Here is a 44,843-nt window from a genome sequence, read left to right on the forward strand (position 1 = left end):
TGTAGAATCTGGGCTGTGGGCAATTTATAGGAAGTGGAGCGATCCTACTCAAGCTCGTCCTACGGAGATTTATTTCTCTGATAAGCCTGTGCCGATGAATATAGATATTATTAATCTTGAATATAAAGCAACAACAGTTGATTTTGCTAAAAAGAGTGGTTGGCTTGATGTAGATAAGCCTTCTCCAGAGAAGGTTAAAGAGGCCATTAGTAAGCTGTTAGCCAATAATGGCGCTGTTGCTGTAGATGATATTGTTAAGCAAGTCAAATTGAGCTTAGCAAAAGCGGAAGATACGCAGATTTATGATGGTGTGCAGGATTTGGCAACCAACAAAGGATATGCCATTTATAGAGGCAAGGTAGACCAGGTAGATAGACCTAAAGAGGAAGATTGTTTCGAGGGATATAATGTTCCCGGTCATCCTATTGAAGGCACGGATGTTCTTATCAGTAGAAGTGAGCAGTCTCAAAGAGGATGGTTTACTAATCCTGCTAGAGGTGTGCACGTTCAAGGTAGTGACGGCGACAATAAAGTACAAAAAGTAGTTGAACTGCTTGGCTCTTTAGGCAGTAGTTATCGACGTGGTAAATCTAAGAGCGAGGTTGATTCACTTGATTTGTATGATTTAAGACTTCCGAGTGGAGGAACTATGCGCATTACTCTTGCCAATGCTACTGCGCAAGATTTTAAAATGCTTGATGAGCTTTTGAATGATGTAAAGAACAAGTTGAAAGTTAGTGGTATTACAGGTGTAGACGTGGAAATTAAAGATCCGCAAGATGGCTGCGAATTTGCTGAAGCCATTAAAACATTGCAATAGGGAGTGTTGAAATGGACGTAACAAATGAAAAATATCTAGACATGTTGCGAAACATGACCAACTTAATGGAAGTTGCTCCCTGGATTATGCAGGTCAAAGAAAATGGTGATGGTGTGGTATTAGTACTGCAAGAGCGCCAAAAGGACGATAACGGGCAGACTGTATGGCATAAGTGGGGCGAAATAGCTTGGAGTAAGGTGCGCTCCTGTAAGGAGCCTATTCGTTATATCTTGAGTGGCGTATTGGACTCCTTAGGAAATCCTTTAGGGATACAGGCTTTGATTTCGTCTGATATTGCATATAGAGGGGATGTTCCCTTGAACGGGGAAGCTGGAACAAAGATGGCTTTAATTGCTATTCTTACTGCTTCCGTGCAAATAGAGCCTAAGATAGAGCTGCTTGGTTGGCGTATAGAGCGCTTTTCTGCAGAAGAAGCATTCTATTGGTTTGGCAAAGCAACTATTCCTGTATACGGCAAAAAAGCCATGAATTGGTCTGTTATAGGCATGCGTACCATGCTTGCCGGGCCTACTGACCAAAAAGTAAAGTATGATGACCTGCTAGAAAAGTTGAGGAGATAAGATGATGTATGAAAAAAGGCTTATAGAAGGCAAATTTCCTTGCGGACAAGTTGGTGCAGAAACACAAAGAGAGCGTGGAGCTAGTTCAGCTCTTCCTCCTTTATATTTTCTACATGTTTGGTGGGCTCGTAGACCTTTAACTCCTAGTCGTGCCGCTGTTTTGGGAAGCATCCTTCCTGCAGATGTAAATCCGGATGATTTTCTGCGTAATTTAGGCATTGTAAAAAAACAAGTTGTTATCAATAGTCTTAGATGGACCTTGGTTGGGAAAAATTTGAAATTGATTCGTAACGATGGATACGGGGAATACATTCCTTACTCCGAAAAATTTGATACTGCTCTTGCTAAAGAGAATGAACGCAGAAGGGCAGTAAGAGAAACGTTAGGTAAGCTGTGTCAGGCTGATCCGGTTTATAGAACTTCTCCTTTGATAGAAAGGTGGCTGGATGAAAACCAGCATTTAAGCGAGGAGTGGCTTTTTGGTAAGACCAGCTTTAAGGTCGAAACTGTTGTTGCGAATCCTGTGGAGGTTAACAATAGAATTGATGTTGCAGCAAGTTCTAGCGTAAAAGATATTTTAGGACACGAAATAAAAATAGATCCAGAAGATTTATATGGTTATGGCAGAGCTTATCAAAGCCCTATTAATGCTAAATATAATGATTTTACAGTACTTGATTGCACAGCAGGTGGTGGATCGATTCCTTTTGAAGCATTAAGACTTGGATGCAACGTTATAGCAAATGATTTAAATCCGGTTGCTAGTGCTATTGAGAAAGCTACATTGGAATATCCTGCTGTTTATGGTAAAGAATTAATCGAGCATATCAGTAAGTATGGTAGTCTTTTAGAAAGTACTGTAAATAAGAAATTGGAAAACTACTATCATTTTGAAGATGGGGAAATTGATATTCAGGGATTATTATATCACCGTACTGTTACCTGTCCTCATTGTGGCGAGCGCGCTCCTTTATTGAATGCTTACGCCTTGCAGAAAAAAGCGGATGGCTGGATGGTTATTCCACGTATTGATGGCGTGAAAGGACATAGAAAAGTCCATTTTGAACCTGTGCGCTTGGTTAAAGGCAAGGGACCCAATGGTGAAAATCCGGAAGAAGGCAGTGTGAAACGCGGTGTTGGCACCTGCTTGCACTGTGGACAGATTATAGATTCGGAAGAAATCAAACGACAGGCCCAGGGCGTTTCTGAATATGGCACTTGGTCCGATGATTTGTATTGCGTAGTTGCTAAAAGACTGGTTCCTAAACTTGATAAACAAGGGGAACCGATGGTTATCAAAACAGGTCCTTTAAAAGGTCAGGTTAAGATGGCGGAAGAATTGTACTTCCGCGAACCGGTAGAGGCTGATTTTGCTGCCTTAGAACGCGCAGAGCAGGCTTTAAAAGATAATTGGGAACGCTGGGAAGATATGGACTTGATTCCAACGGAGCGTGTGCCCGAAGGTAATGATGCACGTCCTCAGATGTATGGTTCGTATAGATGGTGTGACATGTTTACTCCTCGTCAGCTATTGGCACACTTGACGGGCATGGAAACATTGCAGGAGCTAATCCCCAAACTGGAGCAAGAACTTGGCGAAGAAAAAGGTCATGCAGTGGCTCACTATTTGCAATACATGCTAGATAAAGGCATCGACTATAATAGCAGACAAACTAGATGGCACTATTCAAGAGGTGTGGCGATAGGTACATTTGGCAGACATGATTTTTCATTGAAGTGGTCTTTTACTGAAATGATATATTCAGGGATAAATAGTGGCTTAGTATGGGGGAAAAACCAAGTATTAGATGCCTATACAGGCTTGTGTGAATTATTGTGTGATGACCGAAATACAAATATAAAAATAATTAATGGGTCTGCGTCTAGTCTAGACTTAAAATCTAACTCAGTGGATGTAATTTGCTTGGATCCTCCATACTATAACAATGTTCAGTATGCGGAGCTCTCAGACTATTTTTATGTATGGCAGAAGAGAACATTTAGAGATATTTATCCTGATTGGTTTAATCGTAGATTGACTAATAAAGAAGACGAAGCAGTAGCTAATCCTGTAAGGGATGGTTCTGCGAAAGAAGCAGATAAAGTTTACGAAGAACGCATGAGTGAAATATTTGCTGAATGTCGTCGTGTAATTAAAGATGATGGCATTATGACTATGATGTTCACTCATAAAACGCAGGAAGCATGGGAAACATTGACCAAAGCTTTAATTGTCAATGGTTGGATTATAACTGCTGCCTTCCCTGTTGATTCTGAATCTAGTGCGTCTTTGCATCAAAAAGATATGGCTGCTGCAGCAAGCTCCATTTTCATAGCCTGCCGTAAGCGTTCTTTAGAGGATAAGCCTGCTGCTATTTGGAAAGGCTTTGGTAATAGTGGCGTCTTGCCCAAGCTGCGTAAAGCTGTTAGGGATAGCTTGAAGGAATTTGAGCCTTTACACTTGAATCCTGTAGATGAAATGGTTGCCAGCTATGGTAGTGCTTTAAAAGTTTTATCTGAAAACTGGCCTGTAATGGATGGCGATCAACAAGTAACGCCTATTGCAGCCATGCGTGAAGCTAGTACCGTAGTTGCTCAATATCAGCTTACTAGATTGACCAGTGGCAGATTATCCGTTGAAGATGTTAATGCAGAAGCAGGCATTGCCTTGACGCTGTTTGGCATTTATGGCATGAGCATCTTCTCTTATGATGATGCCCTCAGCTTGTCTAGATCCCTGAATATCAGTCTAGTTAATAAAACTGCCGGATACATAGTTGATAATCAATCCTTAGGCATCAATGACGAACGTACAGCAAAAACTAGCAGAGATGAAGAATTTGAAGGCTATTTTGCACCTGTAGTCCGTAAAACCAATAAACTGCGTCTTGCAATGCCGGAAGAACGTGCTAAGAAACGCTTGGAAGAACCGCAAACCGAGTGGGATGTAATGCAAGGCCTGATAATGGCATATCGTGAAGGTGAAGCACCGTTGGCGCATGCTTATTTGGAAAAACATGCTCAAGGACATGAAGACAAGGTTGTTGGCGTGTTGAAAGTTTGGGCAGATGGTTGTGGTAGCGAAGAACTCAAGAAGGAAGCACAACGCATCCTGTTTAACTTGAAATAACTTGTTAGTGCAGGAGTAATAACTCCTGCACTTTTTTTGAATGGTGGTAAAGCGTATGGAAACACAGAGCCTGAAAGAAATAGCATGGGAAGCAGATTATCGTAGTTCCAGTGTTAAAGATAACGGGGAACCGGTTGACATCCTGCACGATTTTTATATTCCTGCATTGGAACGTAGCGTGAAATATGATAGAGTAGCAGGCTATTTCCGTTCTACTTCTTTGGCAGCAGCTTCGCAAGGATTTACTAGTTTTTTAAAGAATGACGGGCATATGCGCCTTATTGTCGGAGCTGATATGGCATTAGAGGATGTAGCTGCAATTTTAGAGGGCAATTCTCAAAGATTATCCGATAAACTAATGCAGGAACTTGATGACGAAGATGCTTGGACCGACGAAGTAAAAAATGGTGTTGCTCTGCTGTCTGAAATGGTTGCCAAAGGAAGATTGGAAGTAAAAGTAGGATTTAGAATTAATTCTAACACTGGCAAACCACTTTCTTTAGATGACAATGAAGATGGATACGTCCATGAAAAATGGTTCATTATGACTGATGCCGAGGGGAATAGTATTAGTTGTGGCGGGTCTCTCAACGAATCCAAAACAGCATTGACCATTAACGCGGAAAACATTCATGTAACCTGTGCATGGGACGGGCCAAAGTTCCAAAAAACAGTAGAAACAGCAAAGAAAGATTTTGAGGCTTTTTGGGCAAATAAAAACCCACATATGAAAGTTTACACTTTGCCTGAAGCAGTTAAGAAAAAATTGGTCAGACTTAAAAATTTACGGAACAAGCCTACGGAAATAGATGGAACTGTCGTTAATATCAAACCCAAACTGAGCAATGAAGAGCTTCTTCAGTTTGCTGTGCTTAAAGATGCACCAAAGATGGCTAATGGTATCTATGTTGGTATGTATTCTGCACCTGTAGAAGCATGGCCACATCAGGAAGTAGTTGCACGTAGACTAGTAGAGACTTTTCCATATTCGTATATGATGTGTGACGAAGTAGGTCTTGGCAAAACAATTGAAGCAGCTTTAGCGATGCGTAGCTTGATCCTTTCCGGCAGAGCCAAAAGAGTGCTTGTAATAGCACCGGCAGGATTGACGGAACAGTGGCATCGTGAACTTGCAGACAAAGCATTACTGCCTTTCGCACGTAGCTGGAATCAATATGGTACAGGTATTGTTAGCGAGTGGACTTATCCATACGCAAGAGATTGCAACCACGATAACCTTTACGCGGAACCTTTAAATGTTGTTTCTAGCGGCTTGGCTCAGCGACCGGAACGCAGACAGCAATTAAATGCAGCAGGAAATTTTGATATTGTCCTTTTGGACGAAGCACATTATGCACGTAGAAGTAATCCTGCTAAAGGAACGTCCGGTATGGCGCAATATAACCGACTTTATAAACTTTTAAGTGAAAATGTGCGCAAGCACACTAAAGCGTTATGGATGGCGACAGCTACACCTATGCAGTTAGATGCAGTAGAGGCGTATGATTTACTCCGCTTAGCTGGTCGTTCCGGGCCCTTTATGGAGGACTCGTCCTTGTGTATGGGCTATTTCGAATTACTGTATAATATCACTAAAGGTGAAGACCTTACTCAACAGCAGTGGTCCTTTATGGGACAAAGCTTTGTTCAAATAGAAATGCTCGACCACTATTTATGGGAGTTCTTGAATGCTACAGTAATAGATGGTCGCAATAAGAACGTTTTGAAAGATATGCCTTTTAAGCAACCCAAAAGAATCGATGTGAAAAATCTTAAGAAACCTCTTTTTTCAGCTTCTCCGTTGGCAAGAGTTATGCAAAGACATACAAGATCCTTGTTGGAGCTTTATAGTGCAAAAGGCAAGCTTAAAAGTAATCTTGCCAAACGAAAAATTCGTCCTATAGCTGCCATTAAATTTACAGATGAAGAAGCGGATTTTTATGCTTCGCTAGAAGAGTATTGCATAGAGTTGCGGAATCAGATGTTAAGGTACAACAAAGAAGCTAAAGATGCACTTGCTTTTTTGTTGAATTTCTTGCAGTTGCGCTTCGCCTCTAGCTTATACGCTATCCAGAAGACTTTGGAACGACGTTTAAGCAAGGTTAGGAAGACGCTGTTGTTGGGAGCAAGAACGTTTGAAACCGAAGATGAACTAAGAGAAGCAATAGAAGCTTTGAAGGACATCAAGGATGATGATGGTTACGATGAAAGGGACTTCAGCGATATTACCCTTGATGTGCTGCTAAAATCACGTACCGAAGGAGATTTAGAGTGGGAAGCCAACAAGTTAGAAAAAATGCTTGGAAAGCTAAATAATATTACAGGCACTCCTTCTAAAATCAGTCGTCTGCTAGAAGAAATAGAAATACGCAAAGATGGTGAACGCGTTAAACAGCTTGTAATCTTCACGCGTTTTTATGATTCCTTGTATAGTATTCGCCGGTACTTATCCATAAAGGAGCCTAGGCTGAGAGTTGGCGTATATTCCGGTAGCAAAGTGTGCTACTATGATGGAGAAAAAGGCAAGGATGTTGAAACGAGTCGCGATCATGTAAAAAGACTTTTCCGCGCTGGGGAAATAGATATTTTGTTATGTACTGATGCTGCTGCCGAAGGTTTGAACTTGCAATCAGCGGATTTCCTGATAAATTTCGATTTAGGTTGGAATCCAATGAAAATTGAGCAGCGTATAGGCCGTATAGACCGTATCGGACAAAAGTTCCCTAAGATAGAAGTCCTCAATATGTGCTATCTTGATAGTGCTGAGGAAATCGTATATGGTCGGTTACTTCGTCGTTTGACAGAGGCAAACTATATTGTTGGTACGCAACAAGTTTCTATGCTTCCTGTAACGCCTGATGATTTCCGAAAGCTTCAATCAGAAGAACTTTCTTTGGATGAACTTACTAAAGAAGCGGAGAAAAAACTGGAGGAAGAAAAGAAACAAGTTGCATCTATGGAAATATCTGCCCAAGATATTTATGACATTTACGATAAGTTGAGCAAAAATGCAAAACAAAAATCTTTGCCTGCAACAGTTGAGAATATGTGGGATGCTTTTTCCAATTCTTCTTATCTAGTTCAATCCGGGATGATGTCTGTCGATGGCGATATGATTACACGATTAGATGGCGTGAATAGTGTGTCTTATACTAAGGACAGAAGCAAGTTGTCGGATACGTCTAAATATCTTTCTTGGGGAAGCAAATTAGCAGATGAAGTTTTTGCTTATACGGAGAACAAGCTACAAGATGCAAAATGGCTCAGACGTATTGAAGTATCTAGTGGAAACATTTCGCTAGTTGGTTACGCTGTAGCTACTACGTCCGGAGTTCAATTTGTAGATAGCTACGCTCAGCTTGCAAATTTAAAAATTGATGGCAGAGCAGTATTGAAGGAAACAGATATAAATACGTGTAAAGCTGAATTAGAGCACAAGCTTAGATTAGAGAGTGTTATTAGCTCCCAAATTAAAGATACTTTAGCTAGGAACGCAGAAATTGCAGAGCTGAATGCCAAACTTATTCGCTTTACGGCTGCTGCTCTTATTAAACATTTCACTGATGATGAACAAGCTGATTCGTATAATGATGTTTTCAAAAAAATAGCAGAAAACGAAACAGTTACCACTACTGTCGATATTCCATCAGGGATTTTTGCGGGAAAAGCACAAACGCTTCTATTTAACATCAGCGAATATGGTGGCAAAGTCACCATAAGCATTAATGGTATGCTTAGAAATATAGTAGTTGACTGCATGCAACGCGAAGTAGATGGTATGAAGCAAAAACGCTCTGCAATACTAGCTAAGGACGTAGTTCGTAGGCTTCAGGGGAAAGATAGAATTAATTGATATCTTTGCCTCATGTTAGCAGCTTCCGCCAATGGAAGACTAAGGCGGGAGCTGCTATAAATTAGCTCATGAATAGTCCAATCAAGTAGTTGAGAAAAAAGAGGCTGGGACAAAACTCAGAACTCTATACCAAAGCCAACAGTATACACGAAAATGGTATAAACGATTTTCAATATATTGTGTCGAGCTTTAAGGGTAGAGTGGTTTTGTTCCAGCCTCTTTGGATGGTACATTAGTCTTCGATTAATTCATGCTCTGTCAATTTTGCCTTGCCTGATTTTACATCATCTATTAATCTTGTTAGATGAGACATGTTTTCTTCAGAATAAAATGGATCCATGCAACTGTCGAAAGAAGTGCATTCTTCATTGATAACTTTTGGCTGATTGCTGAGGCAGTTTAGAAGAATTTCAGCTGTCTTGCTAGGATAGGTGCCAATGTATTGGGTAATTTTTTCCTTGGTTATATGGTATGCTTTGAGGTATTTTCTTATGGTATCATAAACCTCATTATGCGGTTTGTCAGTAAACTTATCTAAATCATTTAATAAATCAAGCAGCTGGAGAATGTAGTAATTATTGTTAGTGATAGGACACCGAGCTTTTCTAATAATAAATTCTTGCCCACATAAAGTTTCTTTCCTGCATTCAGTGGCAGTGTTATTGGTTACTATTTCAGTGACGCATGGAACTTGTGTGCTTAGGCCAATTTGATTTGCCAATGCGTGACCGGTATGATATCCTATAATCTTTCCAGACCTCATAATATATTTATGATTGATGACAGTAGTAGGTGATAAAGTAATGCCATTTTTTAGTATGGATTTCTTTGGAATATAGTAAATGCCTTTACTAAATATTTTTATTTTGCCAGTATCGCAAAGAGATTTTAACCTTTGGAGCAAGTGGGTATGACTAATTGGCAGAGTAATATCTTCTATAAAAATAGGCTCATTTGGCTTATAATGCGTTAGTAAATAATCGTACAGCATTGCGTATTCCTCCTTTATTAAGATTATAGCATGGTTTGTCCGTAAGGAGTGTGGTGATAGAAATTAAAATTAAAAAGTTGTGTAGACTAACGACACAATGGCTAGAGTTAATGATCTAGCGAAGTCGCACTCCGTAAGGAGTGCGTGGATATGGATAATATGTAAATTACTAAAAGATATGCTTTATTGTGCCTACAATAAGACTGCTCGTTGAGCGGACCGTGGGGGAGTAGACCCCGAAGGTGTCCGCTGAATGAGCAGTCTTTCGTTTTTCAAGTTATTGCAAAGCTATTAGATAGATTGAGAAGGTACTAGCAGTCATCATATTCAATGTTTACGGTCCTCTAAAACTGAAGTATATCAATTGTTAGTAGAATTTTTATGTAATTTATCATGACAGTCGGCGTGTAACAGGTAAAGGGTAGAAAGGCACTGTTCAGAAATTTCAGGGCGGTCGGCAAAACAAAGCTCGCAGTTTGGAACTTCGCGGTAAATATTGCCCTTGGTATCTGGAGCGTACCTTTTTATCAAACTAGACCAACAATATCGAGTGTAGTCGGAATGATGCACTTGTGCTTCGTCTGAACATGGATGAGCAATGATTTCGTGGCAAATAGGACAACGATTGTGTTGTCGATAGGCCAATATCGTTCGCAAATCCGGATTTTGACCGGCCCTTTCAAAGGCAACAAACTTATCAAGTCTGTCCAAAAGCTTATGAGCTTGCTTTGCTGATGCATAGTCAATTTTAGGGATAACAGGCATGGGTGGGGGATACATATTGGGATGACTCCTTTCAAAATTAAATGTTTTTATAAATTGCATTTTTAGTATGTATATACCAAAGTTATTGAACCTAGAGGTTTCAGTAACTTTGGTATATACTTTTATTTACTCTATCTACCTCGTCTTGCTTTTTGCGATTTTTTGGCAGGTGCCGTTACCTGCTCAGCAGTTTGTGGCGGATCCATAAGGCTGTAGCAATGACCGGGACATGCAGCCATAGGCTATTAATAGACAGGTACGGAGCGGCAAGCTCGCTTGTTATAACTAATACGGGCAACAATATGCCTATAGTTAGTCTGTTGTCATGTGCGATTATATAGACCTTATCGATTACGGCTCCTATACGGCGCGCTAGGAGGCTCATAGCGCAGCCGATCAGGCCGAGATACGTAATTGTAGCAAGGATGCGTCTTATTGTTGTCTGAGTCAATATTGGCAATAACAGAGCATCTATACAGCGGTACACCCATAGATTAGACTGCATGATGCTCCCCCCAATCCACTTAATGACAACTCTTAAGTCATACTTGTAGTAATCAGTTAAGCCAATGCAGACCATAGCAATTAATGCAGTGTACATCAACAACGCAAAATCTCTATACAGGTTTTGCTTATCAGCTTGCTCCATCCCGGTCTTGTACGCATTGGCCTGTTGCTTACGGGCATCCGCCAGAGCCTTGTCCGTAGCCTCCTTGGTCTCTCTGATAGCCGTATTAGCATCATCTATGCCCTTTTGGTACGCGGCAGCTTGTTGTCTGCGTGCATCGGCAAAGGCAGTCTGTGCCCGAACGTAATCCCTGCGAGCAGCATCGGTAAGACTCTGCAGCTCTTGTCGTGCCTGCTGCTTTGCGGTCTCGACTGCCTTGGCTGCTCTATCCTCGGCGGCGACTGTGCGTTGCTGTAAGTCGGCTGTCCGCTTATCGACTGCGCTCGCTATGGTTGCATCCAGACTAGCGGCACGCTTGTCGTAATCTGCTTTGCGAGCGTCAATCTCTGCAAGTCGCTTATTAACGGCTGTAGTCATCTGCTCGCGCTCGGCGGCGACGTCTTGGCGCAGCTGCTCCAGCTGTGCCTCCTTTGCTGCCAGAGCGGTTTTGCGTTGAGCCAGCTCCTGCTCTTGTTGCAGCAACTGTTGCTCCTTGGCTGCCATCTGCTCTAGTATTAAGTCGCTGTTGCTTACGGTCGCGAGTTTGTCGCTCAGTTGCTGCACTTGCTGCGTTAAGAGCTGATTGGCTTGCGTCAGCTGTATTACTTGTTGCTGTAATAGCTGCGTTGATGACTGCTGCTCGCTCTGCATTGCCCGCAAAGACATTAAGTAATCCCTCCTTGGTTAGATCGACCTTAAATCTATCACTTAATCGGCTTGTCCGAGCCTTATACTTACGCTCGCCTGCATCACGGCGCGTCTTATCGATAAGCACGATGTGCTTATGATTATCCTGCCAGTCGACCTCGTAGCCCTTGGAGGACATCAGCTCGCACCACTCGGCACGGCTGGTCGCCTGATGGGCAGCCAGCATGGCAGCCTCTGCGGCATCGTACAGCCAGCTGATGTCGTGCTGTCCCGACTGCTCAGCGGCGGTTTGAGCAGCCAACAGACGCTCGTAGGTCGCCTTATCCCATGCGGTGGGATCCTCCCTGTCCTTGCCGTCGTGGGTCTTGCCCTTGATGCAGACGGACAGTCCGTGATCACGGCAGATGCTGTCGCTGTGCTGCTTGATTTGGTCCAAATCCCTGTTGCTGAGATGGAGTTTGCGACCATTAAGGCAGCTGACGCTATTAATTATGATGTGGTTATGGATATGCTCTCGGTCCACGTGAGTTACTATGAGTATTTGATAGCCGTCCCACTGAGGGCAAGTCGACGCCAGCTGATACCCAATATCATGCGCCTGCTCTGGGGTAACCTCTCCGGGTGCAAAGGACTGTACGTAATGCTTATAGGTCCTGCCGTCAGTCTTGCTCCAGCGTCTTTTGACCGCCGTCATATCTTGTATAGCTGTTTTGGGTTCACAGTAGATGCCGCTGACTAATCCATCGGTGGTCTTGCTGTCATGTTTGACATATTGGACAGCCGTCCGTATCGGTGCTTTGGAGGATATCGCCTTAATTGTCGCCATTGTTGTCCCTCCTCTCTGTTACTATTGGCGATTGTATCGCCGCATAGGTATTCATTAGGCTTTGTAATGTCCTGTGCAGCTCCGACAGAATCGGCTCGATCTGCTGTGCGTCGTACTGTCGGAGCTGATTGAGTCGTCGAGCGCACTGGTTAAGATTATTGCCTTGCCGGCGTAACTCTGGGAGCAATGATTGCGCTCCTGCCGTATCGATTATCATGCCGTCGAGTAAGGCGGCTGTAATGTAGTCCTGTTGTAATTGATGCGATTTGGCAATTTTTGTCTGGATGGCTGTATAGTCAGCCGGGCAAAATCGGACTGTAATCGCATATGATTTGCGTCGCATCATGTTGAGCCTCCTTTGGGTATTTTTGGGGGTTGCAAGGGGGGGCCTTTAGCCCCCCTGCTTGGGGGTTAAGGGGGACAACGTCCCCTTACAAGCGTCGAGTGGCTTGCCACTCGGGGGAGCTTGCAAAGGTCGTCTCCCTTGGCTTATACCTTTAATATAGACGGTCGTGTTGCGTAATCGTTAATTTGTGTTGGCTGTGTCAATGGCTGTTGTTAATATTTAGGAAGCGGTAAAAAATAAGCCAAGGAGACATCTCCATGGCTTATTTTTAGCGGTGTAGTTAGTTGAGCTGATTGAGTTGTTGCTGCTTATTGCGTCGTTTAATTTCATAAGAAAAACGATATCTTTTTTCTATGGAATGGGAAGATAACATACCTAGGAAGTGCATGGGTTGCTAATCACCAGATGAGTATTTTGATAAATATCTAGACAGCAGCTATGCAGCCTAAAGGATTGGAAAGAATGTACGACTTGCTATTGTAATTTAGGGTTTTATATGAGATGAATTATGAACGTTGGACCACACAATTGGAACACAACTATGGAAAATAGAACTGATTGATAGTCGACTTAGCATCGAATTCCGTGGCACTTGACTATGGGATAAATGATGATATAATAAAAACATAAAAAATAAAGTAAACATACGCTGTAATATATCACAGGGAGGTGCTGAGATGGAATTATCTTATATGGATTATATTTGTTATTTGGTTAAGCAGAGCGAAATAGCAAAGCCTATTTACTCTGCTGGACTCGCCCAAAAGGTCGCAGAAAGGTTTGCTATGCCTATAAAAAAAGCTGCAATGGCCACAGCAGTTGCCTTAAAGAGAATTTTAGATGGTAGGCTGATAAATGACTTTCGGTTCTATAAAAAGGGAATATATTATAGAACTAAGGTTACTCCGTTTGGCGAATTGGGTATTGATAAAGAAGCAGTGATTGCGGATAAGTACCTAGCTGGTGATAACGGGTATGAATCCGGGCTGTCCTTATTGCATAAATGGGGGCTGACAACTCAAATTCCTAATGAGAAGGTTATTGTGACTAATGTGGTTGCTCATGGTGCTAGAAAGGATAAAGTGCTTGGTATTGTCACCAAAGCTCCTAAGATAGCTGTAAATAAAGATAATAAAAGATATCTACAGATCCTTGATGTTTTAGAGCTTCTTAACAGAGCACCTGTGGATGCCGAAGAACCATACCAAATAATTGCAGAACTAATAGATAAATTGGGATTGTCCTACAGAATGCTTTTAGCTTTGGCGGGAGAGTATTACAATGGAAATACAGTTAAGCAACTGAGTAAAACAGCGATTGCAGGAGGATTGGCGGCATGATTCTACATAACGATCAGGATGCTTTCAGAGTACTGCTAGAAACAATACATAATGAGACTGGGTATCGTAAGGATGTTTTAGAAAAAGACTATTATGTAGTTTTGTTGTTAAAAGAACTATCTGGACTGCAGCGGGATGGATTACCAGCTTATTTTAAAGGTGGAACAGCTCTGTACAAAGCATTGAAAACTACAAATAGGTTTTCAGAAGACATTGATTTATCTGTTGATACAAGAAATTGCACCCGTACAAGAAGTGATAAGTTGCTTGAAAAGGCTACCAAGAAGTATGTATCGTTGGAACGTGATGTGAGCAAGGGAGTAACACACAGATCTGAGGTAATAGCAGTGTACAACTATAATCCAGTTACTGTTATTGACGAAAATGATGCTTTGCAGAGATTTGGTAACGTAAAAATTGAGGCAACATCATTTACAATTAGTGAGCCGGTGGCACCGTTAGAGGTAACTCCTATGCTTTATGAGTTAACAGATGCTAGATTTAGAAGTATATTGGAAGATACATATCAGATTAAACCATTTACTGTTGATACGATAACTTTAGAGAGAATCTTCGTTGATAAACTTTTTGCTGCAGAGGCCTATATAAGAAATGCGAATGTTGGTAATAGAGCATTTGAAGCGGCTAAGCATATCTACGATTTGTCGGTGATGAAAGAGCATCCCAAAATCAAGAAATTCATTAGGGATGATGAGCACCTTCGTAAACTTGTAATGATAAGGCTTGAGGAGGAACTGCAAAGGCTAGATGGTATACCCAATGTTCTGCCAGATGAGTTTCTCTTTTTGAAAGATTCTATTCATAAATCTATGGTTAAGGATGCGTACAACATCATGCAGAAACAGTATGTATTGTTGGACAAGGATAGGATTAGCTTTGCCGATGCAGAGAAGGCTATTGGTGAAATTGAAGCAGAATTAAAAAATAAAACTGTATGGCGCAATTTGAAACTATAGGATTAGGCTCACTAAAGGTAGCCACTATATTTTAATGCTCACGCTCTTTTAAAACTGAAGTCTATAGATTGTTAGTAGAATTGTTGTGCAATTTATATATGTACTCAGTATAGTTGATATGAGAAATTGATGTAATTAGGGAGCCCTTTTGAAAGCCCATTTTGTATAAACTCAAAATTCTGTGTGGAAAAAAACCGCAAAAATGGACTAAATGAATGAAAAAAAGGACAAAGTTACTAATTTTGCAGTATAAAAATGGTGTGTTTAAAAATATATATTATTCGTAATCAGTAGGTCGCAGGTTCAAATCCCGTCAGTAGCTCCATTAAAAAATCAAGCACCCATGCGGGTTTCGCGTGGGTGCTGTTTTTGTGCGTGGGTGAAATTTATGCTTGTTGGGTGCAATGTGGGTTCAGTTTTGCTTTATGGTAACGGAAGAATTAGACAGAAAATAGATATCCTGCAATAAAAAAGCCGTTGGCCTGGCCAACGGCTTAGTAAATTCTGGTGGAGATAAGCGGGATCGAACCGCTGACCTCTTGAATGCCATTCAAGCGCTCTCCCAGCTGAGCTATACCCCCATAATATATTTCTATCTTACAAAAACAGTTTGACTTTGTCAAGTGGGGAAGATGCTGTACAAGCAGCATGTGAAAAGATCATTATAAGGTATAAGAAAAAAGTATCATAATAAGAAAAGCATGTTTTAAATATTATTATAGATGTAAATATTGCAGACGTAAGCTAGAAGGAGAAAGCTTATGTATTGATATTTCCTGCATACGGATGCTTTATGGCGCTGGTAACATAAAATACATAATTTATCCAGCAGGATTAACAAGAAAATTGGCTTTGAAATGCAAAAATTTGACTAAAAACGAAAAAAGTATTAAAATAATAGCGTTGCAATAGTTTCATTAAGGAATATAGCAGATTAGTAGATAAAAAAACAACAAAGGAGTATCGGAATGAGTCAGGATTTCTTGGAGCGATGTAATAAAAAAATGCAGTCATTATATGATTACTGCGGCACAAAAGCAAGCGAATTCTACACTAAGCTGTTAGAAGAAGTGCAATCATTATATAATCACTGTAAAGCAAAGGCAAATGTATTAGTTGCCAAACTGTTAGAAAAAGTGCAGTTATTATACAATGACTGTTTAGAAAAAATTATTGCTTTTATTGCACAGGTGAAGGCAGTAATAGCTGTTGCCGCAGCTGTTGCCAAAATTCAGCTGTCTATGCTTGAGCGTCGTGTGCGTCTGCAGGTGATGAGTCTTGTAAATAAGGTACAGGATAAGCAACGTAGAATTGTTAGGCGTATTAAGGTGCGTTACAATTCCTTGCGTATGATGTGGCATAGCAATCAGCATTTCACCTTCTGGTTCATTCCTGCGGATGGTCAGAATATCGCTAAGACTCATGTTAAAAAGACTCATTTGAAATATGCTTTTACAGCAGTAGCTTCGTTTTTAGTTGCTGTGACCTGCACCATTGGTGTGTTGGCTCATTTTGCTGTGCAAAATGAGCAGCAGAAGCAGGAGCTTGCTGCTTATAAGCAGACTAAATCCGAGCAGGAGCAGACTATCAGACAACTGCGCCTGATGGCAGAAACCAACCAGAAAAAGCTGGCAGCTTTATCAAAGCTTGAAGATCAGGTTCGTAGCCAGATGGAAAAAAGCGGTGCGCAGCTGCCTCCTAAGAGCAATGCTTCTGATTACGCTGGTCAGGGTGGTCCTGTCTTGGGTGATACAAATCCGGCTAACATTGTGCTGGAGCAGGAAAAGAACATTGGTCGCGAGGCTGATGCTAAAAAGGCAGATTTGGAAAATTTGCTGAGTGCTATTGAGACTGAAAACTATCGTCGTGATGTTACTCCTAGCCAATGGCCTACTAGTGGTGGCAGCATTTCTTCTCCTTTTGGTGGTCGTGCTAACCCCTTTGGCGGTTATGGTCGCGATTGGCATCCTGGCATTGATATTGCTAATGATTATGGTGCGCCGGTTTATGCCAGTGCGGCAGGCTATGTACAACAGGCAGGCTGGTTTGGCGGTTATGGGATTTATGCGCGTATCAACCATGATTATGGTTATCAGACAGCCTATGGACATATGAGCCGCGTTGTCTGCAGTGCAGGCCAGTATGTGAAAAAAGGCGAGATTATCGGTTATGTTGGCAGCACTGGTTACAGCACCGGTCCGCATCTACATTTTGAAGTTATTCGCTATGGCGAGCAGGTTGATCCTTCTAGCCTGATCTGATTACTACAAAAATAAGATATCGAAAATTTTTAGGTTCGTCGTACTTAGTGCGACGAACTTTTTTTGACAGAAAAGAAGGCAAATTTCAGAAAAATCGTTTACATATGTTCTAACAAATGCTACAATTGGAATAACGAAAGGAGCGGATAAATAATGCTTACTTTAGAGATGTTGGAAAAGATGCTTTTGGCAGCAGCAGTTGAGCTTGAAGAAAAAAGTAAAATGCTGTGCGAGCTGGACAGCGTAGCTGGTGATGGTGACCATGGCGTTACTATTGCGCGTATGGCAGAATCCATGAAAAATAAGGTAGAAGCGCATGACAGTGCTAATATTAAAGATTTGCTTGATGATTTGAGCATGGCTTTTATGAATAGTAACGGCGGCAGCGCAGGACCTTTATGGGGAACTGTTTTTGGCGGATTTGCTGATGCTGCGCCGGAGGATGCACAGGAGGTTTCTTTGGAAGAGCTTCGTGCTATGCTGGCTCAGGCTAAAGAGGATTTTGAGGACATTTCCAAGGCTAAAATTGGTGATAAGACAATGGTTGATGCGCTGTATCCTGCTCTTGATGCAGGCATGGCAGCTGAAGGCGATGCAAAGGCTGTCTTTGCAGCAATGGGTAAGGCAGCAGCCGAGGGTGCTGAAAAAACTGCTGATATGGTAGCACGCTTCGGCCGTGCCAAAAACGTTGGTGAACGCAGTCTGGGTACTAAAGATCCCGGTGCAACATCTATTTCTATCCTGCTGACAGCAATGGCTGCCGCAATCTGATTTGCTGATAAAGCGCAAGCTAAAAAAACAATAAAATAAATAAAAACGGAGGCGTCATTATGCAAAAATTCATTAACAATCCGGAAAATCTGACAAGTGAATTATTGGAAGGTCTTGTGTTATCTAATCCTGATATCATCACCTTGGAACAGGGCAACCTCATTGTAAATAAGAAATTGGCAGAGGCAGATCGTGTAACTATCGTAACCTTGGGCGGCACTGGTCACGAGCCCGCAATCAGCGGCTTTGTCGGCGAAGGTATGATTGATATATCTGTTGCAGGTAATATTTTTGCTGCACCCGGCCCTCAGGCTTGCGTAGAAGCAATTAAGCTGGCTGATAAAGGTCATGGTGTACTTTTCATTGTACTTAACCATGCAGGCGATATGCTGACCGGCAACCTGACCATGAAACAGGTAAAAAAACTGGGTATCAATGTTATTAAGGTTGTAACTCAGGAAGACGTTGCTAACGCTCCGCGTGAAAATGCTGATGATCGCCGTGGTCTCGTTGGCTGTGTTCCTCTGTACAAGATTGCCGGCGCTGCAGCTGCTGCAGGCAAATCCTTGGAAGAGGTTGCTGCTATTGCACAAAAATTTGCTGACAACATGGCAACTATCGCTGTTGCTACCAAAGGCGCTACTCATCCGGCAACCGGTATGGAAATTGCTCATATTGCCGAAGGTACCATGGAAGTCGGCATGGGCCAGCATGGTGAAGGTGGCGGCGGTACTCAGCCGATGAAATCTGCTGACGAAACAGCTGCTATTATGATGGACGCTCTGCTGAAGGATCTGGACGTAAAAGCAGGCGAAAAGCTGATGGTTGTTATCAACGGCAGCGGTGCTACTACTCTTATGGAACAGCTGATTATTTTCCGTGCCTGCCATAAGCTGTTGGCAGAAAAAGGCATTGAGGTTGTGGCAAGTGCTGTAGGCGAAATCCTTACCGTACAGGAAACCGCAGGCTTCCAGATGTTCATTGCACGTATGGATGACGAGCTGCTTGGCTACTGGAATGCTCCGTGCCGCACTCCGTACTACAGAAATTAAGCAGGTGACTGAACATGGCAGATAAAGAAGGTAATGTACTGGCAAAAGACTATGGTATCGGCATTGCTCCGCCGGAGCGTCCGTTCCCGGTAAAGGGACATGCATCTGCAGGCTGGGGCATGCAGTCTCGTCTGGGACAGATTTTTGCTGATGACGGACGCACTATTATGCTGGCCTTTGACCATGGGTATATTATGGGCTCTACCGCAGGTCTGGAACGTCTTGATCTGACAATTCCGCCGCTGATGCAATATGCGGATTGCCTGATGGCAACAAGAGGCGCTCTGCGCACCTGCATTCCCGCAAACCATCACAAGGCTGTTGCTCTGCGTTGCACTGCAGACACCAGCGTGCTCAAGGACGATATGAGCTTTGGCAATGTGGGCGTAGAAATTGAAGACGCTATCCGCATGAATGCTTCCTGCATGGCAGTTCAATGCTTTGTAGGCTCTGCAGGCGAGCTTGACTCCCTGCGCAATTTGTCTTATTATGTAAATATGGGCGAACGTTTTGCGATTCCTGTTCTCGGTGTTGTAGCAGTTGGCAAGGAGATGGAGCGTACCACGCGTTATTTCTCCCTGGCTACACGTCTGCTGGCCGAAACCGGCGCACATATCATAAAAACCTATTATTGTGATAACTTCGAACAGGTTACTGCTGCATGCCCCGTACCTATCGTAATTGCCGGCGGCAAGAAGATTCCTGAGCGCGACGCACTGGAAATGGCTTATCGTGCCGTAAATGAAGGCGCAGCCGGTGTTGATATGGGACGCAACGTTTTGCAGGCTGCCGCACCGAAGGCTATGCTGCGTGCAATCCGTATGGTTGTACACGAAAATGCAACTCCGGAAGCAGCTTATCATGCTTATGAGTTATGGCAGAAGGATGTGGATTAAATGAAAGAATTTATGCATGTCGGCGTACCGACGACTGTTGCAAGAGAAGGCGAGATTTATGCAGAAGGCATAAAGACACATCTCATTACTCCTGATACCAATGAATTTCATATTGAATACCTGCGTTTCGAAAAAGATACTCCGTTGCCTGAAGAGCTGCAGACCTTAGTGCATGTAGCTTATAAGGTTGATGACCTTGATAAGCAGCTGGCAGAAAATAAGGTTATTGTTGAGCCCTGGATGGCTGATGAGCATACCCGCATTGCTTTCATCATGAAGGATGGTATTCTGTTCGAATTAATGGAAGAAGTTAAATAAATGCTATCGGTTCATGAACGGGCACAGCTTGTAGCTGCTGCCCGTTTATATTATGAAAGCAATCTGACGCAGGCGCAAATTGCGCAACGCCTTAATGTGTCACGTCCGTCTGTCAGCAAGATGCTGGCAAGAGCGCGTGAGATGGGAATTGTGCATATCGAAATCCGTGCCGGAGATGAGGGAAAGGCAGATTTATTGCAGCGTCTGCAGTCTAAGTATGCGTTGGCCGGGGGCTGTGTTTTGGCTGATGCACAGGATGTGTTGACGCAGGCTATGCAGTATCTTATGGCTGAAACAACAGCTGATAAGAGCCTGGCTCTGGGCTGGGGTTATGCTTTGGGTGAGGTTGTACTGAAGGCTGCGGATTGCAGCAGCTATACGCAGGATGGTATGGTGTATCCGCTTATTGGCAAGGCACATTTTCCCAATAAGGGCTATCATCCGGATGAGCTGGTAAAAATATGGGCAGATGCCTGTGGCCGTAGCAGCTATATGCTGGGCTGCAATGCGTTTCCTGCTTCCGAAGAGGAACGTGCTGAGCTGGAAGCGGGACAGGCGTATCAACAGCTTTTGCAGCAATGGCAGAGTCTGGATGCTGCTGTTGTTTCCATTTGCGGTTATCCTGCCGTGCCTGATGAAGCAACGGCAACACGTTTCGGTGATGTCTTAGAGCGACAAAAGGCAGTAGGAAGCTTTTTGTCATATTATTATAATCAGCGCGGTGAATTCATCAGCGGTAATAATGATTACTGTCTGCATATTCCGTTGGCACAGCTACGTCACTGCAAAAAGCTGATTGGCCTAGGACTTCATGCCAGCAGCAAAGCTTTGCTTGGTGCTTTGGCAACAGGACTGTTTACGCATCTTGTTGTCAGCGAAGAGCAGGCCAAAAAGCTATTGAAATAACTGAATTTAAAAAGACTCCTTCACGCTATAGGTGTGAGGCAGTTTTCCTTTTTACGGTAGAACATGTAACTTTTTATACATTAAAGGTACTTCGAAATACTAAATAGAGAAAAAATTTCAAAAAACTTTACAAATCAAATATAAAAGCATAAAATAACTTTAACTACATTTATACGAATTTTGTAGCATGGAAGGATGGTAGAAAATGATTTCTCTGAAAAACAACAAAATTAAAGCATTGGCAGCTGGCTTGATGCTGACCCTCGCCTTGGGGGCATTAGGCTGCGGCGGTGACAAAAAGGAAGCAGGTGCAAAGGCTGAAAAGGTTAATGTAGGCATTGTACAACTGGTTGAGCATGAAGCGCTCGATGCAGCTAACAAGGGCTTTGTTGACGGCTTGGCATCTAAGGGCTACAAGGAAGGTCAGAACATTACTTTTGACAAACAAAATGCGCAGGCTGACCAATCCAATCTGCAGAACATTGCTCATCGCTTTGTAAACAATAAGGTAGACTTGATTTGTGCTATTGCAACTCCTGCAGCGCAGACTGTAGCCAATGTTACCAGCGATATTCCTATCGTTGCTACTGCGGTAACTGACTACAAAACCGCTAAGCTGGTTAAGGATGATGCTAAACCGGGCACTAATGTAACCGGTACAACTGATATGAACCCTGTTGCCGAGCAGCTTGATTTACTGCTGAAGCTGGTTCCGAATGCTAAAACCATCGGTACAATTTATTGCTCCAGTGAGGTTAACTCCCAACTGCAGGTTGAGCTGCTGAAGAAGGCTGCAGCTGCCAAGGGCATTACCGTAAAGGAAGCTACTGTTTCTACTGTTAATGATATTCAACAGGCTGCCCGCAGTCTGGCAGGTGATGTACAGGCAGTATATGTACCTACTGACAATGTATTGGCATCTGCTATTCCTACTTTAATCAGTGTAACTGAGGAAGCAAAGCTTCCAGTTATCTGTGCTGAAGGCGGTATGGTAAGAGCCGGCGGTCTTGCAACCCTGGGTGTTGATTATTACAAGCTTGGCTTCCAAACCGGTGTGATGGCTGCTGATATTCTGAGCGGCAAGTCTAAACCGGCTGATATGGCTATTCAGGCCCAAAAAGAATTTAAGCCTACCATTAATCTTAAGGAAGCAGCTAAGATTGGTTTGAAGGTTCCTGAAGATTTGCTGAAGGGTGCAGAGGTTATTAAATAATTAAAATTTGGAGCCTGCTAATCAAAAAGCAGGCTCTTTTTTCGCTAAGAAGATTGGGAGGAATTGGGAATGATTAGTTTGCTGATACCTACAGTGGCACAGGGCTTGCTGTGGGCGTTGATGGCTCTTGGTGTATATGTAACATTCCGAGTGCTGGATATTGCAGATTTGACGGTAGAAGGCAGCTTTCCGCTGGGTGCGGCAACAGCTGCTTCCATGATGGTAGCAGGCTTTGGACCCTTGGCCGCACTTTTGGGTGCCTGCGTTGCCGGTATGCTGGCAGGTATTATAACCGGTATTTTGCATACTAAAATGAAAATACCTGCATTGCTGGCCGGTATTTTGACCATGATTGCTTTATATTCCGTTAACCTGCGCATTATGGGCAAGGCTAACTTATCTTTGCTTGGTGTAGATACTACCTTTAAAATCGCCAAGTCTATGCTGGATCTGACTATGGCACAGACAACGCTTGTTGTTGGCCTGGTTGTTACTGTTCTGGTTGGCTGCTTTATGTATTGGTTCTTTGGTACGCAGATTGGCGCTGCTATCCGTGCTACCGGCTTTAACCAGCAGATGATTCGTGCTCAGGGCGTAGATACCGACGTAACTATTATCCTGGGTCTGCTTATCAGCAATGGTTTGGTGGCAGTTTCCGGTGCTCTGGTTGCACAGTCCAACGGCTTTTCTGATGTTGGTATGGGTACCGGTACTATCGTTATCGGTCTGGCATCTGTTATTATCGGTGAGGTGCTTTTTGGTACACGCAGCTTTAAAAACTGTCTGATTTCTGTAGTTTTAGGCTCTATAGTTTATCGTATTGTAATTGCAGTTGTACTGGCTATGGGTATGCCGCCAAATGATTTGAAGCTCTTTACCTCAGTGCTGGTAGCAATTGCTTTGTCCATGCCGCTGATTAAAAGTAAATTCGGTGCCAGAAAGGCGGTGCGTTAAATGCTGCATGTAGAACACGTTTCCAAAACATTTTTCCCCGGAACTATCAATGAAAAGAAGGCTCTGCAGGATTTATCTCTGCATCTGGAGCCTGGTGATTTTGCTACCGTTATCGGCGGTAACGGTGCCGGCAAATCTACTACGCTGAATGCGATTGCCGGCGTTTTCCCGATAGATAAGGGCAAGATTATTATCGATGGTGAGGATATTACCAAAAAGCCGGAGCATAAGCGTGCCAAATATATCGGCCGTGTGTTCCAGGATACGATGCTTGGTACTGCTGCCGGTATGATGATAGAAGAAAATCTTTCGCTAGCGGCTCGCCGTGGCGAAACTCCTGGTTTGGGCTGGAGTCTTTCCAGTGACCAGCACGACCGCTTTTATGAGCTGCTGAAGGAGCTGGATTTGGGCCTTGAAGACAGAATGACTGCGAAGGTCGGCCTTTTGAGCGGTGGTCAGCGTCAGGCACTGACACTTTTGATGGCAACGCTAAAAAAACCTAAGCTGTTGCTCCTGGACGAGCATACAGCAGCGCTTGACCCGAAAACTGCGGCTAAGGTGCTAGCTCTTACGGAAAAGATTGTAACCCGCGATCAGTTGACAACGCTGATGATTACTCATAATATGCGTGATGCGCTGCGTTATGGCAATCGTCTGATCATGCTGCATAATGGCAGAGTAATCATTGATGTCAAGGGAGAAGAAAAGCAACATCTGCAAATAGCCGACCTGCTGGATATGTTTGAAAAGGCCAGCGGTGCTGAGATGGCCAGTGACCGCTTACTGCTTGGTTGATAGCAATTCCTGCTTGCAAAAACAAAAGTATTTTTTGTAAGGATAAATGTGGCATCGAAAATGAAATTTAATATTTTGCTGAAAAGTTCATATAGTTATGAGCGAAATATAGAGAAAAGTAAATAAAATATACAAAAAAACTCTTGCTAAATCTGAAAAACGTGGTAAACTTTAAATAAGTGCTTTATTAGTTTAAAATAATTTATCGTAAGTAAACCGAAAGGCGGTGCAAGGAAATTGCAAGAAGAAATTAAACTTATTGGTCGCAGAATTCGTTTACTGCGTACTGCAAAAAATCTAACACAAACCGGATTGGCAAAGGAAATGGGAATTTCCCAGACACACCTGTGTAATATAGAGTGTGGCCGTGTTCCTGTAACTCTGCCGAATCTGCTTAAACTGCATAGCCTGTTGGAGTGCAATATGAGCAGTTTCTTTGTTGATTTAGATGAACAGGCTGAGGCTAAAGAGAAAGATATCAGTCTTGAAGAAGTTCTGCAAATTGTAAAGTTGTTAAAACAAAAAGGTTAATAAGCACTTCGCTTTACGAGGAGATAGAAAATAGAATTAGCTGGCGCAAGGTATGTGAGAGTACTTGCACCAGCTTTTTTATATTATAAGCCTTTGCTTACGCTGTTATCTGCTTTGTGCTATAATTAAAAATAAGAGTAAAGAAATTCTATAACATAATAGATAAAGCGTTTGTTGATAGGAGATTGATTATGGCTACAGTAAAAACACAGGCGCACTGCCTGCTGGCCGGCGCCGCAGCTGCCGCTGTCTGCGCCTGGCCTTGGGCGCAGTCCAGCCTGGCGGCTGATTTTGTACATCACACGGCATTGGCTGCGACGATTGGCGGTTTGGCAGACTGGTGGGGCGTGACGGCATTGTTCAAACGTCCCATGGGTATTAACGCGCCGGGAACAGATGTACTGCGTAATAATTATGAAAGATTGACAACAGGCTTAGCGGATTTTGTGAGTAATGACCTGTTGACGGCAGAAAATGTTATGCAGGCTGTTGCTGACGAAAATTTTGCCAAGCTGCTGCTGGCGCATTTTGCGCAGCAGCAGAATGTGGAGCGTCTGTGGCAAACGGTGCGGCCGCTGGCGGAGCATGCGCTGCAATCACTCAATACCAGCCAGGCTGAACAGCTGCTTTTGCAAGAGCTGCCTAAATATATTGCCAGCCTGCGTATTCCGGAGATTTTGGTGGACGCACTGCAGAAGGCTGTGGCCAACGGCAGCTTTAACGGTCTTTGGCAGCTTTTGGCGCAGGATGCCAAGCAGATTTTGCATAAGGCAGAATTTACCGCTTTGCTTGAAGGCTTGGCGCAGATGGCGGAGGAAGAATACAACAAGGACAGTCTGCTGCGCAATTTGTTTGTGAGCGGGCAGGCTGCAAAGCTGGTGCCGCTTTTTGTGCAGGAGCTGGAAAAAACTTTGGACGCCTTGGCAGATCCTGCAAGTGAGCTGCGGCGACAGCTTGATAATTGGCTGTTGGCGCGCATGGAGGATTACCGTCATGATATTGCTTTTGCAGATTGGCTAAACGGTAAGCTGTCACAGATGGCGACAGCGAAGGCCTTGGCTTTCAAGGAGCTGCTGCAGACGCAGGATGTTGATATTTTGCTGCAGCTGCTGCAAAACAGGCTGCAGCTTTTGGCGAACAGCGAGGTGGAGCAAGGCAAGCTTGATCATGCACTTAAGGAGTTGCTGCTACAGGTCTTAACAATGCAGCATGATACGGTATATGATTTAGTTTTGCAGAAGCTGCAAAGCTATGATAAGAACGACCTGATTGCTAAAATGGAGCTGCGTGTAGGCGATGATTTACAAAATATCCGCAAGAGCGGCACTTGTATCGGTGGCTTGCTAGGCGCGGTGTTGTTTGTTATTGCGACGTTGGCAGAAAGGCTGGTGAGCTAGGATGCATAGCTGGAAAAAACATTGGACGTATGCAGACAGTGCCTTTCTGGCTGCAGGTTTAGTTTATCTGCTTTTCCTGTATTTGCGGCTGTATTATGCCGGGCAGTATATGGGAATTTTTGGCGAGCTGAGCTGGGACTGGCTGGTTTTGGGTTATTATATGGCGGAAGCCGCGCTTGTTGGCAGCTTTGCTGATTGGTTTGCGGTGACGGCAGTGTTTGAGGTGCCATGGATTTGCCGTTTGCTGCCATTTATGGCTAAGCATACGGCGATTTTGCCACGCAATCGTGATGGTTTTGTACGTGGCTGCAGCAAAATGGTGCAGCAGGAATTTTTAACGAAAAAAACGCTGCTGTTGCAGAAAAAGCAGCTGGTGCTTTTGGACAAGCTGCTGGCTTATCTGGAAAAGCCTCAGAATAAGGCGCGTTTGCAAGGATTATTGACCGACTTTGCCGAGGGTGTTCTGCATAAGCTAGATACGCTGGCTTTAAGCAGGCAGCTTGAGGGGAAAATAAAAACCGCTTTGGCTGATGTTGAGGCTAATACAGAGCTTGATAAGTTATTTAAAGCTTTGGCTGCACAACGCCAGGACGAACAATGCTATGAATGGCTTTTGCAGCAGCTGGCAGCATTGGCAGAAGCGCCAGCGACCAGGCAGCGTGTGCACAGTGAGCTGCAAAAGCAGGTTGAGCAGCGCAGTAGTGAAGGCTTTTTGAGCAGTTTGAAGCTGTGGGCAGCCAAGAAGCTGGACGTAGTCAATGTTGATGATGCAACAGATGCTGTCTGCAGAGCGCTGCTAGCAACGGCGCATCGCTTGCAGGATGACGAGCAGTGGCGCTGCTGGCTGTATACGCAGCTGCAGCGCGTTGTAACCAGCGTTTATGGCACGGAGCAGTGGTGTGAGCTGGTGCAGTCACTGCAGCAGCGTGCTCTGCGTGATATTTCCCTGCAGCCTGCTTTGCAGCAGCTTTTGGATAATATGATTAAGGCCTTGTGCCGTCCGCAGACGCAGGAAGGCAGCGCGGTAGCGCGGCCGACGATTCTGCAGCAGGCTATAGCAGAGGCGTTGGAAACTATTGAAACTGATTTACGTTCCGACGCACAGTTTAAGGCTAAGGCTGAGGCGTATCTGCAGCATATACTTGGCCTGGGGCTGTTGCAGGCGCAGACGATGCTGGGAAATATCGTGGAGCGTATTTTGCAGGCAATGGCCGATGAACGTTTGACGGAGATGGTGCGCAGTAAGGTTGATACAGACATGCAGCGTATTCGCCTTAATGGTACGGTGATGGGTGCGTTTTTGGGAGCTTTGTTTTATATTCTTAAATGTGCCTGGTGAGGAAGGCTGGCGATAAAGCACCATATACTTCGTCACGAATGCCTTGACGTAGCAGTAGTACGCCGGCGGCATTAGTTCCTCGTCTCCGGCACTTTCTCGCCAGCCTTTGAGTCTGAGGATAAGCACCGTATGCATTGTCACAAATGCCTTGCCATATAAATTTCCCGATAATTTTAAGTCTGACGATAAGCAATAAATGCTTTGTCGTCAGACTTTTTTATGTGAGCGCAAATAAAAAAGCTCCAAGCCGAAGGCTTGAAGCTGATAAACGTAAATGGAGCGGGTAACGAGAATCGAACTCGCGACACTCAGCTTGGGAAGCTGATGTTCTACCGCTGAACTATACCCGCAGATAAAAATACCATAACGCTATTATATACTATAACAGGTAAAGTTGCAAGTATGCGGCAGTGCAGATAGCTAAAAGACGAGCAATTGTAGTTGTCAGAAAAACTTTAAAATTTTTTCGAGAATACTGTATACAAAATACAAAAACGTGCTATAATAGATAGCAGATGAGGGAAAAACCCCACAGGCTGTAAAAATACAGCGTCAAATAAAAATAAAAAGTGCGAATGCATGGAGGTGAGTTACTATGTTTAGTGCCGCTGGTGTTAGCTTAGTTTTCTTAGGCGTCCTGACTGTTATGTGCATCTTTGAATAATTGTAATGAGGGAACGCCTCTGACCACGCTTTGAGCTGTGGGCAGAGGCGTTTTTATTTTGCCTGTAATTCTGTTTTTGTTAAGCTAATCCCTTGCGGTGGCTGTCATCCCAGCCTACCAGGTCCTTGATGACTTCGGAGGCAATAATCAGCCCTGCTACCGAAGGTGTGAAGGCGTTGCTGCCGGGAAGCGCACGGCGTTTGGGTGCTTCAGCGTGACATTCGCTTTCTATTTCTTCATTTATAGGTAAAAGCGGTAGCTCCTGTGAATAAACAACCTTGAGCTTTTTTATGTTGTTTTTCTTCATGGCTTGGCGCATAACACGTGCCAATGGGTCGACCTTTGTTTTATAGATATCTGCTACCTCAAACATGGCAGGATTAACCTTGTTGCCTGCTCCCATGCTGCTGATAACCGGCACGCCTGCTGCTTTGGCTGCAAGTACGATAGCAATTTTTGCTGCCACGGTATCTACCGCATCAACAACGTAATCATACTGCGAGAAATCAAATTCGTGCTGATTTTCCGGTAAAAAGAAGCATTGGCGGCAATTTACTTGGGCATCGGGATTGATGCTGGCAATACGCTTGGCCATGACTTCCACCTTAGGCTGGTCGACAGTATCAAGGGTAGCGATAATCTGACGATTGATATTGGTGAGGGCAACGGTATCGTTATCAATGAGGTCAAAGCTGCCGACGCCGCTGCGGGCGAGTGCTTCAACTGTATAACCGCCTACGCCGCCAATACCGAAAACAGCGACGTGAGCGTTCTGCAGACGCGTAATTGCTTCGCTGCCGAAGAGCAGCTCTGTACGTGAAAATTGGTTAAGCATATGAATCTCCTTGCGTGGTATTTATTGGTTTGGATATCGGAAGCTTAAACTGCTAAGCTGACTTCTACCTTTACACCGTCCTTAAGATCCTCGGGCTTCTGGTCCGAAGTAACAGTGATTTTGGTGCCGTCAATGCTGCTTATCTTACCGCTGAAGGGGGCAGGGGTTTCGGCGGCCTTAATGCTTACCGGCATACCTGCCTTAAGCTCCTTAGCCTGCGCTGCGCTGACATTAAGCGTTATACTGCAGCTGTCGACAGCCTTGATGTGCAGGATTACCTGATCCTTTTGGACGGTAGCGTTGTTGGCAGCCTGCAAATCGGTAATGATGCCGGTGCAGGGGCTGTTGCCTTCATTTTTTTCCTGCTGTGCCATTGCAGCTGCCTGTTGTGCCTTGAGCTGGACGATGAGCTTTTGCTGCGCATCGATTTCTGCCGGAGAAACGGGCTTGAAGCTGACGCTTACACTGCTTGCTGCCTGCAGCTGCGCGATAGCACGCTGTAGCTCGTCTTGGGCAGCTTGTGCCTGATTGCGTGAAACTGCGCCTTGCGCCAGCAGGCTGTTCATTTTCGCGGCCTTTTGCTGTGCCGCCGCTACGTTGGCCTGCGCCAGAGAGGTGTCAGCAACCGGTGCTGCCGTCGGTGTGCCCTGCTGCATACGCTTTAAATCTGCTTCGGCCTTGGCAACCTGCGTTGCCAGGTCCTTAACCTGCTTATCAAGCTGTGCGTCACCTATAGCAAAAAGCGGCTGCCCCTTGCTGATGCGTTCGCCTTTTTCGCTGATAAGGCCTATGAGCTTGCCTGCGGCAGGTGCTTTGATGGCGTAGGTCGGGATGCTTATTGTGCCGCTGCCCAGGCTGCCCGCAGCCTTTTGCAGACTGCAGCCGCTTAGGCTGAAGGCTGTGAGGCAGACGGCTGCCATATAACATAATATTTTTAATATCTTCATAGTAGATTCCTCGTTTCATTGAAGTTAAAAGCCTATTGTACTTGTATATTATAGCGTAAGTTTGTGGCATTTGCATGACATTTTGCATAATTAGCTCGCGAAAAATTAAAAAGCTACTGCCTTCAGCGTGAATGCCGAAACAAAAAATAATGCAAGAGTTTCCAGTGTACTAGAAACTTTTAACCAAAGAAGCAAGAGTTTCTGGTATACAAGAAACTTTTCGCGAAAACAGCAAGAATTTCCAGTATACAAGAAACTTTTCGCGAAAACAGCAAGAATTTCCAGTATACAAGAAACTTTTGCACACAAAAGAAGCTGCTGCCTCCGGCGTGAATGCCGAAAGCAACAGCTTTAATTGTATAGGTCAGATTCTATTTCTCAATCAGTGCCATACCTGCTTCGAGAGCCTTGGTATTAGCTTCTTCGGTTCCTTTCGGAACGCGGTTCAGCACAGCCTTGAGAATTGCTTCTTTGGAAACGCATTTTGTCAGTGCAACTACTGCGCCCAAAGCAACAATGTTTGCAAACAGAGTCTTGCCGCAAACAGTGTTGGCAGTGTGGGTAATAGGCAGGTCAACGCGTTTACCGTACTTGCCGGGAACATCAGTTACGAAAAGAGTATCGGTGATAACAGTGGTATGCTCATCGCAGTCGGCAATGAATTTGTTGGCAGCCTCCTGGCTCATTACCAGCAGAGTATCCGGGCAGATAACACGGCTGAAATAAATGGGCTCGTCGCTGATGATAGCCTCGGCCTTGGAGGAGCCGCCGCGGGCTTCCGGGCCATAGGATTGGGATTGTACAGCCAGCTTGTCATCTAAGAGGGCAGCTTCGGCTAAAATAATACCTGCAGTGATCAGGCCCTGACCACCGGTACCGGAGAAACGAAAGCTATGTCTCATAATTATTTACCCTCCTGTGCACGTTGAATAATTTGGTCATATGCCTTGGTGTATTCCATAACGTCGTTGTTTTCATAGAGAACGCCGATGGGGAATTTGCCGGCAGCAATTGCTTCTGCCTTTTTCTCTTCATCCATGCGGTCCCAAACAGCCTTCATAACGCCATGGTCACGCTGCCAAGCCATCATCTGAGCAGGTCCGCCCATCTTGTTCTGACGGCCGAAGGAAATCGGGCAAGCGCTTACTGCTTCGATGATAGAGAAGCCCTTGTGAGCAATGCCTTTAGCGATAACATCGACCAGTACAGGAACATGGTAGGTGGTTGCGCGTGCTACATAGGTTGCACCGGCAGCTTTTGCCAGGTCGAGCAGATTGAAGCTCGGTTCAACAGTGTAGTACGGAGCAGTGGTTGCTTTGGAATGAATCGGGGTCATCGGAGAATATTGACCGCCGGTCATGCCGTAAATGCTGTTGTTAAAAACAACCAGAGTCAAATCAATATTGCGGCGTGCTGCATGAATTAAGTGGTTGCCGCCGATAGCGGTGCAGTCACCGTCACCGCTGCAAACGATAACGTTCAGTGCAGGGTTAGCCATTTTTACACCGGTAGCAATCGGCAGAGCACGGCCGTGCAGAGTGTTGGCGGTGTTGAAGTCCAGATAACCGGAGGAACGGCTGGAGCAGCCGATACCGCTGATTACTGCAACGTCGTCTTTTTCCAGACCTTGCTTATCAATTGCTTTTACAATGGCGCCGGTGATAACGCCGTTGCCGCAGCCGGGGCACCAGATGTGAGGCAGACGGCCCGGGCGGAAATATTTATTGATTAAATTTTCCATTTCACTCATCGTTTTTTCTCCTCTCATCCGTTAGGCCATAGCCTTTTTGATTTCAGCTAACAGTTCGGCCGGAGTAGCAGATTCGTTATCGTATTTAGCGTACAGGCTTACAGGAACCTTGCCTGCTACAGCGCGTTCAACTTCCAGAACGTACTGGCCGCAGTTCAGCTCGTGTACGAGAATGCCTTTAACCTTGCTTGCCAGCTCCTGCATCTGTTTTTCGGCAAACGGCCAGATAGTAATCGGGCGGACGAAGCCAACCTTCAGGCCTTCCTTGCGTGCCATGTCAACTGCTTCATAAGCAGTGCGGGCAGCGCCGCCGAAGGCTACAACAGCAAATTCGGCATCTTCCATACGATAGTTTTCTACTTGTACGATGTCGTCTAAGTTATCTTCTAATTTAGTGCGCAGACGGTCCTGAGAGGTACGGGTTGCTTCGCCGGTGCCCTTCGGAAAACCGGTTTCGTCATGTACCAGACCGGATACGTGCCAGCGGTAACCGCTGCCGAAGTCTGCCATAGCAGGAACCTTGGAGCCTTCCTCGCAGCCGTAAGCCAGATAATCTTCTGGTGCGCAGGTCGGGCGCTTGCGTTCTGCCTGCGGAATTTCATCATAGTTGTCGGGAAGCTCGATTTTCTCGCGCATATGGCCGATAACCTCGTCCATCAGGAGAATAACCGGGCAACGATATTTTTCGCTCAATGCTACTGCACGCAAAGTCAGGTCGAAGCATTCGGGAACACTGGACGGAGAAACAGTAATCAGCCAGTGGTCACCGTGGGTGCCCCAGCGGGTTTGCATAACCTCGCCCTGTGCGGGGGAGGTCGGTTGGCCGGTTGCGGGGCCTACACGTTGTACGTTAACGATAACGCAGGGGATTTCGGCGCTGCAGGCGAGGCCGAGCATTTCCTGTTTCAGGGAGAAGCCCGGGCCGCTGGTTGCGGTCATAGCCTTTTTACCGGCCATAGATGCACCGATAACAGTGCCGAGACCGGCGATTTCATCTTCAGTCTGCATAAATTTACCGCCAACCTGCGGCAGACGCAGAGCTAATTGTTCAGCAATTTCGGTAGAAGGGGTGATCGGATAACCGCCGTAAAATTTTACACCGGCAGCAATCGCACCCTCAACAACCGCTTGGTTACCTTGTAACAGCAGGATTCTTGACATGGGTTGACTCACTCCTTTTTTATTTATCTACAAAGATGGCATAGTCGGGGCAACGCATTTCGCATTGTCCGCATTTGATGCAATTTTCTTCAGCAACGGCTTCGACTTTGCCGACTTCGCTGACTGCCAGAACTTTTTTCGGGCAGAAGGCCGCACAAATACCACAGCCTTTGCAACGCTTAGTAATTATTTTTAAGCTCATATGGTCTCCTCCTTATGATACCTTGTTTAAAATAACAGCATGCGATAGCTTCATCCTATATTATATCAAAAATAGCGTTTAATGAAAGTCTTTTTGACAGCTTTTCACAAATTATCTTTTACTAGGTCATGAATAAATTCTATAAGGTTTTGTAGAGTGAAAAAGATAATGTTATTGTAACTTTAAGTAAGACTGTTGGAAAAAATCTTGACTTCGACCGTACTCCAAGTGTTATGCTAGAAGCGAAAACAACATGAAAGGAAGATACGTATGAGCAAGAAATATAAATTTTTGCTGCTTGCACTGTGCGTTGCGGCTTTGGCCTTAAGCGGTTGCGCTAAGAACGCCGACAGCGAAGTGCAGGGCAGTGATACTGCCGTTGCTATTACCAATCCGCGTCAGCTTGTAGCTACGGATAACAAAACAGGGCGCACGATTATGTGGGAAGCGAAGGTGAAGCAGCCTTATACGCTGGAGTACCGTTTAAAGGGCAGCAAGGATATAAAGCAAGTGCAGGCAACAGACAGCAGCTTCACGGATAAGAACAGTATTATTCAATATACTACGCGTCTTAGCGGCCTGGTGTCGGGCAGTGCTTATGAATATCGCATCAACACAGCGCAGAATAAAGGGCGTTGGCACAAGCTGCAGACGGAAAGCGGCGCAGGCTTTACTGCCTTAATCTTCCCAGATTCGCAAAGTGCCAATTACAGCGGCTGGCAGCAACTGGCGCGTGAAGCGTACAAGCGTCATCCGGAAAGTGCGTTTTACGTGAATATGGGCGATTTGGTGGACAACGGACAGGATGCAAGCCAATGGCGGGCGTGGTTCAACAGCGTGAGCGTATTCAGTGATGCTGTTCCGCTAGCACCGCTCCTCGGCAATCATGAGGCGTACAGCCTGGAGTGGAAGGAATGCCTGCCTGCAAGCTATACGCATTTGTTCAATGTGCCGCAAAACGGTCTGGAAAAATATCCGAATCAGTTTTACAGTTTTGATTACGGTCCTGTACATTTTGTAGTGCTGGATACCAACTTCCCGGAGATGGAAAATTTCCAACCTGATTTATTGGCAGACGAGCTGCCTTGGCTGGAAAAGGATTTGGCAGCGAGCAAGGCGCAGTGGAAGGTTGTTCTGATGCACCGCGATATCTTTCTCTACGGTTTCGGGCCGGAGTCGGGCAGAGCGCAGACCAAGACGCATTTTCTTGATTTCAGCTATCAGCTGATGCCGGTGTTTGAAAAATACAAGGTGGATGCGGTGCTGACGGCGCATTTGCATACTTATCGCCGTCGTGTGCCGTTGCAGAATTTTGCGCCTGCACCGCAGGGCGAGGGTGTTACCTATATCCTGACAGGTGTGGCCGGCAGTGTGCGTTATCCTAAGCTGTGGGGCGATTTTGAATGGGATGCGGCAACAGCGCCGAAGCCGGAAACTGCCAATTATATGACGCTGAAGGTAGATGAGAAAACATTGGAGTTTAAAGCCTTTCTGCCGGATGGCAAGCAGTTTGACGAAGTGAAATTAACTAAATAAGCAAAAAGGCTGTCGCATCAATAGTGAATGCGACAGCCTTTTTGATTGCGCTTAATCAAGCTCAATCAGTTCATATTTGTCATTGCCCATTTTCAGCTCGCGCATAGCGGTGAGCTGGTGCAGGCCGTGACGGCTTTCCATGCGTTCAACGAGGTCATGGTTGCTTTCCTTGGCATATACCAGATCGACGGAAGCCTGGTCGATAGCCAAAATGTCGGTGGAAGCGAGAATGCCGATATCAGGGATGGTCGGCTCTTCTGCGCTTAAGCCGGCGCAGTCACAGTCAACGGACATGCGGCGCAGGACGTTGATGTAAACGATGTGCTTGCCGAAGAAATCAATGGTAGCCTTAGCGGATTCAGCCATGTTTTCCATGAGCAGCTCCTTGCCGGGCCATACGTTCCAGTCCGTAGGCAGGTTATCCTTATCTACACCGTGAACCTGTGCTTTGCCGATGCGTCCGTCAGCGCAGCCGATAGCAAGGTTTTTCATGGAGCCGCCGAAGCCGCCCATAGCGTGACCTTTGAAGTGTGTTAAAACGAGCATGGAATCGTAGTTGACGATGTTTTTGCCCATGGAAACTTCTTTGAAATGCTTGCCGTGGCGGACAGGCAGATTTACAGTGCCTTCTGCGTCCATGATATCAACAGGGCAGAAGGTCCAGCCGTTAACCTTCAATGTATCCAGATGCTCTTCGGTGGTATAGCGGTCGCCCTGATACAGGGTGTTGGTTTCGACGATGGTGCTGTCAGGGATTTGCTGCTGCAGTGCTTTCACCAGCTCGCGCGGCAGAATGTTGGGGCCGTGCTTTTCGCCGGTATGCAGCTTGATGGCAACCTTGCCGTAAATGCTTTCGTTGATTAAATCATATAATTTGATGAGATGCTCTGCATCAATGTGTTTGGTGAAGTATACTTTGGCATGTGAGCCTGCGTTATCGTTTTCGGAAACTTTTTTGCAGCCTACTACAGGGGCTTGTGCAAATTCTTGTGTCAATTTCATCTACCTCCTATAATTTAGTTACTTATATTTTAATACCTGAAGTATACTCTAAGTCAAGAGAAAAATGGAAGTTTAGTGGTGAATGTTAACTACTAACTCATACTACAAAAACGGGGCAGCACTTGTTTTATATATTCTTGCCTTGAAACAATATCGTTTCGGGGCATTTTTTTGCGCAGACTTGGGCGAACGTTGGGGCGATGTGTGGCAAAAAAATAAAAACAATGTAAAATTTGCCGAGAAAAATAAAAAATATAATAACAAAAACAAGGTACAGTCTTGCGGGGGGGGCAGATGTGTTATAATGGCCTAAAATTATTCTCGAGAGTGGGAGTGCTATGGAATTAGCTGAAAAACTGGAACGCATAGGTAAGAAAATAAAGATAATCAGATGAGGTTCTAGGTTGCCTTACAACCTAAATTTAAAATAAAGGTGAGATGATGAAAATGAAAGTTGATTTGAAGAAAAAAAGAGCGCTTGCAGCGGCGATATTGCTTTCGATGAGTTGCTATGGACAGGCGTGGGCGGAAGACAGCATTATAACTATTTCAGCAGATGGCAAAAATTTAAAAATGGATGCAAGAGACACTGCTACTTATGACCCGACAATTGCTGGCAATAGCCATCACTTAAAAGAGCACGATGGTGTTTATTATTTTGAAAATGATAACGGAGAAAGTTTTGATAGTATAGTGTGGGATGATAAAAATTCTACAGTTTCAGGCTATTATAGGTCACAATTTTTGGATGGTAATTACAACTATACCGTTTTGACGAAAAACCTGACAATAAATTTTGATCTTGAGAAAGCAGAGGAGCTTTATGGCACTGGTCTGCATAGTATTACTGTAGCTAGAGGAAAACATATTAACTTAGGTACGAAAGACAACCCTATCAATAATATCAAAATGATGGGTGGTCTACAGTGTAATAATGGTATGAATGATACTGATGGGGCTAGTATTAATATTTATGCAGATAATTTTGAAGCAAAAAATTTTAGAAATGGACAATCCAGATTGGGTGATCCAATAATCAATATAAATGCTAAAAAAATTCATTTATCAGGAGATCATATAACCTTATCTCCTATGGTTCAAATAAATCAGGAAGAAGATTATAAGAAAGGTATACTGCAAATTGATGGAAGAGTAATGCTTTACACAGACATGCAGGGAATTACCGATAGTTATCGCAATTTCACAATGAGTTTTTATGGCAAAGACTCATATTTAAATGGTTCATTATATAACACTACCAGTTTTCATGTTACTAACTCTTATACCTTTGATGATGGGGCTCAATGGACGATGCGATCTGATGAAGCCGATTCTTATGTGGGCAATTTAAATTTACTAAATTCTTCTGTAATTGATTTTAATAGTATTAATAATGGGAGTAATTTCAAAAAAATTATTATACGATATTTTAAAGATGAATTCGACAACTACTATGTTGATGGCGGAACCTTTAATGCTGATGGCGGTATTATAAAAATGGCGTTTGATGGCAGCAAAGAAATAAATTATGGCTGTCCGTATGTAGATACAACTAATTATAATGGTGATTTTATTTATATAAATAAAGAACATATTGGCGATACAAGTTTAATTTTAACTAATATAAGTGAAGATACTTCAAAAGTCATCGGAAGAGCTTTGGTACAAGTTAAGAATGAACAAGGAACTTTCAATGTTAAAAAGACAGAAGGTGCTCTTTCTTGGACGAATTATGATTTGGAAGCCAAAAAAGTGCAAGACTATGATGATTATATAGGTCCAATGGGTCAAGGTGGTAACTTAGGTGAATGGACAAGATGGATAATTACAGGCTTTTCACAAGAAAGCGCTCCCACCACTTCCGTGACCACCCTTCTCTCCACCATCACTGCAGGTTACGACACCTGGCGCAATGATACCGACAAGTTTAATGAGCGTATGGGAGAGCTGCGTCTGAATGGTGCTGGCAATGAGGGCGTTTGGGTGCGCACGAAGGGCAGCGAGTTTGGCAGGCACAGCAGCAATGGCAGCTACACCAACAAGCAGCAAACTTATCAACTTGGTTACGACGCTGTGACGAGCAAGGATGATAAGCAAACCACTTATACTGGCGTAGCAGCAGAATACGGAAAAGGCAGCTTGTCCTTTGATAGTGGCACAGGTACAATGAAGAGCATGGGGCTGGGCGTGTACCAGACTAAAATGTACGAGAGCGGTCACTATTTAGACTTGGTTGGCAGATTTGACAAGTACAAAAATGACTTCCATGTTGCGGACACACAGGGCAATGCTATCAACGGCAAATATGGCAACAATGCGTTGAGCATGAGTGCGGAATATGGTCGTAAAAACGAATTGAAGCATGGCTGGTATATCGAACCGCAGAGCGAGGTAACGCTTGGTTACATGTTTGGCAACGACTTTACCACATCCAACAACATCCGCGTGGAGCAAAAGAACATGCCTGCGCTGATTGGCCGCTTAGGTTTGAACATTGGCAGAGAAGTGAGTGATAAAGTAAACTTCTATGTTAAAGCAAGTATAAATCACGATTTCTTAGGCAACTATGATATACAGATGACGGATCTGAAGAGCGGCGAAAGATTAGGTGCAAGCGATCGCTTTGGCAGCAGCTGGTTTGATTATGGCGCAGGCTTGAGCGTAAAAACTGGCAAAGATAGCTATGTGTACTTTGACATCGAGCGTGCAGTCGGCGGAGAGTATAAAAAGAACTGGGATTGGAACGCTGGCGTACGTTGGAGCTTCTAAAGAAGTCACAAAGACTTCACAATATAAATCCTAGAAATTTAGTATACTTTAAATATGGTTTAACTTTTCACATTGAAGGAGGTTTATCTCATGAAAAAATTAACAGCTATTATTACTGGCGCACTGACTGTTTTGGCAATTTCTGCTACAGCATTTGCTGCTAATCTGATTAGTGCGGACGAAGCTCGTGCAATTGCGCAAAAGCAAGTTCCCTCAGGTAGTACATACCTGCATACTGAAGCAGAATTGCAAAAAATGCAACCATATTATGAAGTGAAGTTTTTTGATACTGCTACTCAGACAAAATATGAAATTGATGTATATCAGGTAAATGGTAAAATCAAAGAATATAATATGGAAAGAAAAGCGTTGGGCGGCAGCGCTAATGTAATCTTGTCCAAAGATGATGTAAAAGCAATTGTTGCTAAAGAAGTTGGTGACGTGTCGATTTATGAACTGAAATTGGACAGAGAACGTGGATTATATGAATATGAAGTGAAATTCAGTGCCTCTGGTTTGCGTGGTGAGATGAATATTAATCCGGAAACTGGTGTAGTGCTGGATAAAGAGGTAAAATACAGCCTTTAAGAATAATTTTCTATACATTTTCTAGAGCGGTGCGAAAGCATCGCTCTATTTTTACAATCTTTATTCTTGGGTTTGAGTTAAATTCAGATGCTATTAAAAAGCTGTAAGGCGACAATAATGAGCTTGTGATTATTCCTGGGGCAGTGCACGTTTTTTCAATAATTATATAAATCTTTCTCCATCGGTATCTCCTACCGGAAAGCTTTGAAAACTTCGCTTAAAGATGATATAATAAGCTATTATACTATGACTGGAGTACGCTATGCGCAGGAAAATATTATTTGGTGTTGATTATACAGACAGCGAGCTGATTAAGCTCTTGCTGTATCTGTTTGTCGGTGGCACGGCGGCCTTGGTGGAGTGGGCCTTGTTCTACATTTTCTTCCACTATCTTTTAACCGGGTTGAGCCTGACCTTGCTGACTATGCTGGCAACAGCCTTATCCTTTTGTCTGGCAACACTCTATCATTATTTCTTGGGCAATGTTCTGGTTTTTGACAGCGGCAGCCGTTACAAACGCGGCAAGGAGCTTAGCCTGGTGTTTTTGGTAAGCTGTATAGGCTTGGCATTTAACCTGCTGCTGATGTATATTTTTGTCAGCCTGCTTGACTGGCAGCCGATGCTGTCTAAGGTGCTGACAAGCTGTATTGTTGTTGTATGGAACTATCTCTCACGTAAAAAATGGATTTTTAGGAGTTAGATATGCCTGGAGAATATGTAGACGTAAAAAAATTTAAGAAGGTTGTGCTTTTGTATAACCGTAATTCCGGTAAGCAGCTTTTTGCCAGTATGATGGCTAAGGTAAATGAAACCTATAAGCTGGTGAAGGAATTAGTAGGACCTAAAAATGCAGAAATGCGAGATATCCGCTTCTTTGACCAGATACCGCAGATTGCTGCGGAAATAGTTGAGGAAAAGGTTGACTGGGTGATAATTGCCGGCGGTGACGGCACAATCAGAGCGATGATTGAACAGCTGGCTAATCGCAAGTATGTGCCTTACATCAGCGTTTTTCCTGCCGGTACGGTAAATCTGGTGGCTAAGGAGCTGCTGCTGAAGGCGGATCCGCATAAATGGTTTAAGCGAGTATCCAAAGGTATAGAGGTGCCTGTTTATCTGGGACGCGCCAACGGCAATGTTTTCCTGACGGTTGCCGGTATAGGCTTTGATTCCCTTGTAGTAGACAAGGTGACCGAAAAGGAGAAAAAGCTGCTCAACAAGCTCGCTTATGTTTGGCAGGGAACAGAGATTATGCGTAAGGAATTTCTGTTTAACAACTGGCGTTACCGCTTTCAGGTGCGTTTTGATGATGAAGAACAGTGGTATGATGCAACCTCTGTTATCGTAGGCAAGAGCCGTTATTATGCCGGACGTTACAACCTCTTTAACGGTGCATCACTGTCATCCCCCCTTTTACATGCGGCGCTGTTTACCGGGGATAAGCGCGGGGATTTTATCCGTTATGCAGCCTGCATTGCTATGGAGGCGCTGACGTTGGATAATGATATTATTATCCGTGCAGCGAAAAAAATGGAAATACGCTGCAATGAAGAGAATTTTGCAGCAGAGCTTGATGGAGATGCTGTAACAACTGCTCCGCTTTTAATCGAGATGGAGTCCGAGCCTATTAAGTTTTTGGCGTAAGCAAGGAAATGGTGTAAGGTGAATAGGATTAGTAGAAAAATGGGCTGGCTGATTTTTATTATTGCGGCCTGTATAGTAGAAGGATTTTTTGCCTGGCAGAGCTTCGGCGGGACGCACCCCTTTCCGCTGAACGAGTTTGGCTTTCAGATTTTTGATCATCTTCTGCGTGACTGTGTTTTGGCAGAGATAGTGTATGTGCTGTATTATCGGCGCAAGCGTGTGCCGGACAGATTGCAGCGCTATTTTCCTGTTATTGTCATCGGTATTCTGTATCTTTTCGAAGCCTTTTTCATGGTTAATCAGCTTAGCCTGGATAAAGGCCTGCAGACAAGCCTGTCCGTGCTTGCCGGTATTAACAATAACATTTTTGTAGTGCTGCTGATGGCGATGTGCTACCATAAATGGCCCAACATCGGGATGAAAATCCTTTATTTTGCTGTTTATGTATTTTCTGCCTTGGCGATAGTCTTTGACGGCTTCTATTTTTGGCAGACCTCCATGCACGTGGAGAGCGTTCTCTTCCAAAACCTGAATATCTATGCTGTTAAAGGTATTTTTGCGACGATGAGCAACACGATGATTGCCGGTATTGTTATCAGCATAGTGGTGATTTTACTGCTGTTTTATGTACCGAAGCCGCAAAAGCGTAAGCCTAACTTTGCCTGGTCGCTGCTGTGCGTGGCCATGTTCACCTTGGGCTTGAACCTTACCGACAGACTGCTTGGCTATGCCGGCATGTACGGCGTGGAAAATGTTATCGGTATGTACGCTGAGGTTGAGAACGAAAAGACGCGTATGAACTATCGCAATATGCTTTCCGTACCGGTTAACGTGAACTTCGTCAGCAAGGCAATTTTTGATACGGATAAAATTGCCGGCGGCAAGCATGTGGAGCAGCGCGAGCTGACTGCCAAGGATAAAACACGTCTGACGGAAATGGGCATTGATGAGCCTAAAGCAAAGATTGCCAAAATCAAACCGCAGTATGACAGAGTTGTTCTGCTGATTCTGGAATCCATGCACCGTGATTACATCAACTACTATAACCATGATATTCCCGAAGAAGCTACTCCGTTCTTGAATAGTCTTGTTATCCGTTATCCGCATATGAACAGGTATTATTCCTCTGCTGTGCCGACAACGCAGGGCCTGAATGCTACCTTCCGTTCGCATTTGATTATGGATAAGGGTCTTCCCGGCAAAAATACGCCCTCACTGTTCCGCAGTGTACAGGCGCAGGGAATGCGCGGCATTTTCATGAATGCCTCCAGCCAGTATTATGCCAACGAGCTGCGCGAATATCCTACGCAGTTCGGCATGAACGAATACTATGCCAAGGAATACCTGGAAAAGCAGGGCTATACAGGTGCCAGCGGATGGGGCTTCCATAATGACGTAATGTATGAGGAAACACTGAAGCTGCTGGAAAAAGCCAAAGCGAAGAATGACCGTCTGGTGATGGTTACCAAAACGCTGGATATGCATCAGCCTTATCCTTATACAGGCTTCAGCTGGAACGAAATGCCGGATAAGGTACGCAGCAACACATTTATTACGGTACGAGGCGTATATTGGGTTGATAAAACCTTGGAGCATTTCTTTAAGGAAGCACAGAAGCGTGGCCTGATGGATGACAGAACGCTGTTCATCATTACGAGTGACCATAATCCGCACAGCGGCGGCGAGTACACAAAGCTCGTTACCAAGGCTGATGATAAGCAGAGTATTGCACCGATTCCGCTGATTTTTGTGTCGAAGAATCTGGCACCGCTCAATAATCTGCGCACCAATGAATATGCTTCGCAGATTGATCTGGCACCGACGCTTTTATATCTGCTGGGCATTGATGTGCCGGAAAAATTCATGGGCCGCAATCTTCTGCAGCCTACGGATATTCCCTATGCCTTAGGCTACTTTGGCGGTAAAGCGTTCTACTGGTCGGATGAGCGTCATTTTGTCGACCAGATGGATAAGCCTGTACCGGACACAGAATATGAGGATGCTTTAACAAACTATATTATTCATTATTATGGCTTGTGGCACCAATAAAAATTATTAAAAAATGCCGTTTCACAGAAATGTGGGACGGTATTTATACTTTTGCTATATAAACTTAGCTACAGAAAGCAAGTATATTGTATACACATGCTGTTACACTTTTCAAAAGCAGTTCTATCACATATAATATTAATGCAAAAAAATAATTTTATGGAGGAAATGAAGATGTTTCTGATAATTGGTGCACTCGTTGTTATCGGTGTAATTTATCTTTTATTGAAACGACATGAATCCAGAATGGTATTGATTGCCGCTGGTATTCTGATGTGCTGCATTGCCGGCAAGCCGATGGCTTCTCTTGATGCTTTTGCCAAGAGCATGACTAATGCCGGTCTGATTACTTCTGTTTGTTCCTGCATGGGCTTTGCCTGGTGCATGAAGTACACCGGCTGCGACAAGCATTTGGTTGTCGCTATCGGTAAGGTTTTGAAAAAAATGGGCTTTTTGCTCATTCCCGGCGCTACGCTGGCAACCTTTGTTGTTAATATTGCTATCCCCAGTGCTGCAGGCTGCAGTGCTGCGGTAGGCGTAATTTTTATTCCGATTATGATGTCTGCGGGCATTCATCCGGCAATGGCTGCTGCTGCCGTTAAATCCGGTACTTATGGCAGTATGCTGAACCCCGGTCTGGTACATAACGCCGTTATCGCTAAGCTGGCAGGCGTGCAGGTTACTGATGTAATTGCTAATCATATGATGGCAACCGTAGTCGGCGTAATCATTGCTGCTGCTGTATTGACCGTTCTCGCAGTTGTGTTGAAAGAAAACAGAGGCTTTGTGCCGGAAGGTGAAGCCGGTGTTGACGAAAACTTCGGCATCAATCCGCTTTTTGCTATCATGCCGCTGGTTCCGGTTATCATTCTGCTGCTTGGCAGCACTAAACTGGTGCCTGCACTGAAAATGGGCGTACCCCACGCTATGGTTATCGGTGCAATCCTGTCCTTGGCGGTAACCCGTAAAAATCCTGTTGAGCTGACTAAGAGCTTCTTTGACGGCATGGGCGATGCTTATGCTAATATCATCGGTATTATTATTTCCGTAGGCGTTTTCGTAGCAGGCCTGAATGCTTTGGGACTGATTAAGGCGCTGATTAACTGGATGCTGAATTCTACCGGTATTGTTAAAATTGCTGCTACCTTCGGTCCGTTTGTGCTGGCACTTATTTCCGGTTCCGGTGACGCTGCAACCGTTGCGTTTAACGAAGCAGTTACTCCGCATGCGGCACAGTTTGGTCTGGAAACCATGAACATGGGTTCCATTGCAGCTTTGGGCGGTACTCTCGGCCGTACTATTTCCCCGATTGCCGGTGCTACTATTATCTGCGCAGGCATCGCCGGTGTAGACCCGATGGATGTTTGCAAGCGTAATGCGTTAGGTATTACCCTGGCGCTGGTTGTAGGCATGATTCTGCTGCTGTTCTAATCTAAAAACGTTGCGGGTAAATATTAAAGACCTGCGGCTTGATGAGAGTCAAGCTGCAGGTCTTTTTTTACGTACAGCTAGGGTTTATTGCTGTTTTACATACGGAAATTGCATAACCAGTCGGTCCTGCAGCACATGGGTGAGGCTTTCGATATTAGCACTCAGCTTTTCTATTCTGCCTTCCATACGGACCAGAAGATACGAGCTGACGAGCATGGGAAAACCATAATCCGCTGCTGCGGAAAGCAGTCTTTCAAATTCCATGAGAATCACTCCTTAGGGGGGACAACCTTCAGTCAGTTCTTGTCGCATACACAACCCTCAGTCATCGCCTTTGGCGATGCCAGCTCCCTTTCAGGGAGCATATAAAGGTTAGTGGTGATTTTAATGGTTGTGTTTCGCAAGTAGTTTATATCTCCCCTGAAAGGGGAGGTGGCTGCGAGCTTTGCGAGCAGACGGAAGGGTTGTCTTAGTTCAAAACTTCGACGTTACGGTTGACCACACGGGCTTCAACTGCCTGCACCAGGTCGCCGCCGAGGGTTTTGAAGACGTTGGCTGCGATGATTTTTTGCATTGCTTCGTCAGTTTGAGCTTTAGTCAGACCATCTTTCGGGTTGGCGATGGTGATGAGTTTGGTGCTGCCAGCAGCGTTTTTAAATACTAATTGCAGGGATTTTTCCATGATTTTTGTCTCCTTTACTTGGTGAAAATTTTTGGTTTGGAAATTTGGGTTATTGGCCTTAGTCGCCCTAGCTACTCCCTTTAGTCGCTGGTGCGACAGTCGCCTAAGCTACCCCCTTCCGCCTCACTTCGTTCGGCACCTTCCCCGAGGGGCAGGCAAGATGTAGCATTACGCTAACTTTCTTGGTTCCCCCTTGGGGGAACTGT

39 protein-coding genes and 2 tRNA genes (1 of these 41 cut by a window edge) are annotated in these 44,843 nt (G+C 44.5%); 26 read left to right on the plus strand and 15 right to left on the minus strand.

The genetic code is table 11. The features are described from left to right. The 4 genes in view from Q0G26_RS06495 to Q0G26_RS06510 are tightly spaced (at most 55 nt apart) and all read left to right on the plus strand, a layout consistent with a single transcriptional unit that may run on beyond the window. Nucleotides 1-820, plus strand: partial view of a DUF499 domain-containing protein gene (locus Q0G26_RS06495; protein WP_293829240.1) — the end only. 2,450 nt of this gene lie to the left of the window's left edge; only the last 820 of its 3,270 coding nucleotides appear in the window; its start codon lies beyond the left edge, outside the window; its stop codon occupies nt 818-820. Between the two features lie 11 nt (nt 821-831). Then, entirely contained in the window at nt 832-1,401 is a 570-nt protein-coding gene (locus tag Q0G26_RS06500; RefSeq protein ID WP_293829241.1) for a hypothetical protein, read from the plus strand. Nucleotide 1,402: 1 nt separating this feature from the next. Further along, the gene (locus Q0G26_RS06505) at nt 1,403-4,531 is read left to right on the plus strand and encodes a DUF1156 domain-containing protein (protein WP_293829242.1); all 3,129 of its coding nucleotides are present in this window, start codon (nt 1,403-1,405) and stop codon (nt 4,529-4,531) included. A 55-nt stretch (nt 4,532-4,586) separates the two neighbouring features. Beyond that, nucleotides 4,587-8,384, plus strand: coding sequence for a helicase-related protein (locus Q0G26_RS06510; RefSeq protein WP_293829243.1), 3,798 nt, complete (start codon nt 4,587-4,589; stop codon nt 8,382-8,384). 232 nt (nt 8,385-8,616) lie between these two features. Here Q0G26_RS06510 and Q0G26_RS06515 read toward each other — a convergent pair whose 3' ends face one another. From Q0G26_RS06515 to mobC, 4 genes are all read right to left on the minus strand, one after another. Continuing rightward, entirely contained in the window at nt 8,617-9,375 is a 759-nt protein-coding gene (locus Q0G26_RS06515; RefSeq protein WP_293829244.1) for a DUF6088 family protein, read from the minus strand. A gap of 360 nt (nt 9,376-9,735) precedes the next feature. After that, a complete protein-coding gene (locus Q0G26_RS06520; RefSeq protein WP_293829245.1) occupies nt 9,736-10,155 on the minus strand; it encodes a hypothetical protein in 420 nt (139 codons plus the stop codon). Between the two features lie 1,013 nt (nt 10,156-11,168). After that, on the minus strand, nt 11,169-12,281 hold the full coding sequence (locus Q0G26_RS06525) for a relaxase/mobilization nuclease domain-containing protein (protein ID WP_293829246.1): 1,113 nt from the start codon (nt 12,279-12,281) through the stop codon (nt 11,169-11,171). After that, nucleotides 12,268-12,627 carry a plasmid mobilization relaxosome protein MobC gene (mobC, locus tag Q0G26_RS06530; protein WP_293829247.1) on the minus strand — a complete coding sequence of 120 codons (360 nt, stop codon included), beginning with the start codon at nt 12,625-12,627 and terminating at the stop codon, nt 12,268-12,270. Before mobC ends, Q0G26_RS06525 begins: the two co-directional genes overlap by 14 nt. Nucleotides 12,628-13,304: 677 nt before the next feature. On the opposite strand from mobC, the gene Q0G26_RS06535 reads away from it, so the two are divergent. After that, nucleotides 13,305-13,967, plus strand: coding sequence for a hypothetical protein (locus tag Q0G26_RS06535; RefSeq protein ID WP_293829248.1), 663 nt, complete (start codon nt 13,305-13,307; stop codon nt 13,965-13,967). Next, entirely contained in the window at nt 13,964-14,944 is a 981-nt protein-coding gene (locus Q0G26_RS06540) for a nucleotidyl transferase AbiEii/AbiGii toxin family protein (protein ID WP_293829249.1), read from the plus strand. The genes Q0G26_RS06535 and Q0G26_RS06540 overlap by 4 nt, the downstream gene beginning before the upstream one ends. A 505-nt stretch (nt 14,945-15,449) precedes the next feature. Here the strand turns inward: Q0G26_RS06540 and Q0G26_RS06545 are convergent. Continuing rightward, nucleotides 15,450-15,525, minus strand: a tRNA-Ala gene (locus tag Q0G26_RS06545). Between the two features lie 387 nt (nt 15,526-15,912). Between Q0G26_RS06545 and Q0G26_RS06550 the strand changes: the two genes are divergently transcribed. From Q0G26_RS06550 to Q0G26_RS06605, 12 genes are all read left to right on the plus strand, one after another. Then, entirely contained in the window at nt 15,913-17,205 is a 1,293-nt protein-coding gene (locus Q0G26_RS06550; RefSeq protein WP_293829250.1) for a M23 family metallopeptidase, read from the plus strand. A 153-nt stretch (nt 17,206-17,358) separates the two neighbouring features. Then, entirely contained in the window at nt 17,359-17,976 is a 618-nt protein-coding gene (dhaL, locus tag Q0G26_RS06555) for a dihydroxyacetone kinase subunit DhaL (RefSeq protein ID WP_293829251.1), read from the plus strand. A 59-nt stretch (nt 17,977-18,035) separates the two neighbouring features. Then, complete coding sequence (locus Q0G26_RS06560; protein ID WP_293829252.1) at nt 18,036-19,028, plus strand: dihydroxyacetone kinase subunit DhaK; 993 nt, start codon at nt 18,036-18,038, stop codon at nt 19,026-19,028. A 14-nt stretch (nt 19,029-19,042) separates the two neighbouring features. Beyond that, on the plus strand, nt 19,043-19,924 hold the full coding sequence (gene lsrF / locus Q0G26_RS06565) for a 3-hydroxy-5-phosphonooxypentane-2,4-dione thiolase (RefSeq protein WP_210685413.1): 882 nt from the start codon (nt 19,043-19,045) through the stop codon (nt 19,922-19,924). Then, nucleotides 19,925-20,242: a hypothetical protein gene (locus Q0G26_RS06570; RefSeq protein WP_009146435.1), complete on the plus strand. Its 318-nt coding sequence runs from the start codon at nt 19,925-19,927 to the stop codon at nt 20,240-20,242. Next, the gene (locus tag Q0G26_RS06575; protein WP_293829253.1) at nt 20,243-21,148 is read left to right on the plus strand and encodes a sugar-binding domain-containing protein; all 906 of its coding nucleotides are present in this window, start codon (nt 20,243-20,245) and stop codon (nt 21,146-21,148) included. A 205-nt stretch (nt 21,149-21,353) separates the two neighbouring features. Then, nucleotides 21,354-22,361 carry an ABC transporter substrate-binding protein gene (locus Q0G26_RS06580; RefSeq protein ID WP_293829254.1) on the plus strand — a complete coding sequence of 336 codons (1,008 nt, stop codon included), beginning with the start codon at nt 21,354-21,356 and terminating at the stop codon, nt 22,359-22,361. A gap of 72 nt (nt 22,362-22,433) precedes the next feature. Then, nucleotides 22,434-23,315: an ABC transporter permease gene (locus tag Q0G26_RS06585; RefSeq protein ID WP_366517750.1), complete on the plus strand. Its 882-nt coding sequence runs from the start codon at nt 22,434-22,436 to the stop codon at nt 23,313-23,315. Continuing rightward, entirely contained in the window at nt 23,316-24,110 is a 795-nt protein-coding gene (locus Q0G26_RS06590) for an ATP-binding cassette domain-containing protein (RefSeq protein ID WP_293829256.1), read from the plus strand. A gap of 237 nt (nt 24,111-24,347) precedes the next feature. After that, on the plus strand, nt 24,348-24,641 hold the full coding sequence (locus Q0G26_RS06595) for a helix-turn-helix transcriptional regulator (protein ID WP_293829257.1): 294 nt from the start codon (nt 24,348-24,350) through the stop codon (nt 24,639-24,641). A gap of 191 nt (nt 24,642-24,832) precedes the next feature. Then, nucleotides 24,833-26,038 (plus strand): DUF445 family protein, encoded by a 1,206-nt coding sequence (locus tag Q0G26_RS06600; RefSeq protein WP_293829258.1) that lies wholly within the window; start codon nt 24,833-24,835, stop codon nt 26,036-26,038. Between the two features lies 1 nt (nt 26,039). Continuing rightward, nucleotides 26,040-27,377: a DUF445 domain-containing protein gene (locus Q0G26_RS06605; RefSeq protein WP_293829259.1), complete on the plus strand. Its 1,338-nt coding sequence runs from the start codon at nt 26,040-26,042 to the stop codon at nt 27,375-27,377. A 275-nt stretch (nt 27,378-27,652) separates the two neighbouring features. Here the strand turns inward: Q0G26_RS06605 and Q0G26_RS06610 are convergent. The 7 genes from Q0G26_RS06610 to Q0G26_RS06640 form a co-directional block, all read right to left on the minus strand. Beyond that, nucleotides 27,653-27,727: transfer RNA gene (locus Q0G26_RS06610), tRNA-Gly, on the minus strand. A 393-nt stretch (nt 27,728-28,120) separates the two neighbouring features. Next, nucleotides 28,121-28,876: a tRNA threonylcarbamoyladenosine dehydratase gene (locus tag Q0G26_RS06615; RefSeq protein WP_293829260.1), complete on the minus strand. Its 756-nt coding sequence runs from the start codon at nt 28,874-28,876 to the stop codon at nt 28,121-28,123. 44 nt (nt 28,877-28,920) lie between these two features. After that, complete coding sequence (locus Q0G26_RS06620; protein ID WP_293829261.1) at nt 28,921-29,823, minus strand: HlyD family efflux transporter periplasmic adaptor subunit; 903 nt, start codon at nt 29,821-29,823, stop codon at nt 28,921-28,923. 371 nt (nt 29,824-30,194) lie between these two features. Further along, a complete protein-coding gene (locus Q0G26_RS06625) occupies nt 30,195-30,725 on the minus strand; it encodes a 2-oxoacid:acceptor oxidoreductase family protein (protein ID WP_021720380.1) in 531 nt (176 codons plus the stop codon). Between the two features lie 2 nt (nt 30,726-30,727). Next, nucleotides 30,728-31,564, minus strand: coding sequence for a thiamine pyrophosphate-dependent enzyme (locus Q0G26_RS06630; protein WP_365688239.1), 837 nt, complete (start codon nt 31,562-31,564; stop codon nt 30,728-30,730). A 30-nt stretch (nt 31,565-31,594) separates the two neighbouring features. After that, entirely contained in the window at nt 31,595-32,734 is a 1,140-nt protein-coding gene (locus Q0G26_RS06635; protein ID WP_293829262.1) for a 2-oxoacid:acceptor oxidoreductase subunit alpha, read from the minus strand. 19 nt (nt 32,735-32,753) lie between these two features. After that, nucleotides 32,754-32,936, minus strand: coding sequence for a 4Fe-4S binding protein (locus tag Q0G26_RS06640; RefSeq protein WP_009146451.1), 183 nt, complete (start codon nt 32,934-32,936; stop codon nt 32,754-32,756). A gap of 270 nt (nt 32,937-33,206) precedes the next feature. Between Q0G26_RS06640 and Q0G26_RS06645 the strand changes: the two genes are divergently transcribed. Beyond that, nucleotides 33,207-34,472, plus strand: a complete 1,266-nt coding sequence (locus tag Q0G26_RS06645; protein ID WP_293829263.1) for a metallophosphoesterase family protein — start codon at nt 33,207-33,209, stop codon at nt 34,470-34,472. Nucleotides 34,473-34,523: 51 nt separating this feature from the next. On the opposite strand, the gene Q0G26_RS06650 is transcribed toward Q0G26_RS06645, so the two are convergent. Further along, nucleotides 34,524-35,474 carry a DUF362 domain-containing protein gene (locus Q0G26_RS06650; protein ID WP_293829264.1) on the minus strand — a complete coding sequence of 317 codons (951 nt, stop codon included), beginning with the start codon at nt 35,472-35,474 and terminating at the stop codon, nt 34,524-34,526. A gap of 82 nt (nt 35,475-35,556) precedes the next feature. On the opposite strand from Q0G26_RS06650, the gene Q0G26_RS06655 reads away from it, so the two are divergent. From Q0G26_RS06655 to dcuC, 7 genes are all read left to right on the plus strand, one after another. Further along, nucleotides 35,557-35,787, plus strand: coding sequence for a hypothetical protein (locus tag Q0G26_RS06655; RefSeq protein ID WP_293829265.1), 231 nt, complete (start codon nt 35,557-35,559; stop codon nt 35,785-35,787). 134 nt (nt 35,788-35,921) lie between these two features. Continuing rightward, complete coding sequence (locus tag Q0G26_RS06660) at nt 35,922-38,243, plus strand: autotransporter outer membrane beta-barrel domain-containing protein (protein ID WP_293829266.1); 2,322 nt, start codon at nt 35,922-35,924, stop codon at nt 38,241-38,243. 90 nt (nt 38,244-38,333) lie between these two features. Next, nucleotides 38,334-38,831, plus strand: a complete 498-nt coding sequence (locus tag Q0G26_RS06665) for a PepSY domain-containing protein (RefSeq protein WP_293829267.1) — start codon at nt 38,334-38,336, stop codon at nt 38,829-38,831. A gap of 262 nt (nt 38,832-39,093) precedes the next feature. Continuing rightward, entirely contained in the window at nt 39,094-39,531 is a 438-nt protein-coding gene (locus tag Q0G26_RS06670; RefSeq protein WP_009146463.1) for a GtrA family protein, read from the plus strand. A gap of 2 nt (nt 39,532-39,533) precedes the next feature. Further along, nucleotides 39,534-40,475, plus strand: coding sequence for a diacylglycerol kinase family protein (locus tag Q0G26_RS06675; protein WP_293829268.1), 942 nt, complete (start codon nt 39,534-39,536; stop codon nt 40,473-40,475). Nucleotides 40,476-40,514: 39 nt separating this feature from the next. Beyond that, a complete protein-coding gene (locus Q0G26_RS06680) occupies nt 40,515-42,524 on the plus strand; it encodes a sulfatase-like hydrolase/transferase (RefSeq protein ID WP_293829269.1) in 2,010 nt (669 codons plus the stop codon). A 174-nt stretch (nt 42,525-42,698) separates the two neighbouring features. Beyond that, on the plus strand, nt 42,699-43,955 hold the full coding sequence (gene dcuC, locus Q0G26_RS06685) for a C4-dicarboxylate transporter DcuC (protein ID WP_293829270.1): 1,257 nt from the start codon (nt 42,699-42,701) through the stop codon (nt 43,953-43,955). An 84-nt stretch (nt 43,956-44,039) separates the two neighbouring features. On the opposite strand, the gene Q0G26_RS06690 is transcribed toward dcuC, so the two are convergent. Further along, complete coding sequence (locus tag Q0G26_RS06690; RefSeq protein WP_293829271.1) at nt 44,040-44,219, minus strand: YvrJ family protein; 180 nt, start codon at nt 44,217-44,219, stop codon at nt 44,040-44,042. A gap of 205 nt (nt 44,220-44,424) precedes the next feature. Continuing rightward, nucleotides 44,425-44,637: a DUF2922 domain-containing protein gene (locus Q0G26_RS06695; RefSeq protein ID WP_293829272.1), complete on the minus strand. Its 213-nt coding sequence runs from the start codon at nt 44,635-44,637 to the stop codon at nt 44,425-44,427. Nucleotides 44,638-44,843: the final 206 nt, after the last annotated feature.

The organism is uncultured Phascolarctobacterium sp. (genome assembly GCF_934190775.1).
Classification (GTDB): Bacteria; Bacillota; Negativicutes; order Acidaminococcales; family Acidaminococcaceae; genus Phascolarctobacterium_A.

Coding starts and splice junctions, on each gene's coding strand:
- Q0G26_RS06500 (WP_293829241.1), top strand. CDS start 832: ATGGACGTAACAAATGAAAAATATCTAGACATGTTGCGAAACATGACC.
- Q0G26_RS06505 (WP_293829242.1), top strand. CDS start 1,403: ATGATGTATGAAAAAAGGCTTATAGAAGGCAAATTTCCTTGCGGACAA.
- Q0G26_RS06510 (WP_293829243.1), top strand. CDS start 4,587: ATGGAAACACAGAGCCTGAAAGAAATAGCATGGGAAGCAGATTATCGT.
- Q0G26_RS06515 (WP_293829244.1), bottom strand. CDS start 9,375: ATGCTGTACGATTATTTACTAACGCATTATAAGCCAAATGAGCCTATT.
- Q0G26_RS06520 (WP_293829245.1), bottom strand. CDS start 10,155: ATGTATCCCCCACCCATGCCTGTTATCCCTAAAATTGACTATGCATCA.
- Q0G26_RS06525 (WP_293829246.1), bottom strand. CDS start 12,281: ATGGCGACAATTAAGGCGATATCCTCCAAAGCACCGATACGGACGGCT.
- mobC (WP_293829247.1), bottom strand. CDS start 12,627: ATGATGCGACGCAAATCATATGCGATTACAGTCCGATTTTGCCCGGCT.
- Q0G26_RS06535 (WP_293829248.1), top strand. CDS start 13,305: ATGGAATTATCTTATATGGATTATATTTGTTATTTGGTTAAGCAGAGC.
- Q0G26_RS06540 (WP_293829249.1), top strand. CDS start 13,964: ATGATTCTACATAACGATCAGGATGCTTTCAGAGTACTGCTAGAAACA.
- Q0G26_RS06550 (WP_293829250.1), top strand. CDS start 15,913: ATGAGTCAGGATTTCTTGGAGCGATGTAATAAAAAAATGCAGTCATTA.
- dhaL (WP_293829251.1), top strand. CDS start 17,359: ATGCTTACTTTAGAGATGTTGGAAAAGATGCTTTTGGCAGCAGCAGTT.
- Q0G26_RS06560 (WP_293829252.1), top strand. CDS start 18,036: ATGCAAAAATTCATTAACAATCCGGAAAATCTGACAAGTGAATTATTG.
- lsrF (WP_210685413.1), top strand. CDS start 19,043: ATGGCAGATAAAGAAGGTAATGTACTGGCAAAAGACTATGGTATCGGC.
- Q0G26_RS06570 (WP_009146435.1), top strand. CDS start 19,925: ATGAAAGAATTTATGCATGTCGGCGTACCGACGACTGTTGCAAGAGAA.
- Q0G26_RS06575 (WP_293829253.1), top strand. CDS start 20,243: ATGCTATCGGTTCATGAACGGGCACAGCTTGTAGCTGCTGCCCGTTTA.
- Q0G26_RS06580 (WP_293829254.1), top strand. CDS start 21,354: ATGATTTCTCTGAAAAACAACAAAATTAAAGCATTGGCAGCTGGCTTG.
- Q0G26_RS06590 (WP_293829256.1), top strand. CDS start 23,316: ATGCTGCATGTAGAACACGTTTCCAAAACATTTTTCCCCGGAACTATC.
- Q0G26_RS06600 (WP_293829258.1), top strand. CDS start 24,833: ATGGCTACAGTAAAAACACAGGCGCACTGCCTGCTGGCCGGCGCCGCA.
- Q0G26_RS06605 (WP_293829259.1), top strand. CDS start 26,040: ATGCATAGCTGGAAAAAACATTGGACGTATGCAGACAGTGCCTTTCTG.
- Q0G26_RS06615 (WP_293829260.1), bottom strand. CDS start 28,876: ATGCTTAACCAATTTTCACGTACAGAGCTGCTCTTCGGCAGCGAAGCA.
- Q0G26_RS06620 (WP_293829261.1), bottom strand. CDS start 29,823: ATGAAGATATTAAAAATATTATGTTATATGGCAGCCGTCTGCCTCACA.
- Q0G26_RS06625 (WP_021720380.1), bottom strand. CDS start 30,725: ATGAGACATAGCTTTCGTTTCTCCGGTACCGGTGGTCAGGGCCTGATC.
- Q0G26_RS06630 (WP_365688239.1), bottom strand. CDS start 31,564: ATGGAAAATTTAATCAATAAATATTTCCGCCCGGGCCGTCTGCCTCAC.
- Q0G26_RS06635 (WP_293829262.1), bottom strand. CDS start 32,734: ATGTCAAGAATCCTGCTGTTACAAGGTAACCAAGCGGTTGTTGAGGGT.
- Q0G26_RS06640 (WP_009146451.1), bottom strand. CDS start 32,936: ATGAGCTTAAAAATAATTACTAAGCGTTGCAAAGGCTGTGGTATTTGT.
- Q0G26_RS06645 (WP_293829263.1), top strand. CDS start 33,207: ATGAGCAAGAAATATAAATTTTTGCTGCTTGCACTGTGCGTTGCGGCT.
- Q0G26_RS06650 (WP_293829264.1), bottom strand. CDS start 35,474: ATGAAATTGACACAAGAATTTGCACAAGCCCCTGTAGTAGGCTGCAAA.
- Q0G26_RS06655 (WP_293829265.1), top strand. CDS start 35,557: ATGTTAACTACTAACTCATACTACAAAAACGGGGCAGCACTTGTTTTA.
- Q0G26_RS06660 (WP_293829266.1), top strand. CDS start 35,922: ATGAAAGTTGATTTGAAGAAAAAAAGAGCGCTTGCAGCGGCGATATTG.
- Q0G26_RS06665 (WP_293829267.1), top strand. CDS start 38,334: ATGAAAAAATTAACAGCTATTATTACTGGCGCACTGACTGTTTTGGCA.
- Q0G26_RS06670 (WP_009146463.1), top strand. CDS start 39,094: ATGCGCAGGAAAATATTATTTGGTGTTGATTATACAGACAGCGAGCTG.
- Q0G26_RS06675 (WP_293829268.1), top strand. CDS start 39,534: ATGCCTGGAGAATATGTAGACGTAAAAAAATTTAAGAAGGTTGTGCTT.
- Q0G26_RS06680 (WP_293829269.1), top strand. CDS start 40,515: ATGGGCTGGCTGATTTTTATTATTGCGGCCTGTATAGTAGAAGGATTT.
- dcuC (WP_293829270.1), top strand. CDS start 42,699: ATGTTTCTGATAATTGGTGCACTCGTTGTTATCGGTGTAATTTATCTT.
- Q0G26_RS06690 (WP_293829271.1), bottom strand. CDS start 44,219: ATGGAATTTGAAAGACTGCTTTCCGCAGCAGCGGATTATGGTTTTCCC.
- Q0G26_RS06695 (WP_293829272.1), bottom strand. CDS start 44,637: ATGGAAAAATCCCTGCAATTAGTATTTAAAAACGCTGCTGGCAGCACC.